The sequence below is a fragment of the Nocardia sp. NBC_00403 genome (assembly GCF_036046055.1).
GTDB lineage: Bacteria > Actinomycetota > Actinomycetes > Mycobacteriales > Mycobacteriaceae > Nocardia.
Window position 1 is genome coordinate 5,280,769 of the sequence record NZ_CP107939.1, and the last position, 57,671, is coordinate 5,338,439.

31 protein-coding genes and 5 pseudogenes (2 of these 36 only partly in view) are annotated in these 57,671 nt (G+C 65.7%); 16 read left to right on the plus strand and 20 right to left on the minus strand.

Features of this window, described 5'->3' with window-relative positions; genetic code table 11:
* Positions 1-612 carry the 3' portion of a short-chain fatty acid transporter gene (locus tag OHQ90_RS23385; protein ID WP_328400823.1) on the plus strand. The gene continues 828 nt to the left of window position 1, outside the view, so 612 of the gene's 1,440 nt are visible here — the last part of the coding sequence; its start codon lies off the left edge, out of view; the stop codon is at positions 610-612.
* A gap of 1 nt (position 613) precedes the next feature.
* On the opposite strand, the gene OHQ90_RS39485 is transcribed toward OHQ90_RS23385, so the two are convergent.
* The 4 genes and pseudogenes from OHQ90_RS39485 to OHQ90_RS23400 form a co-directional block, all read right to left on the minus strand.
* Positions 614-979 carry an AAA family ATPase gene (locus tag OHQ90_RS39485; protein WP_442941161.1) on the minus strand — a complete coding sequence of 122 codons (366 nt, stop codon included), beginning with the start codon at positions 977-979 and terminating at the stop codon, positions 614-616.
* 255 nt (positions 980-1,234) lie between these two features.
* Positions 1,235-1,750, minus strand: a complete 516-nt coding sequence (locus tag OHQ90_RS23390) for a hypothetical protein (protein WP_328400824.1) — start codon at positions 1,748-1,750, stop codon at positions 1,235-1,237.
* A gap of 546 nt (positions 1,751-2,296) precedes the next feature.
* A complete protein-coding gene (locus OHQ90_RS23395; protein WP_328400826.1) occupies positions 2,297-3,190 on the minus strand; it encodes a hypothetical protein in 894 nt (297 codons plus the stop codon).
* A gap of 207 nt (positions 3,191-3,397) precedes the next feature.
* Positions 3,398-4,557 (minus strand): annotated as a pseudogene (locus OHQ90_RS23400) (IS3 family transposase).
* Between the two features lie 979 nt (positions 4,558-5,536).
* On the opposite strand from OHQ90_RS23400, the pseudogene OHQ90_RS23405 reads away from it, so the two are divergent.
* The 4 genes and pseudogenes from OHQ90_RS23405 to OHQ90_RS23410 all read left to right on the plus strand — a co-directional run.
* Positions 5,537-22,738, plus strand: a pseudogene (locus OHQ90_RS23405) (non-ribosomal peptide synthase/polyketide synthase); the annotation flags it as partial.
* 90 nt (positions 22,739-22,828) lie between these two features.
* Positions 22,829-29,020, plus strand: a pseudogene (locus OHQ90_RS39490) (amino acid adenylation domain-containing protein); the annotation flags it as partial.
* 192 nt (positions 29,021-29,212) lie between these two features.
* Positions 29,213-29,905, plus strand: a pseudogene (locus OHQ90_RS39495) (thioesterase domain-containing protein); the annotation flags it as partial.
* Positions 29,899-30,687 carry an FkbM family methyltransferase gene (locus OHQ90_RS23410; RefSeq protein ID WP_328400830.1) on the plus strand — a complete coding sequence of 263 codons (789 nt, stop codon included), beginning with the start codon at positions 29,899-29,901 and terminating at the stop codon, positions 30,685-30,687. The pseudogene OHQ90_RS39495 and the gene OHQ90_RS23410, both read left to right, overlap by 7 nt.
* 221 nt (positions 30,688-30,908) lie before the next feature.
* Here the strand turns inward: OHQ90_RS23410 and OHQ90_RS23415 are convergent, their stop codons facing one another.
* The 3 genes from OHQ90_RS23415 to OHQ90_RS23425 form a co-directional block, all read right to left on the minus strand.
* A complete protein-coding gene (locus tag OHQ90_RS23415; protein ID WP_328413057.1) occupies positions 30,909-31,382 on the minus strand; it encodes an outer membrane protein assembly factor BamB family protein in 474 nt (157 codons plus the stop codon).
* A 131-nt stretch (positions 31,383-31,513) separates the two neighbouring features.
* Positions 31,514-32,191, minus strand: a complete 678-nt coding sequence (locus OHQ90_RS23420; protein ID WP_328400832.1) for a winged helix-turn-helix transcriptional regulator — start codon at positions 32,189-32,191, stop codon at positions 31,514-31,516.
* Positions 32,192-32,200: 9 nt separating this feature from the next.
* A complete protein-coding gene (locus OHQ90_RS23425; RefSeq protein ID WP_328400834.1) occupies positions 32,201-32,899 on the minus strand; it encodes an alpha/beta fold hydrolase in 699 nt (232 codons plus the stop codon).
* A gap of 182 nt (positions 32,900-33,081) precedes the next feature.
* Between OHQ90_RS23425 and OHQ90_RS23430 the strand changes: the two genes are divergently transcribed.
* From OHQ90_RS23430 to OHQ90_RS23440, 3 genes are all read left to right on the plus strand, one after another.
* Positions 33,082-33,510, plus strand: coding sequence for an organic hydroperoxide resistance protein (locus OHQ90_RS23430; protein WP_328400836.1), 429 nt, complete (start codon positions 33,082-33,084; stop codon positions 33,508-33,510).
* 248 nt (positions 33,511-33,758) lie between these two features.
* The gene (locus OHQ90_RS23435; protein ID WP_328400838.1) at positions 33,759-34,361 is read left to right on the plus strand and encodes a hypothetical protein; all 603 of its coding nucleotides are present in this window, start codon (positions 33,759-33,761) and stop codon (positions 34,359-34,361) included.
* Between the two features lie 220 nt (positions 34,362-34,581).
* Entirely contained in the window at positions 34,582-34,953 is a 372-nt protein-coding gene (locus OHQ90_RS23440; protein ID WP_328400840.1) for an MmcQ/YjbR family DNA-binding protein, read from the plus strand.
* 56 nt (positions 34,954-35,009) lie between these two features.
* Here the strand turns inward: OHQ90_RS23440 and OHQ90_RS23445 are convergent, their stop codons facing one another.
* Positions 35,010-35,807 carry a HugZ family pyridoxamine 5'-phosphate oxidase gene (locus OHQ90_RS23445; protein ID WP_328400842.1) on the minus strand — a complete coding sequence of 266 codons (798 nt, stop codon included), beginning with the start codon at positions 35,805-35,807 and terminating at the stop codon, positions 35,010-35,012.
* Between the two features lie 95 nt (positions 35,808-35,902).
* Between OHQ90_RS23445 and OHQ90_RS23450 the strand changes: the two genes are divergently transcribed.
* Positions 35,903-36,997, plus strand: coding sequence for a hypothetical protein (locus OHQ90_RS23450; protein WP_328400844.1), 1,095 nt, complete (start codon positions 35,903-35,905; stop codon positions 36,995-36,997).
* Positions 36,998-37,110: 113 nt separating this feature from the next.
* On the opposite strand, the gene OHQ90_RS23455 is transcribed toward OHQ90_RS23450, so the two are convergent.
* Positions 37,111-38,097 carry an SMP-30/gluconolactonase/LRE family protein gene (locus OHQ90_RS23455; RefSeq protein ID WP_328400846.1) on the minus strand — a complete coding sequence of 329 codons (987 nt, stop codon included), beginning with the start codon at positions 38,095-38,097 and terminating at the stop codon, positions 37,111-37,113.
* A gap of 282 nt (positions 38,098-38,379) precedes the next feature.
* Positions 38,380-39,279 (minus strand): NAD(P)-dependent oxidoreductase, encoded by a 900-nt coding sequence (locus OHQ90_RS23460; protein ID WP_328400848.1) that lies wholly within the window; start codon positions 39,277-39,279, stop codon positions 38,380-38,382.
* A gap of 50 nt (positions 39,280-39,329) precedes the next feature.
* Between OHQ90_RS23460 and OHQ90_RS23465 the strand changes: the two genes are divergently transcribed.
* On the plus strand, positions 39,330-39,710 hold the full coding sequence (locus tag OHQ90_RS23465; protein ID WP_328400850.1) for a MerR family transcriptional regulator: 381 nt from the start codon (positions 39,330-39,332) through the stop codon (positions 39,708-39,710).
* 530 nt (positions 39,711-40,240) lie between these two features.
* Here OHQ90_RS23465 and OHQ90_RS23470 read toward each other — a convergent pair.
* Positions 40,241-40,957 (minus strand): metal-dependent hydrolase, encoded by a 717-nt coding sequence (locus OHQ90_RS23470; protein ID WP_328400852.1) that lies wholly within the window; start codon positions 40,955-40,957, stop codon positions 40,241-40,243.
* Positions 40,958-41,028: 71 nt separating this feature from the next.
* Positions 41,029-41,403, minus strand: a complete 375-nt coding sequence (locus OHQ90_RS23475; protein ID WP_328400854.1) for a DUF4913 domain-containing protein — start codon at positions 41,401-41,403, stop codon at positions 41,029-41,031.
* 975 nt (positions 41,404-42,378) lie between these two features.
* Between OHQ90_RS23475 and OHQ90_RS23480 the strand changes: the two genes are divergently transcribed.
* Complete coding sequence (locus tag OHQ90_RS23480; protein WP_328400856.1) at positions 42,379-43,317, plus strand: hypothetical protein; 939 nt, start codon at positions 42,379-42,381, stop codon at positions 43,315-43,317.
* Between the two features lie 610 nt (positions 43,318-43,927).
* Positions 43,928-44,560, plus strand: a complete 633-nt coding sequence (gene yczE / locus OHQ90_RS23485) for a membrane protein YczE (protein ID WP_328400858.1) — start codon at positions 43,928-43,930, stop codon at positions 44,558-44,560.
* A 218-nt stretch (positions 44,561-44,778) separates the two neighbouring features.
* Here yczE and OHQ90_RS23490 read toward each other — a convergent pair whose 3' ends face one another.
* Complete coding sequence (locus tag OHQ90_RS23490) at positions 44,779-45,162, minus strand: RidA family protein (RefSeq protein WP_328413059.1); 384 nt, start codon at positions 45,160-45,162, stop codon at positions 44,779-44,781.
* A 30-nt stretch (positions 45,163-45,192) separates the two neighbouring features.
* Positions 45,193-45,747, minus strand: a pseudogene (locus OHQ90_RS23495) (DinB family protein); the annotation flags it as partial.
* A gap of 61 nt (positions 45,748-45,808) precedes the next feature.
* Here OHQ90_RS23495 and OHQ90_RS23500 point away from each other — a divergent pair.
* The 3 genes from OHQ90_RS23500 (at position 45,809) to OHQ90_RS23510 (ending at position 49,838) form a co-directional block, all read left to right on the plus strand.
* Positions 45,809-46,804 (plus strand): helix-turn-helix transcriptional regulator, encoded by a 996-nt coding sequence (locus OHQ90_RS23500; RefSeq protein ID WP_328400860.1) that lies wholly within the window; start codon positions 45,809-45,811, stop codon positions 46,802-46,804.
* A gap of 252 nt (positions 46,805-47,056) precedes the next feature.
* Complete coding sequence (locus tag OHQ90_RS23505; RefSeq protein ID WP_328400862.1) at positions 47,057-47,938, plus strand: SGNH/GDSL hydrolase family protein; 882 nt, start codon at positions 47,057-47,059, stop codon at positions 47,936-47,938.
* A 202-nt stretch (positions 47,939-48,140) separates the two neighbouring features.
* On the plus strand, positions 48,141-49,838 hold the full coding sequence (locus OHQ90_RS23510) for a GMC family oxidoreductase (RefSeq protein WP_328400864.1): 1,698 nt from the start codon (positions 48,141-48,143) through the stop codon (positions 49,836-49,838).
* Between the two features lie 180 nt (positions 49,839-50,018).
* Here OHQ90_RS23510 and OHQ90_RS23515 read toward each other — a convergent pair whose 3' ends face one another.
* The 5 genes from OHQ90_RS23515 to OHQ90_RS23535 form a co-directional block, all read right to left on the minus strand.
* The gene (locus OHQ90_RS23515; RefSeq protein ID WP_328400866.1) at positions 50,019-50,627 is read right to left on the minus strand and encodes a glyoxalase; all 609 of its coding nucleotides are present in this window, start codon (positions 50,625-50,627) and stop codon (positions 50,019-50,021) included.
* Between the two features lie 85 nt (positions 50,628-50,712).
* Complete coding sequence (locus OHQ90_RS23520) at positions 50,713-51,069, minus strand: VOC family protein (protein ID WP_328400868.1); 357 nt, start codon at positions 51,067-51,069, stop codon at positions 50,713-50,715.
* An 883-nt stretch (positions 51,070-51,952) separates the two neighbouring features.
* Entirely contained in the window at positions 51,953-53,476 is a 1,524-nt protein-coding gene (locus tag OHQ90_RS23525) for a GMC oxidoreductase (protein WP_328400870.1), read from the minus strand.
* Between the two features lie 362 nt (positions 53,477-53,838).
* Positions 53,839-54,450 carry a TetR/AcrR family transcriptional regulator gene (locus OHQ90_RS23530; RefSeq protein WP_328400872.1) on the minus strand — a complete coding sequence of 204 codons (612 nt, stop codon included), beginning with the start codon at positions 54,448-54,450 and terminating at the stop codon, positions 53,839-53,841.
* A 41-nt stretch (positions 54,451-54,491) separates the two neighbouring features.
* Positions 54,492-55,382, minus strand: a complete 891-nt coding sequence (locus OHQ90_RS23535) for an alpha/beta fold hydrolase (protein WP_328400874.1) — start codon at positions 55,380-55,382, stop codon at positions 54,492-54,494.
* Positions 55,383-55,522: 140 nt separating this feature from the next.
* On the opposite strand from OHQ90_RS23535, the gene OHQ90_RS23540 reads away from it, so the two are divergent.
* Positions 55,523-57,382, plus strand: a complete 1,860-nt coding sequence (locus OHQ90_RS23540) for a Na+/H+ antiporter (protein WP_328400876.1) — start codon at positions 55,523-55,525, stop codon at positions 57,380-57,382.
* Positions 57,383-57,386: 4 nt separating this feature from the next.
* Here the strand turns inward: OHQ90_RS23540 and OHQ90_RS23545 are convergent, their stop codons facing one another.
* A protein-coding gene (locus OHQ90_RS23545; RefSeq protein ID WP_328400878.1) for a TetR/AcrR family transcriptional regulator crosses the window boundary here: on the minus strand, positions 57,387-57,671 show its 3' portion. 264 nt of this gene lie beyond the right edge of the window; 285 of the gene's 549 nt are visible here — the last part of the coding sequence; its start codon lies off the right edge, out of view; the stop codon is at positions 57,387-57,389.

A 57,671-nucleotide genomic window follows, 5' to 3' on the forward strand; every position in this document is an offset into this window, starting at 1 on the left:
CTCACCGCCAAACCGCTGCTCACCGTTGTCAGCAGCCTGAATGGTTATCTGCTCGTCTTCCTCATGCTGGGCTTGGTGCTCCACGGCACCCCGCGCAAGTTCTTGCAAGCCGTCTCCCTCGCCGTACCCGCCACGGCCGGCATTCTCGTCCAGTTCCCGTTGTACGCCGCCATGGCCGCGATCCTCACCAAGGCGAAGGGCAGTGGCGGTCTCACCATCTCCGAACACCTCGCGGAGTTCTTCACGAGCATCGGCGGCGGCGGAAGCTTCGCCATCGTCATCGCCCTCTACACCGTGGTGCTAGGCGTATTCGTCCCGTCCGGCGGCGGAAAATGGCTGGTCGAAGCCCCCTACGTCATGCAGGCATCGACCGACGTCCACATGAACCTCGGCTGGACGGTTCAGATATACAACGTCGCCGAGGCACTGCCGAACCTCATCAACCCGTTCTTCATGCTGCCTCTGCTGGCAGTGCTCAGACTGCGGGCACGTGACCTCGTCGGATTCACGTTCCTGCAGTTCCTATTCCACCTGCCGGTCGTACTGCTTCTCGTATGGTTGCTCGGAATGACGTTCGAATACGTCCCGCCGATATTGCCCGCCACCCCGTGACCTATCCAGGTCGGTTCTGCTCGTTACCTCTCAGCATTTCGCGCCGGATGGTGTCTTGGGAGACCAGCACGCATGTTCCCCGCCCGAAGCGGCACTGCAACGCGCGGGCCACGGTCGATTTGCCCGACGCCGAATTGCCCCGAATCACAATGAGAGTGCTCATTCCGAGGAACTTCCTCCGACCTGTGCATGGGCTCGGTGCGGTGGACTGGGAAGTCTTGGGGGGAGCAGTTGGTAGCGCGGTCGCGGGTGTGCGCGCGTAGGTTCGGGATCGACCGCACTGCCGAGTGGTTCCCGATGAAGGTCGCCGAAGAGGCCGGGGAGTTGATGCAACAGTGCTCATGGCCCATAGTCGTGGCACCGACATTCAAGCGGTGATCGAACGTAAGTGGCTGCGGCCCGAGGAGCTCGACGACGAGCCCGATCCAGCGATCGCGTCGACTTCGGGTGGGTTCGCCGATTCGGACGGTATTCGTAGACACAGAATGCTTGGCAGGAGCGACACCGCCGAGCAAAACGCGGTCGCCCTCCAGCACGCGGCCGACGATCGACTCTGTGGATGCCTACATACTGTCGGTGACACTATCGACTATCGGACACCGTCGCGTACGGCTGGTGGCGCCTATTCCTTCTTTAGTACCTTCAGGGATTGCTGGGCTTGGTTTTTGGCGATCGTGTCGAGATCGCCCCGATTCACCGGGGGTTCGCCCTTTGCGCGCAGGACGGCGACTTCTACTCGCACCGAGATGTTGCTGTCGTGCACGCCCACGATGTAAGTCATTCCGTTGCTGGTGTCGGTGGTCGAGGTGTGCCAGTAGCCCTGGGCGCCGATTCCGGTGATCTCGCCGAAGGCAAGCCCCGCTCCGGTGGCGGCGGTGTCGGTATGTTTCCAACGGTCGTAGGCGGGGGCGGCCTCGCCGCCGGTGAACTGGGCCTGGAGGCTGATTCCGGCTTCGTCGAAGGTGGCGTCGTCGTCGACGGTCGAGGGGCTGGTGTAGCGGATCGCGCAATACAGGTTGCCGCCGTCGGAGGTATTCGGCGGAAATTCCTGATGCTGGGGATCTTCCCTGGGGGTGGATGACCACCTCTGTAACGGCGTGGGATCGACAAGGTCGCAGGCATTGGTGATCGCGCTCATCCGAATAGATCCCCGGCGCAGCTTTCCGGCGCGACGTCGTCGTGGCCGGGGCCGCGCTGGAAGGGGCCGGGGTGCTGGACGAGGCCGGGGCAGCGGCAGAATTGCCGCCACTGTCGCCGCCGCTGACGAAGATGCCGATCGCCACACCGATACCCAGCACCACTACCAGCCCGAGAACGCCGCCGATGATCAGACCCGTTTTGCCGCTACCGGTCGACGGCGTTGGTGGCCTGTACCCCTGACCAGGTTGGCCGTACCCGATAACAGGCTGAGCGGAAGCAAACGTAGGTGCAGGCACTGACGTGTAGGTGCCCGAGTTGGGGTCATCCCAGTCGCCCACCGGCGGATTGTATTGCCGCACAGCGCGATCGGCGTTTCCCGGCGTCGGCTGATCGTCAGGTCCGCGCTGGGAGTACGTCATCCCCGTAGCCCCTCCGGTTCTGCAACGGGCTCACCCGTCGACCATCAACTCCCAAGCCATCCTATTCCTGCGGCATCGAGCAGCGATCTGCACCGTCCCCATCGGCCTGCTCGAGTCGACGGCCTCTACTTCTCCTTCAAACCGTCCAGCGCCCTGCGGACTTGGGGCCTGGCGATCGAATCGAGTTCGTCCAGGCTCACCACAGGAGAACCCTTCTCACGCGTAAGCGCGATCTTTACCCGCACCGAGACATTGCCATCCTGCACACACACGACGTAGGCCATTTCCGCGACGAGGTTGCCGGTCACTTCGGAATGCCAGTAGCCCTGGCCGCCGATTCCGGTGACCTCGCCGGAGACCGACCCCGGTCCGGCGGTGGCGGTGTCGGCGTGTTTCCAATGGTCGTAGAAGGGCGGAGCTGTCCCGTCGGTGAACTCGGCCTCGACGCTCATTCCGGCTCTGTTCATGGAGAACTCGGCTCCGGTCGAACTGGTGTAGCCGACATCGCATTTCAGGCTGCCGCTGTCGTGGGTGGACGGCCGGGTTTCCCGATGGTTGGGAGCGCCTTTCGGCATGGACGACCATTTGGTCAACGGTGTGGGGTCGACCAGGTCGCACGCATCGGTGATCCCGTTCATCGAATAGGTCCCCGGCCCCGATCCCTGCTGGGCAGTGGACGACGCACCGGCGGACTTACCATCGTCACCGCCGAGGAAGATACCGATCGCCACACCGATACCCAGCACCACCACCAGCCCGAGAGCGCCGGCGACGATCAGACCCGTTTTGCCGCTACCGGTCGACGGTGGTGGATACGGTGGTGGCGGCCGGTACCGCTGACCGGATTGGTTGTACCAAGGCGAGTCGGCAACCGGGCTCGCCGCCGCGGGACCGAAGAACACGAGGTCTGCGCCTGCAGTGGGATTGTCCTGGCCGCCGGGTGGGTTGAATAGCGGCGGTGCGGGTTCGGCGGTGCCCGGGTTCGGGTTATCGCCGGGTTCGTGCTGGGAATCGGTCATGCGTATAGGCCCCTCCGGTCTCGAACGGGCCTCCCCGCCAAATCGTCGACCCCGGCCGTGATCGTAGTAGTTCGGGTGCAATCAGGACGCGAAACCCGGACTCTGCAGATCGACCCCATCGAGTCCGAGACAGTCATGACCCCCAGCGACCAAGCAGCCCGCACAGCAGACTGACCTGCCCCACCAGTTAGGTTCCAGTTGTGGTGGCTAACTGACAGCGCGGATGTTGTTGTTGTCGAAGGATAATTCGTACTCGATCGGAGTGGAGTAGCCCAGGGCGGAGTGGCGCCGCTGGCGGTTGTGGAAGATCTCGATGTAGTCGAAGATCGCGTTGGCGAGCTCGATTCGGGTCTTCCATTTCTTGCGGTTGAGTAGCTCGATCTGCATCGAGGACCAGAAGCTTTCCATCATCGCGTTATCGAGTCCGTCGCCGACGGTGCCGAACGAGGGCAGCAGACCCGCGGAGCGGATCTTCTCGCCGAAGACCCAGGACGTGAATTGGGTGCCGTGGTCAGCATGCACGACCCCACCGGGAGCGGGATGGCGATTACGGATAGCCATGTCCAAGGCGTTGACCACCAAGGTCGCGTCCTGCTTGGAATCGATCGACCAGCCCACGATCCGACGGCTGAACGCGTCGAGAACCGCAGCGCAGTAGACCCAGCCTTCTCGCGTCCTGTGTTGCGTTATGTCAGTGACCCACAACTCATTTGGCGCCAGCCGGTGGAACTTGCGGTTAACCAGATCATCGGCAGTCGCGACGCCGCGCAGGCGTTTGACCCGCGTCGGCCCGGGCAGCCCGTAGATGCCGGCTTGGGTCATCAGAACCGACACCGTTCGCGAGCAGACCTGCACGCTCATACCGAGGGTGAGTTCGGCATGGATTCTGCGGTACCCGTAAGTGCCCCGGGAGGCGACGTGGACCTCACGGATCAGCCCGGTCAGCCACTGGCGCCGCAGCTGGGTGGGTGTGGTCGGGGTGCGTTTGTGCTTGTAGTAGTTCTGGCGAGTAATTCCGAGGATTCGGCAGCATCGGTCCACTGGGGCCCCGGCGTCGACGAGAGCGTCGATCACCGGGTAGACCCTTTTGGGCGGGGCTTGTCCTCGCCGAGGAATTTCGTTGCTTGGCGGATGATCGCCAACTCGCTTTCCAGTTCGGAGATCCGTCGCCGCGCCGCCCGTAACTGCACCGACTCGGTAGAGGAGGTACCGGGTCGCAGTCCGCGGTCGATCTCGTCTTGACGGACCCATTTTGACAGCGTCACTGGATGAATGCCTAGCTCGACGGCTGTCTGCTTGGCTTGTCTGCCTGCGCGTACCAGCGCGACTGCTCGCGCACGGAACTCGGGAGGGTAGGGGCGGGGCACGGCGTTCAGCCTTTCGTAAAGGCTGTCAGTTAGCCACTGGAACTGGAACCCAAGGGGTGGGGCAGGTCAGACTGTCACCCAATCCTGCAGCGGCCCCCAGCCGGATCGGTAACGTACTTTACGTGACAGCCGCGCCGGCCCAGAATTGCTTCTCACGATTCATTTGACTTTCGGGCATCGGACGCGGCGGTGTTCGGTGTCGCGATCGATCAAATCGCATCATTCGGCTGCGGAGCTCATCGATTCACGTCAAGTGCGAGACATCAAAGCCGGTGTTCAGTAGCATTAGATGGGTGCGGCGCAACGGGTTTCCATATATCTCGGGCGTAGAAGGTTCACACGCGCAATTCCTGCGCGTAAACGTGTGAGCATCTTGTCTTTCGAGGGGCAGGATAATGTTCGAAGCGGCAGCCGCCATGGGGCAGGTCCAGCTTTGTGGTGTGATATCGAACCGAGGTGAGGTGCGGGAATCGGCCACTTCGACAACGCGGATTTCATCTAATTACGGACATTTCGTACGTACCTCGACACGTCCGGTGGGGTCTCCGTCGCCCTCGCGTGACCAGCGGTTTACTGGACGTCTACACGCCTGCGGCGGCACATCGTCGTGTTACGACGAATTTGTTGCACAGTTGCTCGGCAAGGTCAGGGGGTTTACGTACCTGTGGCAGGCGGCGTCTGAAGAGTGCTTCCATCGGAGAGCGGCTACGTCTTGGAGTCGTCATTAGTAACGTCATGCGCTTCGACCGGCACATGACCGTAGGGGGTGAGAGCTCGCTTCAACGTCGGTCAAGAGTACATGTAATTGCATCTGTAACGGAGAAGACATCTACGGAAAATTCTGGGCACGGGCGGATTCTTGTTGCGCGCTGCTCCTGGGTCTCGGAATTTGAGGAGGGGTTAGACGATGAGTCCGAATCCAGCCGCGCCTGCAGACCGAGATCCGGATCTGATTCCGCTTTCGAGGGCGCAATACGGAATGTGGCTCGCGAACAATCTTCCCGGCGGCCCGAACGTCAATATCGCGCACTACGTCGAGATCGAGGGGCTTATAGACTACGACGCGTTCACCAAAGCGGTGAACGACGCCGGCCACGAGACCGAGTCTCTTGTTGTCCGGGTGGTCGAATCCGGCGGTCACCCGTATCAATTCGTCGACCGCAGCATCGTCTACGACGAACCGTTGCTGGATCTCAGCGCCGAAGACGATCCGTACGCAGCGGCGATGGAATGGATGCGCCGTGACTACAACACCAAGGCTATCGATCTGGCCCGGGACCGGCTCGCCGCGACGCGGCTCATCCAGCTCGGCGAAGACCGGTATCTGTGGTACGCGCGCGCCCATCATCTGATGACCGATGGCTACGGCGCGTTCAACATCCTGAACCGAGTGGCCGAGCACTACAACGCGCTGCTCGAGGGCCGGCCGCTGGCCCGACTGGTGGCGGCCCGGCTGGCGGACATCATCGCGGCGGAGCGCGAATATCGCATGAGCCGCCGGTTCGACACCGACAAGGCGTACTGGCTCAACAAGGTGGCCGATCTGCCGTCGACGACGAGTCTGTCCGGTCGCACCGCCAAGTGGAGCGAAGTCGACCGCTTCGCCGGTCGGCCGCTGCCGTCGCGGTTGACCGCCATGCTCGACCGTTTCGCCGACGACCTGCACGCGTCGGCCGCGCAGGTAGTGGTGGCCGCGTTCGCCGCGTTTCTCGCCCGCATGACCGACACCGACGACGTCGCCTTGTCGCTGCCGGTGACCGGACGGGTGACGATGCGCTTGCGGAACGCCGCCGCGATGTTGGCGAACATGGTGCCGATCCGATTCGCCGTGGACGCGACGACCACCGTGGAAGGGCTGATTCGCGCATCGGTGTCCGAGCTCGTCCTGGCGATGCGGCACCAGCTCTACCGGTTCGAGGATCTGCGCCGCGATTCCAACGCGTTGGACGCGGCAGCGACCTCGTTCGGTCCGATCGTCAATATCTTGTTCTTCGATTCCGAGATTCGGCTCGGATCGGCGATCGGCCGCTACCGCGCACTGACGTCCGGGGCTCTGGACGACTTGCAGCTCAATATGTACCGCTCCGGGGCCGACGCGCCGCTGCTCATCGAATTGCACGGCAACGCCAACCTGTACAGCCAGGACGAACTCGACGTGCACACCAGTCGATTCGTCGACTTTCTGCATCGCATGATCGACTCGCCCATCGACACTTGCCTGGTTGACATCCCGCTCGTCGATCCCGCCGAGGAACGGCGCATGCTCGGCGAACTCGCCGGCCGCGACGGCGCGGCGACCTCTGCGACGCTGATCGATCTGCTGACGCGACAGGCCGCGGCCACCCCGTCCGCGCCCGCTGTCACGTCGGGTACGACCGCCCTCACCTACCGTGAGCTCGACGAGCGCTCGAACCGGTTCGCCCGCAAGCTCATCGCCCTCGGTGCGGGGCCGGATTCGCTGGTGGCCATCGCGATGCCACGCGATGCCGATCTGATCATCGTCGCGCTGGCGGTGCTGAAGTCGGGTGCCGGGTATCTGCCGCTGGATCTCGCGCACCCGATCGATCGACTCGACTACGTGCTGAACGACGCCGATCCGATCGCTGTGGTGACAAACCGGAGCATGCGCTATCAGGTGCCCGGGGATGCCGGCGCCGTGGTGCTCTTCGACGACGACCCAGGTGTGGAAACCGATCGTCCGATCACCGATGCGGATCGCACCCGCCCGCTGCGCTTCGACAACGTCGCCTACGTCATCTACACCTCCGGATCGACGGGACGGCCGAAAGGCGTGCCGATCACCCATCGCGCGGTCGCCACCTACCTGACGAACGCGTGTACCGAAATCGGAGTCCGCGCCGGCGACGTGTGGACGTTGTTCCATTCGTTCACGTTCGACTATTCGGTCTGGGAGATCTTCGGTGCGCTGGTAACCGGCGGCCGGGTGGTCGTGGTGGACAGCCCTGCGACGCGTTCGCCGGATGACGTCGTGCGCCTGGTGGCGCGTGAGAAGGTGAGCGTATTCAGCCAAACACCCTCGGCATTCCATCAATTCGCGACCGCGCGACAGCGATATGTCGACGCCGGGGAGCCCGACGGCGAGCTTTCGGTGCGACTGGTCGTTCTTTCGGGCGAGGCTCTCGATCCGGCGGGTTTGTCGGACTGGTACGAGCACAATCCGAACCTGCCCGTGCTGGCCAACAGCTACGGCATCACCGAAACCACCGTCTTCGTCACCTATCTCCGGTTGACCCCCGACATCGCCGTGCCGGGCGCACCGAGCACGATCGGTCCACCGCTGCCGGGCTTGCGCGTGTACACCCTCGACGAACGATTGCGCCCGGTGCCGCTGGGAGCTTGGGGTCAGATCTACGTCGCGGGAACGCAACTCGCCCGCGGCTACCTCGGCCGCCCTGGGTTGACCGCGGGACGCTTCGTCGCCGACCCGTTCGGCGGGCCGGGCGATCGCCTCTATCGCAGCGGCGACGTCGCTCGCCGAAATAGTAAGGGCGAGTTGGAATATCGCGGACGCGCCGACCAGCAGGTGCAGCTACGCGGGTTCCGGATCGAGCTGGACGAGGTCCGCAGTGCGCTACTGAGCCACAGCATGGTCTCGACGGCGGTCGTCATCGTGCACCTGCCGGGCACGGAAGCGGCCCGGCTGGTCGCCTACGTCGTGCCCGCTGCCGACGCGGTCTGCGAGCCCGAGGTGTTGCGCGCGCATGTCGGGTCGATGCTGCCGGAATACATGGTCCCGGCACACATTGTCGTTCTGCAGGCGTTGCCGCTGACCGTCAACGGCAAAGTCGACTATCGGGCGCTGCCCGAGCCTGCCTTCGGTTCGGCCGCGCCGTACGTAGCGCCGAGCACCGTCGTCGAGGAGGCCATCGCCGACGTCTTCGCCGAGGTCCTGGGCACTGCGCAGGTGGGTGTGCTGGATAGCTTCTTCGACCTGGGCGGCAATTCGCTGACCGCCACCAGCGCTTCCGTGCGGATCGCCGAGCTGACCCGGTGCGAGGTATCGGTGCTCGACGTGTTCGGCAAGCCGACCGTCGCCCAGCTCGCCGCCCATATCGAAGCCGGTCAGCAATCCAGCCGCCCTGCCCTGCGGGCGCAGCCACGCGTCGAGCCCATTCTGTTGGCGCCCGCACAGAACCGGATCTGGCTGATCAATCAGGTCGACCCGGGGTCGGCGGCGTACAACATACCGCTGGTGCTGCAGCTGACCGGACACCTCGACGCCACGGCGCTGCGCTCGGCGCTGACCGACGTGATCGAACGGCACGAATCTCTGCGAACCGTTTATCCCGCCGTGAATGGCCAAGGGACGCAGGTGATCCTGTCGGCCGAGCAAGTCGCTGCTGATCTCGATTCGACCCCACAGCCCACCCGCCCCGATGATCTCGACAACCGGATCCGCGAGCTGGCTTCGACCGGGACCGACGTGCGCCGACGTCCGCCGATCCGGATCGCACTGCTGGCGTCCACCGACCAGCGGCGGCACGTCTTGGTCGTCGTTCTGCACCACATCTGCTGCGACGGATCGTCGCTGCCGCCGCTCGCGGCCGATTTCGCAGCGGCCTACCGAGCGAGGTCGCAGGGACACGGCCCGGACTGGCGACCACTGACCGTGCAGTACGCCGACTACAGCATCTGGCATCGCAGTGTGCTCGGCGACGAAAACGATCCGGACTCGCTCGCGGCGCGCCAATTGCGTTACTGGACAGCTCAATTGGCGGGGATGACTCGGCTGCTGGATCTCCCCGTCGATCGTCGGCGGGCGACTCGCCAGTCCATGCTCGCCGACATCGTCGACACCGTGCTCCCCGCCGAGACCTGCGCCGGGATCGAGCGGGTGGCGCGCACGGCGAACGTGACGACCTTCATGGTCGTTCATGCCGCGTTGGCCGTGCTGCTCGCCCGGCTGTCGGATTCGGCAGACATCACCATCGGGACGCCGGTCGCGGGCCGCGGCGAGCGTGCGTTGGAACCGCTGATCGGCATGTTCGTCAATACGGTGCCACTGCGCACCCAGGTGCACGGCGACGAATCGTTCACGGAGTTTCTGACGCGAGTCAAAGGCATCGATCTCGAAGCTTTCGCCCACAGCGACCTGCCGTACGAACGCGTCGTCGAAGCGGTCGATCCGATGCCGTCGCTGGCGCACGAACCGCTGTGTCAGGTGTACCTCGCCTTCGACAACATGAACCGCCCGAGCCTGGAACTGTCCGATCTCACCGCCGAGATCCTGGATCCTGGACCGCAACCGGCGAAGGTTGACATCATCGTCACTGTCGCCGAGATCGATAGGGCAGCAAGCGATCTCGCACTACGGATCAACTACGCGACCGACTTGTTCGATCGGGGGACGATCGAGGATTTTGCCGTGCGACTGAATCGGATCCTCGAGTCGGTCGTGTCGAATCCGCAGCAAAGAGTGGGTGCTGTCGATGTGCTGTCGAGGACCGAGCGAGCCGCGTTGGCGCCCGCGTCGGGCGGCTGTGGCGAGGCACCACGGGTGCTGGCGGAGTTGCTGACGGTCCGGGAGCCGGACGCCGTGGCGATCGTGTCGGGAGAACGCACGGTGTCGTACGGGGAGTTGGATGTCCGGTCGAATCAGCTCGCTCGGTTGCTGATCGAGTGGGGGACGGGCCCGGATGATCAGGTCGCGCTGGTGATGGCGCGGTCGGTGGAACTCGTGGTGGGGATGTGGGCGGCAGCGAAGGCGGGTGCGGCATTCGTCCCGGTGGATCCGCGGAATCCGGCCGAGCGAGTCGCGCTCATGGTCGCGGATGTTCGGGTGGTGTTGACGGTGGAAGCAGCCCAGGGCCTGCTCCCGTCCGCGGTCGCGCGGTTGATTCTCGATGATCCGGGCACCGAGGTCTGCATCGCGGCGCGATCCCGTGCCGGCGTGACGGACGCGGATCGGATCCGCGCCTGCCGTGCCTCGAACACGGCGTACGTGGTGTACACCTCGGGGTCGACGGGCGAGCCGAAGGGCGTCACTGTGACGCACGAGGGCTTGGCGAATTTCGCCGCCGAACAACGTGAACGCTATCGGATCGACAGTTCCGCGCGGGTGTTGCAGGTGGCGGCTCCGGGCTTCGATGCGGTGGTCCTGGAGTTGCTGATGGCGCACCCGAACGGTGCGGCCTTGGTGGTGTCGCCGCCGGATGTCTTCGCCGGGGATCGCTTGGCGGAATTGATTCGCACGCAACAGGTTTCGCATGCATTCCTCACGCCCAGCGTGCTGGCGACGATGTCGCCCGCCGAGGTGGATTCATTACAGGCATTGGTCGCCGGTGGGGAGGCGGTGTCGGCGGAAACGGCCGCGGTGTGGAGTCCGGGCCGTCGGTTGTTCAACGGATACGGGCCGACCGAGACCACGATCATGGTCGCGATCAGTGACCCGCTGTGCTTCGGTGCCCGCGTCACGATCGGTGGACCGATCCGCGGTGTCGAGGCTCTGGTAATGGACGCGAATCTGCAGCCGGTACCGGTAGGGGTGACCGGACAGCTGTACATCTCCGGGATCCATCTCGCCCGCGGATACCTGGACCGACCCGCGGACACCGCGTCGGCTTTCGTGGCCAATCCGTTCGGTGTGACGGGGGCACGTATGTACCGCACCGGCGACCTGGCCCGCTGGACACCCGGGCGCACCCTCGAATACGTCGGGCGCACCGACTTCCAGGTGAAGATCCGCGGCCAGCGTATCGAACTCGGCGAAATCGACGCCGTCCTCGCCGGGCATCCAGCGGTGGCGGTCGCGGTGACGGTCAGCGTTGCGACGCAGAGCGGGCCGAGGCTTGCCGCCTATGTCATGCCGGCGACGGATGCCATCGACGTCGCGGAGCTGACGGCCTACGCCGCACAACGCCTGCCGTTGCACATGGTTCCGGGCGCAATGACGGTGCTCGACGCGCTACCACTGACATCGGTGGGCAAGATCGACCGTGCCGCATTGCCGGCACCGGTGTTCGCCACCGAGACCACCGAGTTCGTCGCGCCACGCGACGCGGCCGAGCAGATCGTCGCCGACGTGTGCGGTGCTGTGCTGGGCATCGATCGCGTCGGCGTCCTCGACAACTTCTTCGATCTCGGCGGCAACTCGCTGTCGGCGACGCGGGTGGCCGCGCGGCTGAGCGCCGTGTTCGGTGTCGATATTCCGCTGCACACCATGTTCGACGCGCCGACCATCGCGGCATTCGCCGACGATCTGCGGGCCATGGACGCACCCGGGCGGGAACCGCTGATTCCGCAGGAACGCCCGGCGCGCATCCCGCTGTCGCCCGCCCAGGCCCGCATGTGGTTTCTCAATCAGTTCGACACGGGCTCGGCGCTGTACAACATCGCCCTGGTCGTGGGCATGTCGGGCCCCTTCGACGTGGCCGCCATGCGCGCGACGATCGCCGACGTGCTCGACCGGCACGAAGCTCTCCGGACCGTTCACCCGGACAGCGACAGCGGACCGCACCAGCTGATCGTGTCGGTGCAGGCGGCACTACCCCTGCTGGAGCCGGTTGAGGTGGCGGCGGCAGACGTCGAGGCGCGCATCGCTGCGGCGGCCGCGGCCGGATTCGACGTCACCCGTGAGGTTCCGTTCCGAATCACGTTGCTGCGCTCTGCATCCGATCAACACACCCTGGTTCTTATCGTCCATCACATCAGCTTCGACGGATCCTCGCTCGCGCCGCTGGCCGCGGACCTGATGACCGCCTACAACGCCCGCATCCGGCACCAGGCACCGCCGTGGTCGCCGTTGCCGGTGCAGTATGCGGATTACGCTCTGTGGCAACGGAAATGGCTCGGTGCCGAGGACGACCCGAACTGCCCGGCCACCTCCCAGATCGAGTATTGGCGGGCTTCACTGGCCGATCTGCCCGAAGTACTCGACCTGCCCACCGATCGTCCGCGCCCGGCGCGGCAATCGTTCCGTGGTGCGACGGTGTCGGCGACACTGCCCGCCGACCTCGGTCGTGACCTGGTCGCCCTGGCCCGCCGCCACGACGTGACGGTCTTTATGGTGCTGCACGCGGCGTATGCCGCACTGCTGGCCCGGCTTTCGGGAACCGGTGACATCGCTGTCGGCACGCCCATCGCCGGTCGCGGCGAACCGGGACTCGAGCGCCTGGTCGGAATGTTCGTCAACACGCTGGTGCTGCGGACGCGCATCGAACCCGGCGCGTCTTTCCGCCAGATCCTGGAGCAGGTCCGGGCTACCGATCTGGCCGCCTTCGACCATGCCGACATCCCGTTCGAGCGCCTGGTCGAAGTGCTGAATCCACCACGCACGACGGCATACGCGCCGTTGACGCAGGTAGGTTTCTCGTTCCACAACATCGAGATTCCCACGGTACAGTTCGAGGGACTGACGGTGTCGGCTCGGATCGCCGATCCGAGCGTGGCCAAATACGATCTGCATCTGAATCTCGTCGACACCGCAGAGCACGACGGTGAACCCGGCGCGATGGCAGTCGAATTCAGTTATGCCACAGATCTTTTCGACGAGGCGACGATCCTTTCGATGGTCGACCGATTTGTGCTGCTGCTGCGGACGATAGTCGCCGATCCCGCCCGCGCGGTCGGTGACATCGAGCTGCTGACCGCGCACGAGGCGCGCGAGCTGGCCGCGCGCGAAACCGGGGGGACGACGCCGCCGTCGTCTGCGACGATCGCGGACCTGTTCGCCGCGCAGGCCGTGGCGACGCCGGACAGCACGGCCGTGCTCGACTCCGAAGGCGGCGCGCGACTGAGCTACCGAGAGTTCGCGGCGCGGGTGAATTCGCTGGCGCATGCGTTGATCGGGCGCGGAGTTGGCCCGGAAACCGTTGTGGCCGTGGCGATGCATCGCTCCGTCGACCTGCTGACCACGCTGTATGCGATCCACGCGGCTGGCGGGGCCTACCTGCCCCTGGATCCGGAGCACCCGCTCGATCGCGTGCGCGCCGTGCTCGCCGCCGCGCGGCCGCGGGCGGTGCTCACCCGTCCGTTCGACGAAGCGAATCTGCCCGACGACGTCCCGGTATGGGCGTTCGCGGAACTCGACGCCGAGTACAGGGATGGGTCGCCGGTGACGGATGCCGATCGACTCGAGCCGCTGCATCCCGAGAACCTGGCGTATGTCATCTATACCTCCGGCTCGACCGGGGTACCGAAGGGTGTGGCGGTACCGCACGCGGCGGTGGTCAATCAACTCCGCTGGATGCGCGAGCACTACCGACTCGGCGACGACGTCATGCTGTTGCGGACTCCGGTCACCTTCGACCTGTCGGTCTGGGAGTTGTTCTGTCCCCTGTCATGTGGTGCACAGTTGGTTGTCGCGGGCCCCGACGGGAGCGGCGACCCGGATGCGGTGGCCCGGTTGATAGCCGACCATCACGTGACGACAGCGGATTTCGTGCCGTCGTTGCTCTCGGTGTTCCATGCGACGGCCGACGGACGCCAGTTCCCAGACCTGCGGCGCGTGCTGTGCATCGGCGAGGCGCTGCCGGCCGAAACCGTTCGCCGTTTCCGCGATCTCAGCGACGCGCGCATCGACAACCTGTACGGGCCGACGGAGGCCGCCGTCAGCGTCACCGCGTATCGCATCGACGGAATCGACGGCGGCGCCGTGCCGATCGGGGTTCCCGAGCCGAATGTCATCGTGCATGTGCTGGATTCGCGACTGCACTCCGTTCCGGTGGGGGTGACCGGTGAGTTGTATCTGGGCGGCATCCAGCTGGCCCGCGGATACCACCAACGTCCCGATCTGACGGCGGCGACGTTCGTCGCTGACCCGCTCGACGGCGCGCACGGATCTCGCCTGTACCGCACCGGCGACCTTGTTCGCTGGGATAAGGGCGGCGCCCTGCGCTATGTCGGCCGCGCCGACGATCAGGTGAAGATTCGCGGGCTGCGGATCGAATTGGGCGACATCGAGGCAGCGCTGCTCGCGCACGAACAGGTGACCGCGGCCGTTGCGCGGGTGCATTCCGGCCGCGACGAGCAACGCTTGGTCGCCTACGTGGTCACCCCAGAGGCAGTGGACACCAAGCAGATTCGACGACTCTTGCTGGAGCGACTGCCGGCCTATATGGTGCCGTCCGCGATCGTCCGGATCGACGCCGTCCCGCTCACGGCGAACGGCAAGGTCGACTACCGGGCATTGCCTGCTCCGGATCCGAGCGACCACGCGGAATACCGGGCGCCGCGAGGGCTCGTGGAGCAGGCCGTCGCCGAGGTTTTCGCCGAGCTGCTCGGCGTGCCGACGGTCGGCGCGGACGACGACTTCTTCGACCTGGGTGGGAATTCGCTCGTCGCCACGCGGGCGCTGAGCCGGATCGGCGCCATGGTCGACGCGACCGTACCGGTGCGAATGATGTTCGAGGCGCCCACCGTCGCCGAGTTGGCCGAGCGCATCGCACAGCTGCGGGGGGTGCCCGGTCTGCCCGCACCGACGCCGAAACCGAGACCGGACCGTCTGCCGTTGTCGACGGCGCAGGCCCGCATGTGGTTCCTCAACCAGTTCGATCCGGCTTCGCCGGGATACATTGTGCCGCTGGCGATTCAGCTCGACGGAGTGCTCGATGTCGATGCGCTCACGGCGGCCGTCGGGGATGTCGTCGAGCGGCACGAGAGCTTGCGCACCGTGTACCCGGCGGTCGACGGCACGCCCACTCAGGTGGTGCTGGACGCGGCCGATGTCGTCGCGGGCTGGGACCTCAGCCCGCAGCGGATCGATGAGCGCAAGCTGGCACGTCGGCTGGCCGCGTTCTCGAACACCGGATTCGATGTGTCGAAGGGCGTGCCGGTGCGGGTCGCGCTGTACCAGCTGCCGGACACGGCCTGGGTGGTCGTGGTGGCCGTGCACCACATCAGTTGCGACGGTTATTCGGTGGCGCCGCTGGCCGCCGATATCGTGACGGCCTATCGGGCGCGGGCCGGCGGAAACCTGCCGGGCTGGGCGCCGCTCACCATCCAATTCGCCGATTACGCCCTGTGGCAGCGCGAGGTGCTCGGCTCGCCGGACGACCCGGATTCGCCCGTGTCCCGCGATGTCGCTTACTGGCGAACCCGACTCGCGGACATACCCGAACTGCTCGAACTGCCTACCGATCGACCGCGCCCGGTGGAGCAGACCCACCGCGGCGCGGTGATCCACGTCGAGATTCCGGCGGACCTGCAGAGCCGGGTGGACTCCCTGGCCAAGCGATCCCGGGCGACGACGTTCATGGTGGTGCACACGGTACTCGCGGTGCTGCTGTCACGGCTGTCCGGCAGCGACGACATCACCATCGGCGTGCCACACGCGGGTCGCGGCCACCGGGCGCTCGACCACCTCGTCGGGATGTTCGTCAACACCTTGGTCCTGCGCACCCGCGTCACGCTCGATCAGACCTTCACCAGTCTGCTGGATGCGGTGCGGCACAGCGACATCGAGGCTTTCGATCATGCCACCGTGCCGTTCGAGCAGCTGGTGGAAACGCTGAATCCGGCACGGTCGACAGCGCACACGCCGTTGTTCCAAGTCATGCTCGCCTACCAGAACATGGTGCGGGCGCGCGTGGAACTTCCGGGTCTCACCGTCGAGACCATCGACCCGGGCGACAGTGCCGCGATCTACGACCTGCTGCTCATGATGACGGAGGACCACGGACCGGACAACGAGCCGACCGGCATGACGCTGCGCCTGACCTACGCCACCGACCTGTTCGACGCGAACTCCGCACAGCGTTTCGCCAACCGGTTCGTTCGCCTGCTCGACGGCGTCGCGACCGATGCCGACTTGCCGATCAGTGAGCTCGATCTACTCGATGCCAGCGAGCGGCAGCTGGTGCTCAAGCGTTGGAACGACACCGGCGACCCCGTGTCAGTGGGCCGAACCCTGGTGGACGCCTTCGATGAACAGGTGGAATGCAGCCCGGATGCTCCGGCGATTCGGCTTCCGGACGGCGATGCGCTGACCTACCGGGATTTCGCCGCCCGCGTCAATCGGCTGGCCAGGTGGCTCATATCGCGTGACGCGAGGTCGGAAACCGTTGTGGCCGTCGCTATTCAGCGATCGATCGACCTCGTGACGGCGCTGTATGCGGTGCTCGAGGCGGGTGCTGCGTTCCTGCCGATCGACCCGAATCAACCGAGCGAGCGAATCGCCGGCGTGCTGGGTGCGGCGCGACCGCTGATGGTGCTCACGACATCAGCGGACGGCGACGGACTGCCCGAGGGATTCACCTCCGTTCGAGTCGATCGGCTGGATCTGGCCGGGCTGTCCGGTGCCCCGATCACCGACATGGAACGGTGTGCGCCGCTGCGGCCGGACAACGTGGCCTACGTCCTGTTCACCTCCGGCTCCACCGGCGTCCCCAAGGGGGTGGCCCTGACCCATGCCGCGACGATGAGTCAGCTGGCGTGGGCACAGCAGCAGTGGCCGCACACCGCGGCCGACCCGGTGCTGTACAAGACTCCGATCACCTTCGACATCGCCGTGTGGGAGTTGTTCTGGCCGCTGCAAATCGGCGCGCACATCGTGGTGGCCGAACCCGACGGGCACCGCGACCCGGTCTACTTGGCGGACTTCATCGCGAGCCGAAACGTCAGCACCGTGCATTTCGTCCCGTCGATGCTCGATGTTCTCCTCGAAGCCGTCGGTGATACCGAATTGCCCTCTGTCCGGCGGATATTCGTCGCCGGTGAGGCGCTGGCACAGCACACCGTCGACGCCGCGGTGCGCGTGTTCACCGAGGCAGAGGTGGTGAACTGGTACGGCCCGGCCGAGGCCGAGGTGGTCACCGCCGCGCGCTGCCTGCCAGGTGCGACGACCCCTGTGACGGTCCCGATCGGCGCGCCCGTTTCCGGCATGCGGGTCTACGTGCTCGACAAGCGACTGCAACCGGTGCCAGTCGGTGTTGTCGGCGATCTGTATGTCTCGGGTGTGCAGTTGGCGCGCGGTTATCACGGCCGCGCCGACCTGACGTGCACCGCCTTCCTCGCGCATCCGTTCGGCGCGCCCGGGGAGCGGCTGTATCGCACCGGTGACCTGGTGCGGTGGACGATGGCTGGAGAGCTGGATTTTCTGGGCCGCAGCGATTTCCAGGTGAAGGTCCGCGGTCAGCGGGTGGAGCCGGGGGATATCGAAGCGGCGGCGTGCGCGATACCGGAGGTTGCTCGTGCTATTGCCGTCGCGACCTCGGAGCGAATCGTCGCCTACGTGACGCTCGCGCCAGGAGCGGTGACCGATGGTCGCGCGATTCGCGACCAGCTCGCTCGCACGCTGCCGTCGTATTTGGTTCCGGTCCGCGTCGAGGTACTCGAGGAGATGCCGCTCACCCCGAACGGCAAGCTCGACCGAGCCGCGTTGCCGCAGCCGACGTTCGACGACGGTGAGGAGTTCGTGCCGGCGCGCACCGAACGCGAAGCGGCGCTGGCCGATATCGTCGCCACAATCACGGGCAGCGACCGGGTGAGCGTGCGGGCGAACCTGTTCGAGATCGGTGTCGACTCGCTCTCGGCTGCCCGGATCGCCGCGCGGGCCGAGGCGGCGCTCGGTGTCCAGGTCGGTATCCGCGATATCTTCGAGGAGCCGACGATCGCCGGATTGGCGGCACGCTTGGCGCAGCGCACGCAGTCGTCGCTGATACCGCTCGCGCCGCGGCCGCGCCCTGCGACGATCCCGCTTGCGGCGGCGCAACGACGGTTGTGGTTCATCAACCAGTTCGATACCGCGTCGGCGGCCTACAATATCGTTTTCGCGACCCGGTTGAACGGCGCGCTGGACGTCGATGCGTTGCGTGCGGCCTTCGAGGATGTGGTGGCCCGGCACGAGCCACTGCGGACGGTGTATCCCACGGTCGGCGGCGAACCCTGTCAGGTCGTGCGGGATGTGGCGACAGTAGTCGATGGCCTGGCACTGGATGCGGAGCCGGTCGCCGAGGAGATCGTGCTGGGCGAGCGGATCCGGCAGACCGTCGAGACGGGCTTCGACGTCTCGGCAGCGGTGCCCGTGCGGGTGCGGCTGTATCGCACCGGCCCTGACGAGCACATCCTGGTGCTGGTCGTCCATCACATCGCCGCCGACGGCTCGTCGATGGCGCCGCTGGCTCGCGACGTGTTCGCCGCCTATCGCGCGCGAGTGAAAGACCAAGCGCCGCAATGGAAACCGCTGCAAGTCCAGTACGGCGACTATGCGCTGTGGCAGCGGGAGATGCTCGGCGCCGAGGACGATCCGCCGTCGGTGATCGCGCGGCAGATCGGGTACTGGACCGAAGTTCTCGCTGACGCCCCAGAGCTGCTCGACCTACCGACCGATCGGCCTCGGCCTGCGACCATGTCGATGGTCGGCGGCAGTGTTCGCTTCGGCATACCGCAGCGGCTACACGACGCGGTCGTGCGGCTGGCCCGTCGAGAGGGCGTGACCGTATTCGTCGTGCTGCATTCCGCACTGGCAATCGTCTTGGCGCGCACCGCGCACACCGGCGACGTGTCGGTCGGCACGCCCGTAGCGGGTCGCGGCATCCCGGCGCTGGACGATCTCGTCGGCATGTTCGTCAACACCGTGGTGCTGCGCACGCTGGTGCGCGACGACAGGTCCTTCCGGCACCTTGTCGGGCAGGTGCGCGGTGTCGACTTCGAGGCGCTCGCGCACGCGGATCTGCCCTATGAGCGACTGGTCGATCTGCTCGACCGGCCCCGGTCGACGGCGTATACACCGCTCTATCAGGTGTTGTTCGGGTTGCAGAACACCCCGGCGGCCAGGTTCCAGCTGCTGGATGTCGATGTCGAACTGCTCGATCCCGGTATCGCCCAGGCCAAGACCGACCTCACGGTGTTGCTGACCGAACGCCTCGACGGTGATCGACCTGCCGGAATCGATGGCGAAATTGTCTATGCCACAGATATTTTCGTCGAATCAACCGCGGAATCGCTGGCCGAGCGATTCATCCGCGTCCTCGATGCAGTGGTCTGCGATCCGACGCGGCCGGTGGGCGACATCCCGCTGATCGGCAGCGGGGAGGCCGAACGGCTGCTCCCGGCGCGCGGCAGCGCCGCCCCCGCGCCGCGTCTGCTTCCCGATCTGCTGGCCTCGGCCGTGGCAACCACCCCCTCGGCGATCGCCCTGATCGACGGCACCCGGACCCTTACCTACATCGAACTCGACCACCGCGCCAATCAGATTGCGGCGCAATTGCTTTCCTGGGGCGCAGGGCCGGGAACCTGCGCTGCGCTGGCCGTGCCACGATCGGCCGATTATCACGTCGCCATGTGGGCGATCACGAAGACCGGCGCCACCTTCGTGCCGGTGGACCTCCGCTATCCGCCGGAGCGGATCGCCTACCTGCTGCGCGACTCCGGTGCCCAAGTCGGCATCACGGTCGCGGCCGCCCGCACATCCCTGCCGGACGGCGTCCGCTGGCTGGTGCTCGACGACCCGCGCACGGCCGCCGACATTGCCGCCCGTCCCGGCCACGCGGTATCGGACGCGAATCGCCAACGCGCACTGCGGATTCAGGATGCGGCATATGTGATCTACACGTCGGGTTCGACAGGGACGCCAAAGGGCGTGGTGGTTACCCACGAGGGGCTGGCGGCCTTCGCGGCCGAGCAGCGCGAGCGCTATCGGGTGGAGGGCACGGCGCGCGTACTGCAAGCTGCGGCACCCGCCTTCGACGCGGTCCTGCTGGAAGCGTTGATGGCGCACGCCGCCGGCGCGGCGCTGGTGGTCTCGCCGCCGGAAGTACTCGGCGGCGCAGACCTGGTCGCGCTGATCCGAACGCATCAGGTGACACATGCGTTCCTGACACCAAGTGTGCTGGCGACGATGTCCCCCGCCGAGGTGGATTCGATGCGGATGCTGGCGGTCGGCGGCGAAAAGGCGGCGGGGGATCTGATTGCCGCCTGGGCGGCCGGGCGGCGATTGCACCACATCTACGGTCCGACCGAGACGACGATCGTGATCACGATCAGCGACCCTGTGTGCCCAGGCGAGGTGCTCACCATCGGCGGACCGATCCGCGGTGCGGAGGCGGTGGTGCTGGACGCGCGGCTGCGGCCGGTGCCGATCGGAGTAGCGGGTGAGCTGCACTTCTCGGGGGCCGCGCTGGCGCGCGGTTACCTGAATCGCCCTGCGACAACGGCAAGTTCGTTCGTGGCGAACCCCTATGGTGCGCCGGGCTCACGGATGTACCGCACCGGCGACATCGTCCGCTGGACCACGCAGGGCACGCTGCAATACATCGGGCGCCTCGATTTCCAGATCAAGATTCGGGGCCAGCGTGTCGAGCTGGGCGAGATCGATGTCGCGCTGCTCACGCATCCGGCGGTCGCCAGTGCGGTCACCGTGAGTCGTACGGGGCCCGGCGGGCAACCTGTGCTCGCCGCGTACATCACGGCCGAACCCGCAGCAGTCGCCGATCCGAGCGCGGTACTCGATCACGTGGCGGCCGCCTTGCCCGCCCACATGGTGCCGGCGACGATCACAGTGCTCGACCACTTGCCGCTCACCTCGACGGGCAAGGTGGATCGAGAAGCGTTGCCGGAGCCCGTCTTCGAGACCACCGAGGACGGTGCCGCCGCGGCATCGACCGAACTGGAACGCGCCATCGCCGCCGCCTTCGCGGATGTCCTGGGCGTCGCGACGGTGGGCGCGACAACCTCCTTCTTCACGCTCGGTGGCGATTCGATCATGTCGATCCAGTTGGCCTCGCGACTGAAGTCCGCGGGCATCGGCGTGACGGCTCGAGACATCTTCGAGCGCAAGACAGTTCGCGGACTGGCGCGGGTGGCGCAGGCCGCTGAGCGGGCGTCGCTCGACGAGCTGCCCGGCGGTGGTGTGGGCGAGATTGCGTTCACGCCGATCGTGTCCTGGTTCGTCGAGCGACTCGGGGCACCGGCTCGGTTCGCGCAGTCGATGCTGGTGCGCTTGCCGCGTGACGCGCGCGTCGAGGACGTGCTCTCGACCGTGCGGGCGATCGTCGAACACCACGATGTGCTGCGCTCGCGGCTCGATGCCCAAGGCTGGGAGGTGCTGCCACCGAGCGCTGCCGATACCGCCTGTTCGGTCTCCGTCCGGACCTTCGGTGCCGGTGAGGCTCCGGGGAGCGCCGGTTTCACCGCCGTGGTGGAGGCGGCGGCCACCGCGGCGTTCGACCGGCTCGACCCGGCGGCGGGCAGGATGGCGCACGTCGTGTGCCTGCTGCCCGAAGAAGGCGTCGACGCGGAGGCTCGTGCCCTCATCGTGATCCATCACCTGGCAGTCGATGCGGTGTCGTGGCGGATTCTGCTGCCCGACTTCGTGACTGCGTGGCAGCAGATCACCGAGGGGCGGCGGGTCGAGTTGACCGCGTCGGGCACCTCTATGCGTCGGTGGTCGGCTGCGTCGATCGCCGCCGCGGCAGCGCGCGCCGGCGAATTCGAGCTGTGGCATCGGATCTGTTCGGCACCCGATCCGTTGCTCGGACGTGCGGATTTGGATCCCGAGCTGGACACGCAGTCGACCGTGCGTCAGCTGACCGTGTCGCTCCCGGCCGACGTGACCTCCGCGTTGCTCGACGAGGTGCCCGAAGCCGTGCGCGGCAGCGTCGACGATGCGCTGCTGGCCGCTCTCACCGTGGCCCTGACTCGCTGGCGGCATCGTCGCGGCATTGCGTATGCGGGCATGAATGTCCTACTGGAGGGGCACGGTCGCGAGGAGCAGATCGCCGAGGGCGCAGACGTCTCCCGAACCGTTGGCTGGTTCACCACTCGATATCCGGCGGCGCTCGACCTGAGTGGTGTCGATCTCACTGATATGCGCGCGGCGGTGAAATCCGTCAAAGACCAGCTCCGCGACATCCCGGACAAAGGAATCGGTTACGGCCTGCTGCGCTATCTGAATACCGAGACGGCCGAGCGACTCGCGGTACTGCCGGAGCCGCAGATCAGTGTCAACAATCTCGGGCGAATCGGCGTCGATCTCGCGACATTGTCGGATCTGCCGTGGGTTCCGACCGACGAACCTTTCGACCGACGGGCCGCATTCGATCCGGATATGCCGGCGGCGGCGGTCCTCACGATCGACGTGAACATCGTCGACGCGGCGGCCGGACCTCAGCTGTCGGCGTACGTCGGCTACGCCTCGCGGTTGCTCGACCACGACGATGTGGCCGAACTTGTCGCAGAATGGGTCGATGCCCTGACCGCCATCGCGGCCGTCGCGAACGAGGACTGGGGACTGACTCGGGCCGACGTTCCGCTCGTCGACGTCACCCAGCGCGATCTGGACGAGTTCGCCGACCGGTACGGGCGATTGCGCGACGTGTGGCCGTTGGCGCCGCTGCAGGCGGGGCTGCTGTTCCACGCCGAGGTCGCCGCGGGCCATCTCGACGTCTATATCGCGCAATCGGTACTCACATTGTCGGGCGCGGTCGACGACCACCGCCTCGAGCGCGCCGCGCGGGCCTTGCTCACACGCCATCGCAACCTGCGGGCCGCCTTCACCCGAACCGCCGAAGGCCTTCCGGTACAAGTGATTCCGGTCGATACCGCCGTCCCGTGGCGCAACATCACGCTGTCCGAGCGCACACTGGACCTGGACGAAATATTCGATGCCGAGCGGGCGGCCGGGTTCGATCCGGCTGATCCGCCGCTGCTGCGGTTCGTGCTCGTCACGGTGGGACCGCAAGACTTCCGGCTGATATTGACCGCCCATCACCTTCTGCTCGACGGCTGGTCGCTGCCGCTGCTGTGGCGTGAACTGATCGGCTTGTACGCGGTGGACGCACAGTCGTACCTGTTGCCCGATGTGGTGCCCTACCGCGATTACCTGGAATGGCTGGCCCGGCGCGACCGTACCGGAAGCGTCGAGGTGTGGCGGGACGCGCTGCGCGGTGTCGCCGAGCCCACGCTGGTCGCAGATCCGCACACCGATACGACCGCGACCATCCCGATCGATCTGCCGGTCGTTCTCGATCGCGACGCGACGGCCGAGTTGGTGGAATTCGCCCGGACACACGCGGTGACGATGGCGACGATCGTCCAGTTCGCCTGGGCTGTGGTATTGGGCAACCTGCTCGGCGCCGACCGTGTGGTCTTCGGCAGCACGGTGTCCGGCCGTCCCGCAGACGTGCCTGGGGTCGAGTCGATGATCGGTCTGTTCATCAATACGATTCCGGTCGTCGTCGAGGTGCGCCGGGACCGGAGCATCGAGGACGCGCTGACTCGATTGCAGGCCGACAACACGCGTCTGCTCGACCACCACTACCTCGAACTGTCGCAGATCTTGGCAGCCGCGGACGCCGTGTCCCTGTTCGACACGCTGTTCGTGTTCGAGTCCTACCCGGTCGACAGCAGCGGATTGGGTGACGCCAACATAGGTGGCATGCGGGTGGTCTCGGCGGGAGGTCGCGACGCCGCGCATTACCCGATCACCGTGCAGGTGCACCACACCGACCAACTGCACGTCCGCCTGCGCTACCAGCAGGACCGCATCGACGACGAGACAGCGTCCGGTCTCGCCGCCCGGCTCGACATCGTGCTGCGTGCGATCACGACTGATCCGCACGCGCCGCTCGATTCGGTCGATCTGCTGTCCGCGGCCGATCGGCGTGAACTGGTGCCGGCCACGGGTGGCGGTGCCGTGTCGCCGCAGCTGCTGACGGAGTTGCTGGTCGGGGGCGTGCACGTGAATCCCGTTGCAGCAGCGCTGCTTTCGGGTTGTAGCCCGATGTCCTACGCCGAGTTGGATGCCCGGTCGAACCAGCTGGCGCGGCAATTGATCGAGCGCGGTATCGGCCCCGGCGATCAAGTCGCGCTGGTGATGGCGCGGTCGGCGGAGTTCGTGCTCGGCCTGTGGGCGACGGCGAAGACGGGTGCGGCATTCCTGCCGATCGATCCGCGCAATCCGGCCGAGCGCGTGGCACACATGATCGCGGACTCCGGTGTGCGGGTCGCGCTCACCGTCGAGGCATCGCGGGATCTGCTTCTCGACGTGATGTGCCCGCTGGTCCTCGACGATCCGGACACCGAGACCGCTGTCGCGGCGAAGTCTGCGGCCGCTGTCACCGACTCCGAGCGGCTGCGGACGCCACAGCTCCAGGATGCGGCGTACGTGATCTACACCTCGGGGTCGACCGGAATCCCGAAGGGCGTCGTGGTCACCCACGAGGGGCTGGCGAATTTCGCCGCAGTAGTGCGTGACCGCTTCGGCGTGGACACCGGTTCGCGCGTGCTGCAGGCGGCTGGCCCCGGTTTCGATGCGATGGTCCTCGAAGTACTGCTGGCCCACACGAACGGCGCATTGCTGGTGGTGGCGGCACCGGACGCGTTCGCCGGCGATGAGCTGGCGGAATTGATTCGGGCGCAACGGGTATCGCATGCATTCATCACCCCGAGCGTGCTGGCCACCATGGCACCGGCCGGTATGGATTCGTTGCGAGTGCTGACCGCCGGCGGCGAGGCGGTGACACCGGAGCTGGTCTCGGTGTGGGCGCCGGGCAGGCGGCTGCTGAACGGGTACGGACCGACCGAAACCACGATTCTGGCCGGGATCAGCGGTTCGCTACACCCGGGCGATGTGGTGACGATCGGCGGACCGATCCGCGGCGTCGAGGCCGTCGTGCTCGATCCGTGGTTGCGGCCGGTGCCGGTCGGGGTGATGGGGGAGTTGTATCTCGCGGGCATCCAGCTGGCACGCGGGTATGTGAACCGGTCTGCGGCCACCGCGGGTGCCTTCGTGGCGAATCCCTTCGGCGCGGCAGGGTCGCGCATGTACCGGACCGGCGATCTGGCCCGCTGGACCTCGAACCACGCCGTGGAGTACCTCGGCCGCCGCGATTTCCAGGTCAAGATTCGCGGTCAACGCATCGAACTCGGCGAGATCGAGGCGGTGCTGTCCGAGTATCCCGGGGTCGACCACGCGGTGGTCGTGTTGCGCACAGACGAGCGCGGCACCGACCAGCTCGTCGGCTATCTGGTCGGCGACGGACGTATCGATCCGAGCGACATCAAGGCTGCTGCCCGACGTCATCTGCCCACGCACATGGTGCCCGACGTGCTGATGCCGCTTGCCGAGTTCCCGCTGACCGCGACCGGCAAGCTGGATCGGGCGGCACTACCCACGCCGGAATTCCCGGACGAGCGGGAATGGGTCGCCCCGAGTTCCGACGCCGAACAGCGCATCGCGGACGTTTTCGGCGACGTCTTGGGTGTCAGCGGAGTGGGCGCAGCGGACAGCTTCTTCGAACTCGGCGGCAATTCGCTGTCGGCGACGCGCGTGGTCGCGCGATTGCGCACGGCACTCGGCGTGAGCGTCGGTATTCGGGAGCTGTTCGATGCACCGACAGTCGCCGAACTGGCCGCGCATCTCACTACCGCCGACCGGAACGTCGCCGTGCCGCCTGCACCGCGCACCCGCCCAGCTCTGGTACCGCTGTCACCAGCGCAGCAGCGGATGTGGTTCCTCAATCAATTCGACACCTCGGTCGGCGCGTACAATATTCCGCTGGTGATCCGGCTGCGGGGCGAGCTCGATATCGATGCGCTGCGGCACGCGTGCGAGCTGGTCATCGACCGGCACGAGTCGCTGCGAACCAAGTTCCCGATGATCAACGGGACGCCCTGCCAGGTCACGGTCGGCGCCGACGAGGTCGCACCGGCTCTGACGCCGATCCGGGTCGACGAACAACATGTGCTGGAGCGGGCGGCGGCGGTGGTCTCCGCGGGCTTCGATGTAACCCAAGCACCTCCGGTGCGAGCCGAATTGTTCGCCATCGGAGACCGTGATCACGTGCTGGTGATCTGCGTGCATCACATCTGCGCCGACGGACAGTCGATGATGCCGCTCGCGCGGGACGTGGCAATGGCCTACCAGGCGAGTAGAGAAGGGACACAACCGAACTGGCCGCCCCTTCCGATCCAGTACGCCGACTACGCCCTGTGGCAGCGCGAGGTGCTCGGCGACGGACACGAGCCGGACTCGCTCGTCTCCCGGCAGCTGCGATTCTGGACCGACAGCCTCACCGGGCTGCCCGAACTGCTCGAGCTGACGACCGACCTGCCCCGGCCGCCGGTGGCGTCCATGCGCGGCCGCGCGGTCGATTTCGAGCTGTCCGCCGAGCTGCACGCCCGCATCGACGCCCTCGCCCGCGAGGCCAACGCGACGGTGTTCATGGTCCTGCACGCCGCCTTGACCGTGCTGCTATCCAGGCTGGCCGACGTCGACGATGTCGCGATCGGCACCCCGGTGGCCGGCCGCGGCGACCGCGAACTCGACGATCTGATCGGCATGTTCGTCAACACGCTGGTGTTGCGGTCGCGGGTGTCGTCGCGGCAGCCGTTCGCTGACTTGCTCGCTGCCACCCGCGAAACGGATCTCGCCGCGTTCGCCCACGCCGATGTGCCCTTCGAGGAGGTCGTGGAGGCGCTGAATCCGCAGCGGTCAACCTCGCACATGCCGCTCTATCAGGTGACCCTCGACGTCCAGGATCTCAGCGCGGCCGCGTTGGAGCTGGCGGGGCTCACCGTCGAACCGATCGAGAACGGCTTCGACCAGGCCCGCGCGGACCTGAACGTCAAGCTCGTCGAACGGTTCGGTGCAGGGGGCCGTCCGGACGGAATGGTCGGACGACTGACCTTCGCCACCGATCTGTACGTCGAGCAGACGATAACTCGGTTCGCGCACGCGTATACCCGGATACTGGAGCAGGCGGCCGTGAATCCGGCTGTCGCCGTGGGCGATATCGATATAGTGGATCCCGACCAGCGACGCGAGGTGCTGGCCGCTGCCGGAGTCGACGGCGTCGCGGTCGCGGATGTGACCCTGGCCGAGCTGTTCACCTCCCGCGTCGCGGCGCAGCCGGATGCGGTCGCGGTGACCGATGGTGTATCGCAGCTGACCTATGCGGAGCTGGATCGGCGCGCAACCCAGCTCGCCGTTCGGCTCACCGAGCGCGGTGTCGGGCCGGAAACCCTGGTGGCAGTGGCGTTGTCGCGTTCAGTCGACATGGTCGTGGGCCTGCTCGCGGTCGTGCGCGCAGGCGCCGGATACCTGCCACTGGATATGGCGAACCCGCCGCAGCGATTGCGCTTCATCCTCGATGACGCGCGTCCGGCCGCGGTGTTGACCTCTGCCGAAATGGCGATGGACGCAACGGGATACGCGGCACCGACGCTACTGATCGAAGAATCCGGGGCCGCGGTCCCGGACTGCTCTGGCCCCGTGCCCTCGGCCGCGCGACCGGACAACCTCGCCTACGTGATCTACACCTCCGGGTCGACCGGCACCCCGAAGGGGGTGGCCGTCAGCCATCGCGAAGCCGTCACATTGTTAACCCACGCCGCCGAACGATTCGACTTCCATTCCGATGACGCGTGGACGATGTTCCATTCGTACGCTTTCGATTTCGCGGTGTGGGAAATGTGGGGCGCCCTGCTGACCGGAGGCAGGCTGGTCGTCGTCGACTACAACACCTCCCGGTCGCCAGAGGCGTTGATGGAACTGGTGGCGCGCGAGCGCGTCACCGTGTTGAGCCAAACCCCTTCGGCCTTCTACGGATTCCTCGACGCCGAGCGCCGATATCGCGAATCCGGTTGCGGCTGCGGCGATCTCGTGCTCCGGTACATCGTCCTCGGCGGCGAGGCATTGGATCCGGCGAGGTTGACCGGCTGGTTCGCCGCGCATCAGCCCGGATCGCCGCAATTGGTCAACATGTACGGGATCACCGAGACGACCGTACACGTGACATTCGCCGAGGTCGATGACCCGAACACAGCCAGGATCGGAACACCGCTGCCGGGGCTGCGGGTGTACGTGCTCGACGACCGGCTGCAGCCGGTACCGATCGGAGTCCGCGGCGAGATCTATGTCGCCGGAGGGCAACTCGCGCGCGGTTACCTGCGAGCCCCGGCGTTGACGGCGAGCCGCTTCGTGGGGAACCCGTTCGATCCGAACGGTGGCCGGTTATATCGGACAGGCGATGTCGGCCGCTGGCGCAAGACCAGCAGCGGGCTGGAGTTGACCTACGCCGGCCGAAGCGACGCACAAGTTCAGTTGCGCGGGTACCGGATCGAGCTGGGCGAGGTGGAGTCGGCGCTGCTACGGCATCCGTCGGTGTCGCGGGCCGCCACGGCGGTGCACCGCCACGAGCGCGACGTCGATCAGCTGATCGGTTACGTCGTCGGCACCGACGGGCAGCCGATCGATCCGGGCCAGGTCCGGGCGGCCGCCGCTGAGGTGCTGACGAGCTACATGGTGCCCTCGGTGGTCATGGTCCTGCCCGATCTGCCGTTGACCATCAACGGAAAGCTGGATCGAAAAGCACTGCCCGCTCCCGATTTCGACGGAGCAGTACATCGGTTCGTCGCACCGCGGACGCATACCGAGAAAGTGATCAGCGATGTATACGGGCAGGTCTTGGGAACCCCCCGGGTCGGGGTGACCGACGGATTCTTCGACCTGGGGGGCAACTCACTGCTCGCCACCATGGCGGTAACAGAGTTGCGGACTCGTGGTGTGACGATCGAATTGCCCTGGATGTTCGAGGATGCGACTCCGCAGGCGTTGGCGCGCAGGGCCGACGACTCCGAAGGCGACTCCGGCCTGAAGGTGCTGCTGGCGCTGCGCGCGAGCGGATCCGAGCCGGCGGTCTTCGCCGTGCACCCGGCGGGCGGTCTGGCGTGGTTCTACGGCGGCATCATCGAACATCTGCATCCGGATCGGCCGGTGTACGGGTTGCAGGATCCGCACGTCGTGTCCGGCGAACCATCTGCGGAGTCCGTCGACGAACTGGCCGCACGCTATGTGGCCGAGATTCGCCGAGTGCAGCCTACGGGTCCGTATCACCTGCTCGGCTGGTCGTTGGGCGGACAGATCGCGCACGCTATGGCAGCACAGCTGCAGCGCGACGGTGATCGGGTCGGCATCGTGGCCATGCTGGACAGCGCAGCAGGTGCACCATCGCAACCGGCCGCGTCCCTCGCAGGCCAGCCCGCACCGGGACAGCTGATGGCCGATCTGCTCGGCGGCTGGCGGGAGCTGTTCGACCTCGGCGACCAGCTGCAGGCAACCACCCATGAGCAAGCGTGGAACGTCATCCGGGACCAGGTGATCGCAACCGGACTGTTCACCGCCGAACAGACGGATCGGGTGATGGAGAGCTTCCGAACCGCGAGCGATATCTCCGCCGGTTATCGGCCGAGCGTCTTCGGCGGTGACCTGGTCTTCTTCACCGCCGGAATAGACCACGCGGACCACGACGCTCTCGCGCATACGTGGCGGCCCTATGTCAGCGGCGACATTCACAACGTTGTCGTCGACGCCCGCCATCTCGAGTTGAGCCATCCACACGCGCTGGCCATCGTCGGCCCTGTCCTCGAAAGGTTCATGGAACAATGCTGACCACAATGCAGCAACTGCGTCTCGACGACGGCAGAATGGTGACCTGCACGAGCCCAGCCGAGGCCCGGATGCTGTGGGGCGAGACGACCGCGACGCACGGGTTCTACCGGCGTGCCGCCGCGTGCCTTTGTCCTGGAGACGTTGCCCTCGACATCGGCGCCAACATCGGACTCAGCGCGATGATGTTCGCCGACACCTGCCCCGGAATTCAGGTCATCGCGGTCGAGCCCGTACCGGTGACCTTTCGTTGCCTGGACCGCAATATTGCAGCGCACGTTCCGGACGGGATATCCCTCGAGATCGCGGTCGGCGCCACGCCGGGCACGCGGCCGTTCACCTGGTATCCGCGCGCAACGGCGAACTCCGGTTTCTTCGCCGATCGCGAGGCAGACGACGAAGCCACCAAGATCTATCTGCGCAACTGCGGCTTGGACGACAAGGCCATCGCGCTCATCACCACCGGCCTGCACGACGGCGTACCACTGGAGGTCGAGGTCACCACTGTTTCGGCGATACTGGACGAACACTGCCGCGATAGGGAGATCGGGTTGCTCAAAGTCGATGTCGAGCGTGCGGAATTGGATGTCTTGCATGGCATCACCGACGCGGACTGGCGTCGTATCCACGTCGTCGTCGCCGAAGTCCATGATCGCGACGGGCGCCTGCGAGAAGTCTGCGAGCTGTTCGGCCGGCATGGCATGTCCGCGCAGACTCAGCAGGACCCGCGTTTGATCGGAACCGAAATGCACGAGGTATTTGCCGCCAGGCCCCGGGCCGACTGACTCGAGCCGGACCAGTGACGCCGCAATTCCAACGGTATGGCATCGGCGTCCAGGTGATGGATCGAATCATCGATCGGGCGGCCGCGAGAGCGATTCCGCTCCGCACGCTGGGGGACACCCGTGAAAGCTGCAGGGAATATCCCGAATTCGTAACCATCCACGCTGCAGTCCGATCCTGATATATACCGCCGATGAGGCTGCCGCCGAATGCTCGAGTCACATTATGCCGCAGCGTATCCGGTGAATTCATGCGCGGTCACCGTGACCATGCGACCACCCAGTGCCTTCACCGCCGAGCGCAGCCTGGGATCACCACTGGGCGGTAACGGCATCGAGCAGGCGGTCGAACCGTCTCCGGCGTCGATCGCGTGCACGGTGGTGCCGTCAGTCAGGATGAGGTGGCTTGCGTCGGCTATGCCGTCGTAGCGCAATGTGTTCGAGAACGGCGTCGGCTGCTGCCATATTCGGTGTCCGTCAGTGAGATCGAGACCGGCCAGCTCTGATCCATCGAGCGATCGGACGATCACGGTGTTATCCACTACTCCTTCTATCGCGCTCGTGCGTCCGCTGTACTCGTCGATGCCGATCTGCGCATTGGTCCAGAGGACTCGGCCTGTCGTTCGCTCGTAGGCGCTCTCGCCGGTGAGGATCGGCGGCGGCGTCGCGGTTGCAGTCGGATACCACTCGAATCGGATACCACTCGAAGATGAAGCCGGCGTTGCTTACCTCGGTGATCGGGTGGCCATTGCGATCGCTGTCGCAGCAGCGGCAGACCGAATCGCGGTTTTCCGCGTGGACTCGGTCCGACCGTTTGGTCGCCCACCGCTTACCGGTCTGTCTTTCGGGCGCGTGGTTGCGGGAGGCGAAACAGACCTTTGATCCTGCGCAGGGCTTCTTCGTCGCCGCTCACGGATGCGGCACCGGTTTTGATCGCCTCGGCGAGGGTGAGGGTTTGGCTGGTCAGGCGGAGGAACTCGGACTCGCTGATGGTGATGATCGCGTCGGGATGCTGGGCGGGTCCGTGCAGTGTCTCGATCGTCTCGTCGTCGATGCGGGCGTGGAAGACTTCGTCGTCGATGCGGAACTCATACACTGCGCGGAGTCCGGCGGCGGCCTGCGGGTTGAAGCAGGCTCGTAGGCCGAGGACCGCCCAGCCCGGGTGGAACGTTTCGGTGGGTTGCGGTTCGCCCATTGTCCATTTCAGCCCCCATCGTGCCAGTGCGAGGATCGCGGGCCCGAGTTCCTCACCGGCCTCGGTGAGGGCGTAGGCGGGGGTGCGAGCGGGCGGCGGGAGTGTGATCTTGTGTGCCAGGCCCTCGCGTTCCAGGTGTTTCAGGCGGGCGGCGAGGAGACCGGTGCCGAGGCCGCGAAGGCCGGTTTGGAGGTCGCCGAACCGTTTGGGTCCGGTCAGCAGTTCGCGCAACAGCAGTAGCGTCCAACGCTCGCCGACGAGATCGAGGGTGCGCGCGGTCGCGCAGTACTGGTTGTACGTTCGCTGCTCCACTTCATCACTCTAGACTTCGCGCTTCTCGTTCTTGAATGACTGCGCTGTCAGGAGCAGGTCGGCGAGTGGTTCCGGGTCGGTCAGCATGATGTCGTGCGGGCCGTCTACCGCGAGGGTCCGGTATCCGGCGGCCGCGCCGAATTGGTCGAAGGGGTAGGTCTTCGGTCGGCAATAGATGGCCGTTCCGGGAACTCGGTCGACGGCTCCGGTCAACTGAGTGGGCTCGGTGAAGGTGCGCAGTGGTTGCGGGAGCAGCCGCGCGGCGAGCCAAGCCGCGGTGTCGGGAGCGAAGATGCCGAACGCGGCGGGGGGCGGCGCTGGGATCTGCCGTCCGTCCCCGGATGCCTCGGCCGCGGCGCGGATCGCCTCGACGAAGCGGGCGGGAGCCAAGCTGAACAAGCTGGCACCGTTGCCCCCTGCCCAGCCGTCCACGAGGACGATGTGGTCGACAGTATCGGGGCGCGCGTCGGCTGCCTCTCGGGCCACCAGGCCCGCGTAACTGTGCCCGACCAGCACGAGCTCGTCGTCCCGGGAGACGGTGTCGAGGGCTGCGATGACAGCGGCGGCATGATCGTGCAGCCCGCGGTTGCCGTCGGCACCGAGATCGGGGGTCAGTGTGTGCGCCCCGGCGGTGTGTAGGAGCGGTGTGACGCGGTCCCAGGCCCAGGGGCCGTGCCAGGCGCCGTGTACGAGAACGAATGTGGTCACTGGTGATTCTCCTTGCGCAGCAGGGCATGACTTGGTCGGTACCGGCGAATAGGGCCTGGACCGACGTGCACCGATCTTCAGCATCTTCTCCCCGACCATCGGATCTTCCTGATAATAATCTATTGACTTCTCGTTTTAGAAGTGACAGATTCTGTTCTGTTACCTACGAAGGGAGTTCAACGATGACCACTGCGCTGTACACGGCGGAGGCGCACGTCACTGGAGGCAGGATCGGCCACGGGCGTACATCCGATGGGCGACTGCATCTGGACCTGCGGCAGCCCAAGGAACTGGGCGGCGACGGTGAGGGGACAAACCCCGAGCAACTCTTCGCGGTCGGGTACGCCGCGTGTTTCGGCACGACGCTCGCTCTGGTCGGGCGGCGCGGCAAGCTCGAGGCGAACGATGCGCAGATCGACTCTTCGGTCTCGCTGATCCCGATCGACGGCGGCCGCTTCAAGCTCGGCGTCGAAATGAGGATCTCGCTGCCCTCGGTCACCGATGAGCAGGCGGTCGAGCTGGTCAAAGCAGCCCATCAAGTCTGCCCGTACTCCAACGCCACACGCGACAACATCGATGTGGCACTGGTAGTCAACGGCACCCGGCTGTGACCTGGCCCCCGCACCCGGGGTCCAGGCGGTCACGGTGTTGGTAGCCAGGGCCGGGCACCACGCCTGTTCGTCTTCCGCCTCGAGGTACCGCGCCCCGATCATGCCTTCGTGAACCGTCTCGACTTTCCGGCCGGCTTCATGGTGTTATCACTTGCTGGGATGGCTGTAGTCGAGTCGCAATTGGGCGGTCTCGTGTTCGACTCGCAGTAGAACAGTGCGTCGCGGTGGGGGAACGCCGACCCACGACGATGTCTTTTCCAACTCCGTATGCCACCCTCCTCGCCGCCGATTTCACGATGGAACAGGCTCTCGAACAAGCACTTCTGGACACCCGCGCCTCGTTCCCGCTGTTCGGCGACATTCCGCACGTTGCGTTGTCGATTGCCTCCGTCGAGGGGCCGGACGATTTCCGCCACGCCGGAGTTGATTTCGGCCGGACGTTTTACTCGGCGAGCCTGCTCGAGGTGGCGATTCCGTACTGCGCCTATCAACTTCGCACCGCGGTCGAGGACGCCGGCAACGCCACAGGAGCGACAAACGCCGCGTCGACCTACGCCGCGGCTCGCGCCACAATCGATCCGGAGGCTGCCGGCGCTGTCCCAGCGATCGCCGCGGCGGGTATTCCCGTTGCCCAGCGGGTTCCGCAATACGAGCAAATTTTCGCCACGATCCCGAGGGTCAGCGGCGGTGTCGCGGTCACGCTCAACGCCGCGTTCGAGAGGTTGCCTGCCGTCCACTCGACGAAGAGTAAGAGCAGGGACTTGTCCTCCAAGACGTTCTCTACCCACACCCTCCGGGCTCGCCGTGATCGCCGAGCAGTGTCCGCGACATCTCGCCTTCGCGGTCCATGACGTCACGGCGACGCTGGACGAACCGAGTGCGCAGTGTTTGCACCGAGGAACTGCGGGGCGACCACACCACGGGGCCAAGATGTCCAGACACACCGAAGGATGTGGTTGAGTTGGTCCATGCCGATCACCTTGCTGCGCCGCGCCTACGCGATCGCCGACCTCCCGATCGGTGCGACATCGGCCAAGGCCGCTCCGGCGGACTCTGTGTAGGGGGTCCGCAGTGGCCGTACACAACAAAGAATTCTTCCGAATCATCGACGCGCTCGTCGACGTGCAACGCGCCAAAGGCGAGAAGTACATCACCTTCAGTGTCCGCGGCAAGCGGTTCGGCTACTACTGGCCGCGGACCGGAACCGTCGGCCTGAAGCAGACCCTGTCCGAACAGCTGGCATTGGTGTCCGAAAGGCCCGAAGTCTTCGAAGTACAGTTCACCGCAGGCGGATTCGGCTGGGTAGTCGTCTCCCTCGCAGGCATCGAGGCCGACGAGCTGTCCGAACTGGTCTTCGAAGCCTGGCGCTTATCCGCTCCCGAAGAACTGGTCGCCGAAGTCCCCGACTGGGCGCAATCGGCACCCCACCCTCGGACCCGATAAAGCGACACCCAACATCGCCCGCATTCCGGCCCACCACAGAGTGCTGACCGCCGCGCTCAGCCCTCGCGCGACCGCCGCGCCAACTCGACCGTCGCCGCCCGCAACCCATCGATGGAATCCAACGGCACCGCATAACCCACCCGCGTACGCGCCACCCCACGCGGCGTCACAACCCGCAAATCAAGCCCGTACCGATCCGCGCGCTCACAACTGGCCGCCGTCGAATCCGGATACCCGCCGAGCACCCGGGCCATCGACAACAGCGCATCGGCATGATCATCGTTGAGATGCGTAATCGCCGCAGCGGCAACCGGTATCACCGGATCCGGCGCGGCAGCGGCATACTGCTCGGCCGTCGCCGAATCCATCCGCCCATACCCGCCGACCCACCGAATCCGCTGCACCCGCAACACCCACACCGCAAAATCGCTGTAGTCGATGTAATACTTCGCCGCAGGCACCGCCGCCAGATGCGCCTGCCGCGCCGCCTCGGCCTCCGTACCCACCGGCTGCTCGACGACACCCGCGAGAGTGATCCGCGTCCCCGCCAACGGATCGGCAGGCGGATTCGGCTCCACCACCGCAATGCTGGCCCGCGCATCCGCGGCCAGATTACGGCCGTGCTCCGCCATCCTGGACACACACAACACCGGCTGACCATCCAACAAGCCATAGGTGATGAACGAAGCCCACGGCGAACCATCCGCACTCAGGCTGGCCAACGTCCCCGTATTCGTCCCCGCCGCAACAGTTCTGGCCTCCTCCGCCGCAGACGGACGCGCGGAATTCGCCACCGGCGCGGTCGGCTGCGGAACCGAAGGCGCGTCGCCGGGATCACCGTGATCGAGAGTCATACTCCCCAGCGTGCCATGGAGAAACGCCGGTCACCGCAGCGGGATGGACAGGATTGCGCGCGCGCAACCACGCCCAATCGGCAAGACTTGCGGATGTGACCCGATATGCAATCGACGCAGACCGCAACGCACTAGTCGCCATCTGGGCGACCGGACGCGGCGATCTCGCGGCGACGGTGGCCGCACTGCCTCCGATAAGCCCAGACCAGGCAACCAGTTTGGCGTCGAATCTGACCACCCTGTCCCGGTTCCAATGGCGCACCTACACACACCCGGCCAGCGCCGCAGGCGATCCCGACATCCCCAATAGCGAAGCCTGGCGCCGCGCTGAAGAACGCAGAAACTTCAAGGAAGTCGACGCGGCCATCCGCACCCCTAACCTGCCCACCGACCACGGCCTGCTCGTCTCCTACAGCGGCGTCGTCGAATCCGCGCACCGCGTCGGACGCACCCTGCACAGCATCGACGACCTCGAACTGCGCAACACCATCCTCGCCGAAGTCATCACCGAACAAGCCGCCATCGAATCCGCCGAACTCGGCGACCTCACCGGACGCGCACGCCAAGCAGTCGAGCTGTCCAGACCCGACGTCTCACCTGCCCAAGTCCAAGCTGCCGACGAACTGCTGCACGCCGACCCACTCGGCTCCATCGAACTGTTCACCGAACTCGACCCCGCCTCCGCAGCGGTCGCTGCCGCACACTGGCTCGACGCCGCCGCGGAGGTCGCGGGCGAACTGGCAGGCGTACCGACCGTCGATGTCGTCGTCGAAGCCGACGACATCGAAGCGCTGCAGGTAGAAACCCCCACCATGGTGCTCGAACGCCTCGGCGGAGGCGAGACACCCACCGACATCGTCGTCGACCTGATCGCCGAGGCCGTGTCCGTCTCGGAAGGACACGTGCCCGCACCATGGGCCGTCGTCAGCCGAGTGGCCGAAATCGAAGAACAAGCCCGCAAATTCGACCTCGACAACGACACCCGCGAAGCCCTGCTCGCCGAATTCCGCATCAGCCGCCTCGACCCGGTCCGCCCCGCCCTCGACCTGCTCGAAGACCTCCTCGACGGCATCCGCGGCTGCCTGCTGCTCTACACAGCCCACAGCTCCGGCGACCCCGACGACATCGAAGCCCGATTCGCCGCCGACGTCCGCAGCGAAGCCGACGCCCACCCCGAACAACTGTTCTGACCGCGGGCCCGGACACCCTCGCGGCACATCCGCACACACTGCGCGATGAACCCGAGAGTGCCCGGGCACACCAAACAGCTACCCGGTCGGTCCGACGGGGGACCATGCTCTGGTCAGGACGGAACCCGCGTCACACCGACCGCGGACTCGGTGAGACTCCCCAGATAGAGAATCCCCTCGTGCTCGACAACGCCGGTGACCATCGAGAAATTGGTGCCTTCGATCTGAAGATCGTGCACGACATTGCCGTCGAAGTCGACGGCCATCACCCAGACCGTCTTCGGCGGTTTCGGCTGCAACCACGCCGGCAACGTCCACACGATCTTTCGCAGCACGCCCGGCAGCGGAAATAGCCAGTCCAGCAAGGGATTTCGAGGCGAGGGCAGAGTGATCCAGACGAGTCCGTCGCTACCGAGACCCATGTTGTCCGGAAAACCCGGCAAGTTCTCGACGAGATAATCATGGGTGCCGGCCTTGGGTCCGGTGAGCCAATAGCGCGACACACGATATGCGCCCGTCTCGGCAACCACCACACACGCACGATCGGGGGACAGGACCACCCCATTGGCGAATTGCAGTCCGTCAAGCAGAGTTTCGACCGCGCCCGACGGATCGCGGCGCAGCAGCCTGCCGGTGCCGGAATGCTCCAATATGTCGCCCATCCACTGATCAAGGCGATAGCGGCGCGATGACGACGAAAAGTAGATCGTGCCGTCGTCATCGCGAACGACGTTGCTGGCGAAGGAGAGTGGCTCGCCGTCGACCTGGTCGACGAGAATTTCGAGGCTGCCATCGGGATCCAGCCGCAGCAGTCCGCGCGTCGAATCGCAGATGAGTATCGAGCCGTCCGCGTCGGCATGCAGCCCCAACGGTCTGCCACCGGTGTTCGCGAGCCGTCGCACGTCCCCGTCGGACGGGTCGATGCTGAGGATCGACCCGTCGTCGACCCCGGCAAGCACCCGCCCATCCGGCGCGAGTACCACATCCTCAGGGCCCGCGCTCGACACCTCCAGCCGGGAAACCGGGGGGAGCGGTGTGGCGCTGCGCGTTTCACGAGCGCGGGGGAGCGCCTGCGGCGGCGTCCAGCGGTGGGGTTGCATCGTCGAACCAGCAAACATGCCCCAGGTTAGCCCGAAAGGCGTGTCCTTCCTACCGAAATGGATCTACGGAAAACATAAGCATACGTAGATATGCGCATTGAAACATGTCAGCAGCCTGGTTCGAAACATCAACCGTCCGGCTCCGCCGGACGTAGCAGAGACGGGGGAGGGGTCCGGCCCTGCTACGTCCGTACCGGCATGGATTCGGTCGGCGAGCCTGCTAACGAATCGTGGTGCCGTGCACGCGGTCCACCGTCATATCGAATGGTGCGACGCTCATGCCTATGGCTTTCGGAACTGCTCGATCATCGCGGCGTAGCCGTCGCCGCCACGACCCCGTGCCACCGCCCGGTCGGCCAACATCTTGACGAACCTGGGAAGTTCGGCATTGACACCGAGTGTCTCGCTCTCCTGGACGAGGTGCTCCATGGACGCCAGGTGGGTGTCGATGGTGGCGTCCTCGGCGGGGAACTTGCCTGCATCGATCTGGTCCGCGTAGGCGGTGATCCACTCGGTCATGCTGCCGATCCCGTTGTTCAGGAATGGCGCGACTGTCGCCGCGTCGACCTGCGCGGTACCGAGCAGGGCAGCGGCGTGTAGGAATCCGTTCAAAACGCTCCACATCATGCTCAGCATCGCCATGTCGTACAACGAGGACAAGCCATGATCGACGCCGAGGTAGGTGGTGTTCGCGCCCAGGCTCCGCAGGGTCGCCTCGTGGTGGTCGAAGGCCGACTGTGGACCGCTGTAGAGGAGAACGGCGTCTGCGGTACCGATGGCCGGGGGAATACCCAGGATTACGCCGTCGAGGTAGGACGCGCCTCTCGCGGTTGCCCACTCGGCGGTCTCCCGCGCCTGGGCTGAGGTGCCCGAGGTCAGGTTCACCAGAACCGTGTCGGTGAGCACATCCCCCAACGGGTCGAGCAGCTCGCGTGCCGCCTCGTAGTCGGTGACGCAGATGACCATGAGTGGGCTTGCTGCGACGGCTTCGCGGACCGAGCCCGCAAGGGTGGCGCCTTGGGCGACGAGCGGTTCGGCCTTGGTGGCCGAGCGGTTCCATACGGTTGTCGAGTGTCCAGCGGCCAAGAACGCTTCAGCCAGGGCTCGGCCCATGAGCCCGAGGCCGATGACGGTGACCGGCGCGTGGCCGGCGTTGGAGTCGGGCGTCGATCTATCGGTCATGTCGGTATCATCAACCCTCATATCGATATGAAGGTCAAGGAGGGGCCACGGTGTTGATCGGGGAACTGAGCCGCCGCACCGGAGTCGGCACGCATCTACTGCGCTACTACGAATCCCAGGGTTTGCTAGAGCCCGGCCGTGGAGCCAACGGATACCGCGAGTACACCGATGACGCCATCCTGACCGTCACCCAGATCAGAGGGCTGCTCGAGGCGGGATTCTCGACCGAGGACATCGGTCTCCTGCTGCCCTGCGCGACCGGCGCAAGCCCTGACATCGCGCCATGTACCGAGTTGCTCGACGTACTCCGGGCACGCCTTCGGGGGCTCGACGAACGCATCGACGCACTCACTCAGAACCGTCAAGCGTTGCGCAGCTATCTGGAGGCAGCCGAACGAGCGCCTGCCATCGTGTGCGACCCGACACGGTAATCGACTCGTTCGCGGACCGCGACAGTAGGTCCCGCAGCACGAATCAGCCTGTGCCGGAACGGCATATCGATCGACGACGCCAAAGTAGCGTCGCTAGGGTGAGTCCCGTGCCGATCTCCCGCGGGTATGGGGCAGGGGAGCGCTAGCCGATTGGTTGGGGAGGGAAGCGCGAAGGGAGGGCTCATGTACCAACGGGGGAGAGCAGTCGATGCCGAGTTCACAGTCCGTTGACGACGGGATGGAAGCTGCACGGCAGGGCGAGCCTCCAGTCAATGCGACCCGACCACTCGATCGAAAACGCATGTCAATATTGGCCTATGCATATCTTTACATAGAGTCACCACAACGTCGTCACCGACATCCACAACGTCACCATCAAAAGAGAAGCAAAGGCAGACGGGGGCCCATCGCCGTTGTTGGTACGGCGGGGAGGCGCGGGTTTTCGAGTGTCGGCCAGGCTGTGCCGACAGGCGCTGTCTTTCGTGGACCGGTCGGTGGTCCACGAAAGACAGTCGCCACGCCGGTGGCGGTCAGGGGCTGGTGGTGAAGACGTACCAGAGCGCCGAAAGGGCGCCGAGGGTGAACAATGGTGACAGAACCCAGGTTTCGACCTTATTGCCGGTGCGGTCGATGATCGGCACGCGGGTGCGCAGCGGGAAAGGCCAGAACAGGCGGCAGCCGCGGTCGGTGAGGCAGTCGCCCGCGAGGTGGGCGAGTGCACCCAGGCCGACGGAGAACGGTAGCCAGACCGGTTTGTCGGTGATCCAGTGGTCCATGGCGAAGGTGCCCGCGGCGGCGAGGATCACCACGGTGCCCCACGCTTTGATGCCGTCACCGGAGGGGCAGATATGTAGTGCGCGTACCGCGAGGGCCAGAAGGAAGAAGGCGAGTGCGAGGGTGAAATATCGTCCGAGCCAGTGTTCGCCTGCCCAGGTCCCGTATGCCACGGCGACGACGAACGCGAACGAGTGCGTGGCATGGCGGTGCCCGCCCGATATCCATGAGATGAATCGGCACAGGTAGTACGAAATCGGTCCGAGCACGTGGGCGATGGTGCCGTTGGGGTGGTCTGCATCGGGCAGGAGCGCGGCGCCCGCCGTCAGAAAGACGCCCAACAGTATGTCGACAGGGCCGAGATGCACGTCCGCACTTGTCAATACGGGATACGTCATCGCCGATACGGGCAAGGTCGCGGCCGCTACCGACCAGGCAAACGCGCCACTGGTCGCATGAGAATGTCCTAGCACCGCATGAACGTTAGTTGACCACAGTACTTTTCGGACAAGCGCTGGTGGGGGTGGTGAAATGCCGCCCGCTGCTAGTCGTCTCGGGTGAGAGTCGGAGATCGGAACATGTTCGGGAGAGGGGGGGCTTCCAGTGGCAGGGGAGGTACCTTGGCGGAGTGGCCCTTGCGGACCGAGCAGCCGCTGAACGGACCGTCGAGGCTGAGTAGGACGCCCATGTGAGCATCGGCATGGTCGAGAAACCACACCGAGAGCCCGGTGTTGCCGTCGAGCCGGTAGTACTCCCACGTTCTCCAGAGCGTATCCAGGCGTACAACGGCCTCGGCGTGCTGCCACCATTCCGGGCACCACGCGTGAATGTCGATGTCGCGCTGATAGATCAGCGTCAAGTAACTCTCGACGAACTCGACAACGGAGCCGAACAAGGTCGGCCTCTGCTCGTCACTCATTCGTCCCCCGTACCTGTGGTAGATCCAGCCACCTTCGAGGGTAGCGACGAATCTAGGCTGCTTTCATACCGTTCCGGCCACGTCGGGCGGAGTCCGATATCCCTCGACGTGGGTCAGGGGTGTGGATTCGGATGCACGACCCGCTCGACCGGCGTGGTTGTCCGGCCGGTCCCGGGAACAAACGATCGTTACTGGGGGCCGCTGGGGTTCGCTGACGGCAGGGAATAGGGGGAGTGGGGAGTCGGTTTGCGTTCGAGCTGTACGCGAAAGCCTTCGACGCCTGGATACTACTTGCCCAGACAGAAACCTTATTGCGCAAATTGATTCGTGCCCAACCGGCAGGGTATAGCGATCGCCAGGTGCTCGGCGACCAGCGGTGGGCTGCCGCGAACCACTCGTTTGAGACCTCGCCTATCACCGGAGAGCGTTGAACAGTACGAGGATCCATAGGGGAGCGGTACTGCTATGAGGCCAGGCCGTCACCCCGGAGGGGAAGTGCGCTGCGCGCCGCCGAAGCGCTACCGCCAGAGGTGGCCGACATGCTCGACGAAGTTCTACCGGGATCGCGCCCAATCCCCGGACTCTGCAGTCGATCTGAGCACGCACGAGGCCTTCCGCATCCTGCCTGCGATTGGCTTTCGTCCGCCGCAACATCGCCGCATTCCGGAGCTGAGCGGGTGCTCGACTACTTCCCAAATGTGGGGAACCTCATTGCATAGCCGCGCTTACGCTGCATCGCGTAGCGCGACCTCGTCGCGAGCCTGTGACCCGACCGCGCACCGTCGCCCGGTCTCGCACCGAGCGGGACGGTGCGCGGCAACAATCCGGTTTCGACCAGGTCGGCTCGACCAGTGGTAGGCGATGTGTAGGGAGATTGCGGTGGGTAGAGGTCGCGGAGTTCATCTGTGCGGCAGCGTTCCGTTGGCGGATGCGCAGACGGTGTTCTCGGAAGCAGCACAGCGGATAGGTTCTCGATTGAAGCGCATTCCGGATGGTGAGACGGGAGTGCGCAACAACTGGGTGGTGTGGCAGCTGCCCAAGATGCAGGCACACCCGGACCTGGAGACCGTTCCGCCGCCGAGCCCGGAATACGGGCCAAGTGAACGAGTGCAACCCAAATCGGGTGTCGACGCGGCATCAATCGACTTCGGCCCCTTGGGCTATGCCGACGCCGCGCTGGAGTCATGGCAGGTCTTCCGGCGCCTGCGGGAGGAAGGCGTTATCCCGCAGGGCTCCCGATTCCAGGTGTGCCTGCCGACGCCGATTGCGGTGATCGGGGCGTTCGTCGCGGGACCGCAGGGGGAGTTGGAGGGCAGGTACGAGGCGCAGCTGCGCAGCGAGTTGGCCCGTATCGTCGACGGCATCCCGGCGGAAGACCTTGCGGTGCAATGGGATACCGCAGTCGAGTTCGCCATCTTCGAAGGCGTGTTCCCGTCCTGGTTCGGCGGCGACTATCCGACCCAGCTCGAGGAAGTCGCACAGCGGCTGGTCCGGTTGGGCGCGGTGGTACCCGAACCGGTCGAACTCGGATACCACCTGTGCTACGGCGACTTCGGCCACCGCCACTTCGCCGAACCCACCGATTCCGGGCGGCTGGCCTCGGTCGCGACCCGCATCCTTTCCGGGCTGGGCAGGCGCGTCGATTGGATCCACATGCCGGTCCCGCGGTCGCGTGCCGACGCCGACTACTTCAAACCCCTCGCCGATCTCGACCTGCCGCCCGAAACCGATCTCTACCTCGGCTTGGTGCACGCTACCGACGGTCGAGACGGCGCAGTGCGTCGGATCGAAGCCGCCCGCACCGCCGTCGCGGACTTCGGCATCGCCACCGAGTGCGGCATGGGCCGACGGTCAGCCGACCAGATCACCGCGCTGTTCGATTTGCATGCGGAGCTGGCGGACACACTTTCCTGATCCGGACCGCAGGGCGCCGAACGGCATGGTCGCAGGTCCACATGATGCATCCCCGAGCGAGCTGTATCAGCTAACGGGATGCTGAACCGGTCAAGGTCTATCACCTTGTGGCGAGAGCGCGCAGCCAGTACTTCCAGAATAGTGAAGGGGTTTAGTTGACATAATGTTGATTATCGGCGTTACAATCGGGGTGCGCGAAGGTGGGTTTGCATTGCTGGATATCACTGCTGCGCAGGATGTTTCGCGGGTCCGTCGTTAGACTTTCGCCGGATCCACCCATCGGCGCGCGCTGTTGTTGGTTCTTTGCGGTTGGGCTTGTGTCGTCGGTCCCCTTACTTCAGTTTCTGCCTGACGTAAATATTCCTGTCAAATCCTACTTTTGACAGAGAAATGTTGACATGGCTCATGATTCGGATTCGTGGCCGACTCTCCCCGTCGGGCTTCTCACGCCCTAAAACGTCACAGTGACGTTCTACGGCGTGGTGGCAGGTCCAGTTGTGCGCATGAAGCCGATGTGGCCTGGCTCTCGAGTGAGGTACACCGCCGATGAAGGTCCAGTGATTGTCAAGTGGATCTGTTTACGGAGTCCAGTTGGCGGGATGCTGGGTGAATGTTGGTTCGGCGTTTGGTGGCGCTCTATGTCGGGTTGTGGTTGTACGGGTTGTCGATGGCGGTGATGATTCGTGCTGGTTTGGGGTTGGATCCGTGGGATGTGTTCCACCAGGGTGTGGCGGCGCATGTGCCGATCAGCTTCGGGGCGGTAACGGCGCTTACCGGGGTGGTTGTGCTGCTGGCGTGGATTCCGTTGCGGCAGTGGCCCGGTGTGGGGACGGTGAGCAATGTGGTGGTCATCGGGGTATCGGTGGATGTCGGGTTGTGGATGCTGCCGGAGTGGGATTCGATTCCGCTGCGGGTGACGGCAATGACTGCGGCGGTGGTGCTGAATGCGGTCGCGACGGTGTTGTACATCGGTGCAGGGATGGGTCCGGGTCCGCGGGATGGACTGATGACTGGACTGGTTCGGCGGACCGGGTGGTCGGTGCGATGGGTGCGAACCGGGATCGAGGTGTCGGTGCTGGCCGCCGGTTGGGTGCTGGGTGGCAGTGTCGGCATCGCAACGCTGGTGTACGCGTTCGGCATCGGGCCACTGATTCAAGTGATGATCCCGTATGCAAATCGGTTCCTACCGGGATTTCGCGTGGACCGTGCGAGCGAGCCTGCTGTGGTTGTCGCCGCACCATGACAACGCTGCGCTCTGCGCCTGCTGGAGGCATGCCCATTGCGAGTCGTGCTCGAATTTTCGTGGGAGGCAAGGGGTTACCTCGAATCCCCTCCCCTTCGTCAGGTGCGGCGACCCTACCGCAAAACGTCACTGTGACAGTTTTCGCTCACGTTTTGAAGCTGAATGGCACCGGCCACGCGCCGCGGTGCACCATTGCAGCCTTGATCCGTGGGTTCGTCCTATTCGGGGATGATCGCTACTGCGTCGATCTCCACGAGCGCGCCGGGGCGGGCATGTCCTGCGGTGGAAACGACGGTGATGGCTGTGCGGTGATTGCCCCACACTGATCGCGATGCCGCGTATCCCACCTGTGCGTCGACCCCATCGACGAGGTAGATGTTGAGTTTGACGACATGCTCGGGACCGGTACCCGCGGCAGCGAGCACAGCCAACACGTTTCGCATTGCCTGAGTGGTTTGCGCCTCGATACCGTCGAGCAGTGTCCCGGCGCTGTCGGTGCCGAGCTGGCCACCGACATAGACCGTCCGGGCGGCGGGTGCGATCACGCCCTGCGTGAAGGCGGGGTTGCTGTGGAGCTCGTCGGGGTCGAGGTGTGTGGTCATGAGTTTCCTCCCAGAGGTGTCGGGTTTCGTCTGCAGGTAGAGGTCGCGCAGCAGGCAGACCTCGGACAGGTGGTGGATCAGCTCGCGGTGGATGTGCAGCACGAGATCGGCCATCGACAACTCGGGGAAGGGCTCCTTCGCGCCGACCGGGACCCGGAGTCCGGCTTCACCGAGGGCGCGCACCCCGGCCAGCCAGACGTCGAGTTGGGCCTCGAGTTGGTCGAGCGCGGTGGCCGCGCTGCCGGCGTATTCCCAGGTCTCGTACGACGCTGTAGGCGCATCGAAGTGTGCCGCGTTGCGTGCGGCGAGTACGCCGACGATGACGTGACCGAGTCGCCAGGCGATCGTGGTGAAGGGCGCGGGGACCGGCTGGGGGAAGGCGTAGTCGATGGTGAAGTCTCCGGCGCCGATCTGCATGGGCGCCGTGGAGGTGCCGCGGGGCCGCACGCTCCAGGCGTCCGGTACCGGCGACCAGAAGTACTCGTCGTCGGTGAGGCCGTCGAGCCGGGCTCGGAGCTGATGGTTCCAGTGGAAGTCCCACTGCTCGCGCAGCGTCCGGTTCCAGTCGAGTTCGTCTGTGTCCATGGGCTCACTCTGGCACCCCTAGCGGACAGGATCGGTCCGCTATTTCTGGCAAAGTGGCGACATGGACGTGGCAAGCAGTAGCGAGAGGGGTACTACGGAGCGGGTGCTCACCCTGCTCGGGCTGCTGCAGCAGCGCCCGGTCTGGACCGGCCCCGAGTTGGCGGATCGGCTCGGGGTGACGCCGCGCACGGTACGGCGCGATGTCGAGCGGTTGCGGGCGCTCGGCTATCCGGTGCGTGCCGGACAGGGTGTCGGTGGTGGCTACCGGCTCGGCCCGGGGCAGGATTTGCCGCCGCTGCTTCTCGATGACGAGGAGGCGATCGTGACCGCGGTTTCGCTGCTGGTCGGTGCGGGTGGCGCGGTCGCCGGTGCCGGCGACGCCGCACTCCGGGCGCTGACCAAGCTCGACCGGGTGTTGCCCACCCGGTTGCGGCACGAAGTGCGTGCACTCTCCGGGTCGGTGGAGTCTTTCGACGGAGGCCGCACGCCGGTCGATCCCGAGGTGCTCATCACGCTGGCCAGGGCCTGCCGTGATGAGGTCGAGGCCAGCTTTGGCTACCCGTCCGGGAGTGAGGTGCGACGGCGGCGGGTCGAGCCCTACCGTCTGGTCGCCTCCGACCGGCGCTGGTATCTCCTTGCTTATGACCTCGATCGTGATGACTGGCGCAGCTTCCGCGTCGATCGGATGACTGATGTGTCGGCACGAACCTGGTGCTTCCGGCCGCGCGTGGTACCCGACGCGGCGTCGTATGTGCAGGAGGGTGTGGCGAGCCGGGTCTATGCGCAGCAGGCGCGTTTCCTGGTGCACGCGTCGGCCGATACGGTGCGCGCGCAGATTCCGGCGTCGGCGGCCGTCGTGCGACGGCGAGGGAGCGAGGTCTGCGAGGTGCTCAGTGGCGCCGACAGACTCGACGTTGTGCTGATGCACGTGCTGCTGCTGGGGCACGATTTCGAGGTGCTCGATCCGCCGGAGCTGGGGAGTCGTTGTCGCGTGTTGGCGGAGAGGCTGCTGGCGGCTGGTGCGCCGATCTCATCGGTGCCGGATGTGGAGCTGTGATCGTGGCGGCACTTCGAGTGCTTCCGCTGTCTGTTGCGGGTGAGCGCCGCGTCCTGAAATCTGCTTTGCGGTAAGGATGTTCGTGTGGCTGGCGGTTGCTCTCGGGGCGCGGTGCGCGCCTTGGTGGCGCCGGGATTCCTGGGCGGTGTTCATTGGATCGGTAAGGTCGCTGTCCGGGTGGTATTTTCACCCCATGCTGGACGCTCGTCCAGCGCGCTCGACTTGCGGCGGCGGGTCACTTGTGGAGGGTTCATGAAGAAGGTGTCTCGGGTGTTGATCGCGTGTGCGGCTGTCTGTGTGACGCTGCCCGTCGTTTCGGAGTCTGTTTCTGCGACGCCGCCGCGGTTCGACGAGTATGTGGCGCTGGGTGATTCGTGGGCGGCGGATGCGACGCTGAATCCCGGGTTGGTGACCGAGGAGTTCGTGCCATTGACGTGTGCGCAGAGCCGGGGTAGCTATGCCAAGCAGGTCGCTGCGGCGCTGGCTGTCGCGGCGTTTCGGGATGCGTCCTGTGGTGGTGCGCAGACTGTCGATATGACGGGAAGCCAGAAGGGGCTCAATCCCCCGCAGTTCGATCGGCTCACCGTCTCGACGGATTTGGTGACGCTGTTGATCGGCGGCAACGACGCGGGTTTGGCCGCGGCGGTCCAGGGGTGTCCGACTCTCGATTCCGGCGCAACACCGTGCCTGGATTCTTTTGTCGTCGATGGGGTTGATCGAATGTCGGCGAATATCGCGGCGGCGGAGCCGAAGGTGGTCGCGACGATCGAGGGCGTTCGGGCCCGGGCACCGCATGCGCGGGTGTTGGTGTTGAACTATTTCAAGGGTGTCGGCACCGAGGGCAGTTGTTTTCCGGCGATCCCGATTTCCGATGGGGATGCGCGGTGGGTGGGTCGCAAGCTGGTCGAGTTGAATGCGATGGTTGCGCGGGCGGTCGAGGCGACCGGTGTCGAGTTGGTCGATACGTATGCGGCCAGTGACGGGCATGATGCGTGTCAGCCTGCGGGTGTGCGGTGGGCGGAGGGTTTGGTGCCGTTCAGCAGTGACCCGGTGGGTCCGGCGGTGCCGTTCCATCCGAACCAGCTCGGCGCCGACCATCAGGCGCGCAGTGTGCTTGCCGCGGTTGGTCGGTAGCGCCGTCGGCGGGTAGCGGTCGTGCTCCGCGGCGGAACACGAGCGCCACGGGTGGCCGAAAATATCGATTCAGTGGCCGTCCGGCTCTCTCACCCGATGTATCCCGATGCCTACCGTTGTCGGCATGACTACACCGTCTCGATCAGGTACCGGCCGAACACACATCTCGGTGTCGATTCGGACCGGAAGGTAAGGCGCGCACATGGGGATGCACTACGACGTGCTGGTGATCGGTTCGGGATTCGGTGGCAGTGTCTCGGCGCTGCGGTTGACCGAGAAGGGTTACCGGGTGGGTGTGCTGGAGACCGGACGTCGTTTCGCGGATGCGGAGTTCGCAAAGAACTCGTGGCATGTGAAGGAGTATCTGTGGGCCCCGAAGCTCGGCTGCTTCGGTATTCAGCGGTTGACGTTGCTGAAGGACACTTTCATCATGAGCGGGTCGGGGGTCGGGGGTGGGTCGCTGGTGTATGCGAACACCTTGTACGAGGCGCCGGAGACGTTCTATCGCGATAGGCAGTGGTCGCATATCACCGATTGGAAGTCGGAGTTGGCGCCGCATTACGACCAGGCGAAGCGGATGCTGGGGGTGACGACGAATCCGGCGACGACGCCCTCGGATCGGGTGATGCTGGCGGTCGCCGAGGATATGGGGATCGCGCAGACGTATCGGCGTACGCCGGTGGGAGTGTTGTTCGCAGACAAGGACACTCGCCCGGGTGCGGCGGTGGCCGATCCATTCTTCGGTGGGGTGGGCCCGGAGCGGCGGGCGTGCACGCATTGTGGTGAGTGCATGACCGGGTGTCGGCACGGGGCTAAGAACACCCTGGTCAAGAATTACCTGTATTTGGCGGAGCGGGCCGGTGCCACGGTGCATCCGTTGACGACGGCGGTGACGGTGCGCCCGTTGCGCGGTGGCGGGTACGCGGTGGACACGGTGCGGACGGGGCGGTGGGTGCGTAAGGCGAAACAGACCTTCACCGCCGATCAGGTGGTGTTCTCCGCGGCGGCGCTCGGCACTCAACAGTTGTTGCACACGTTGAAGGATCGCGGGGTGTTGCCGAATGTCTCACCGCGATTGGGGCATCTGGCGCGCACCAATTCCGAGGCGGTGCTGGCGGTGCGTTCACGCAACAAGGATTCGGATTTCACCAAGGGGGTCGCGATCACGTCCTCGATCCATCCCAACGAATACACCCACATCGAGCCGGTACGGTACGGCAAGGGCAGCAATTTCATGGGGTTGTTGACCACGGTGTTGGTCGATGGTCAGGATGGTAAGCGCCGTTGGGTGCTGGGTGTGCGTGAATTGGTGCGCCGGCGCCGGGATCTGGTGACGCTGCACAATCCGCGGCGGTGGTCGGAGCGGATGATCGGTCTGCTGGTTATGCAGAATGTGGACAACTCGATCATCACCTACAACAAGCGTGGCCTGTTCGGTCGGCGGATGACGACCAAACAGGGGACCGGTGCGGCTCCCCCGGCGTGGATTCCGGAAGGTAACGATGTCGCCCGTCGGGTGGCGGAGAAGATCGATGGTATTCCGCAGGGTTGCTGGACCGAGATGGTGAATATCCCGATCACCGGTCATTTCATCGGCGGCTGTGCGATCGGGGACTCTCCCGATACCGGTGTCGTGGATCCTTACCACCGGTTGTACGGCTATGAGGGTTTGCACATCGTGGATGGTTCGACGATCTCGGCGAATCTCGGGGTGAATCCGTCGCTGACGATCACCGCGCAGGCGGAGCGGGCAATGTCGTTGTGGCCCAACAAGGGTGAGGTCGATCGGCGTCCGCTGTTGGGTGCTCGGTACCGCAGGATCGATGCGATCGCACCGAAGAACCCGGTGGTACCGGTCGCCGCGCCCGGCGCGTTGCGCTTGTCGATCACTCCGATCTAGTGCGCGTTCGGGTGCGGTGTGGGTTGTGCCCCAAGGAGTGTGGTGTGCGCACACTCCCACTTCCAGCCGCACCGGCGGTATCGGAGCGGGTGGAAGTGGCAGGCAGCGTGCAGTGCCGGCTCGACATCGAACTCGAGGTCGACGACGGGCCGCTCCTCGGTGCGGCGGGCGGCCGAGGCGTCAGACCGCCTCCCAGGCGAACCCGTCGGGGTCGGTGAAGGTCCCGGCATTACTGCCGATGACGATCCGGTGCGATCCGGTGCCGTCCGGGGAGATGCCAGCGTCCTTGGCGGCGGCACGGCGCCCGTAGAGCGCCAGCTTGACCGACGACCCGGGGGTCGCGAACTCGACATACTTGCTGCCGAAGCTCTTCGCCACAGCCACGCCGCGGTCGACGTAGAACTGTTTGGTTGCCTTGACGTCCTCGACTCCCAGCAGCAGGACGACGTCGTCGACCTCGCGGGTGGCGGGGCCGGTGTCCTTCTTCTGCGACGTTGTGACCTTCCAGATCGTCCCGTCCGGGGCCTGGATCACGCCTCCATAGCCCCAGAAGCTCTTCTTGGCCGTCTTCAGTGTGGTGAAGCCGGCGTCGAGCGCGGTGCCGATGAGGCTGTCGACGGTGCTCGGCTGGGACACCACCAGCGACACGATGAATCCACGGAAGCCCGTCGTGGGTGCCTGCGAGGCGCGGAACCTCACTTTGTCGCCCAACCCGAAGGCGGCGGCGTAGATGGCCTCGGCGGCCTGGGGGTCGGACACTTCGAGGGTGACGGGTTCGATGGAGGTCATGGCGGTTCTTTCGGTGAGGTGGTGTGGCGGTCCGAGTGGATGCTCGGTGTCGTGACGACGCCGAACACTGCAGTGGGGTTGGTACTTATCGGTCCTGAATCAGCCCGAGGACATTGCCATCGGTGTCGGTCACCGCGGCCACCAGGCGGCCGCCACCGACGTCGTGCGCAGGCTCTTTCACGGTGGCTCCCGCAGCGGTCAGCTCGGCCAGTTTCGCCTCGATGTCGGGCACGTGCCAGTAGGACAGCGGTGCGGTCGGACTCTGCGGTCCACCACTGGGCACCAGTCCGATGTGCTGGCCCTCGGTCTCGAAGCCGACGTAGTAGGACGAGTCGGTCTGCGGCGATACGCCGAGCAGGGCGACGTAGACCGCCTTGGCTGTCGCCAGGTCGGACACGGGATGCAGCACGGTCTTGATTCCCTGGGTGAGAGAGCTGGTCATGATTACTCCTGAAGTCGTGGGTCACATCGAACCGGTGTGTCCGTCTGTCGAGGTCAACCGGGCGTGCTCATAGCATCTCCTCCGGCGCGGCCCACCCACATCCGTGGCGACCACGGAACCGTCCACTGATCCGGGCACGGATCGCCTACGGCAAGTGCTGCCGGATCTACACCTGCCCACGCCGCACGACCCGGGCGATCTCGGCCTTGCTCGTGATCGCCCGGGTCGTGCGGCTGTACACCGAGGGACAGTCGCTGGATGCTGTAGCTCGGGCGTTGGGCAAGACCAAGGGCAGCATTTGGAACGCGCTACGGCGTCGAGGAGTAGTGATGCGCCCGTCTAGTCGATAGTGGTGGTGCACCGAGTTCGGTCGACGCGCGAGCGCAGTGATAACCCTGGTGGGTCGCGTCAAGACTGGATGTCTCGGGCCACGGAGCCTTGCGCGGGATGAGAACCTTCGAAAGCTGACAGGCTCTGATTCAGCTGCCGCTACCGCCATTGGATCCGCCACCGAGACCACCGCGCTCCGTGGTTGTCGGGGGTTTGGTCGCCGTCGGCGGCTGCGGGAGTGTCGTGCGCGGCGGCGACTGGGTGGTGACCGGCGCTGTCGGCTCGGGCGCTTTCCGGGGTTCGGCGGATCCGCATCCCGTGGCGAGCAGCGATGCGGCCACCGCGGCTGGCAGCGCACACGCCACTCGCCGCGGCATTCGCCGTCCGCCGGCACCGAAATTCCCAGATGACCTGCCGCGCAAAGACTTCCCCCTCGTTACCGATCGAACGGACCGATCTTAACGGCACGCGAATCGAGGGCGAGGCGTGGGCGACCATGGCCGCCCAGTCGGAGCAGTTGCGGGCCTGGCTGGACGAGGGCGTGCCGCCGAGGTTACAGATCGCTGGCGAGGATGTTCTCGATATTGCGTTCCGCCAGAGCCGTAATGGTGACGAATGGATTGACGCTGGTATTGCCCGGGATCAGCGAGCCGTCGATGACGTAGAGTCCGGTGTAGCCGGGGAGACGACCGTAGTTGTCGGTCGCCTCATTGAGCACGCAACCACCCAGCGGGTGATAGGTGAAGTCGTCGCCCCAGGTCTTGTAGACGCCGAAGAGGTCGGTCCGGTAGATCGTCCCCTCCTTGTTGTTGATCTTGTCGAATATGCGCTCGGCGGCATCGATGGCGTACTGGTTCTGTGTGGTCTGCCAGCTCAGATCGACCTTGCCGGTACCGGAGTTGAAGGTGAACTGCCCGCGATTGGGATTCTTGGTGATCGCCAGATACAGGCTGACGTAGGTCTCCAGCCCCGCCGGGAAGGGCGCGACCTCGGCGAAGGCCGGGCCGCCCGCATCGGCCCAGTTGTCGATACCCAGGCACGGCATGCTGGATTGCAGTACGCCGGTGCCGTCCCACATGTGATTGGCGCGGCCCACCATCACATTGCCGTTGTTGCCCCACTTCTTGCCGACGGCATCGGGCAGGTCGGGCAGTTTGCCCTGCGCCTTCATTGCCACCAGCAGCTTCGAGGTGCCGATACTGCCCGCCGCGAAGAACACCTTCTGCGCTACAACGGCTTTGGTAGCCACCGTGGCACCGCTGGTATTGATCTCGTTCATCTCCACTCGATAGCCGCCGTCCGTGGGCGTTACGGCGGTGACGGTGTGCATGGGCGTGATACGCACCTTGCCGGTCCCGGTGGCCGCGGCCAGATACGTCTTGTCCAGCGACCGCTTGCCGTGGTTGTTGCCATAGATGACCTCACCGGCCAGCGCCGACCGGGTGACCTGCTCGGCCTGCTCCTTTTTCATGTACTCGAAGTCGTAGACATTCGGCACGAAGGTCCAGCCGAGGCCGGAGCGTTCCGCGTGTTTGCGTCCCACGCGCGCGAATTGGTAGCACTCCGCGCTCTCGAACCAGTTCTGGTCGATATTGTTCACGCTGAGACCGGTATTGGCGCGCGGGTAGTAGATGTTGTACATCTCGTCGGCGTTCACCGAGGGCAGGATGGCCGCGAAGTTCTCCCGCTTGGGCGTCACCGCCATACCGCCATTGACCAGCGAGCCACCGCCGACGCCCCGGCCCTGGTAGACGCGAATCCCGCTGAACTGTTCCGAATCCAGGACGCCCGTGTACCTTTCGATGTCCTTGTTGTAACTGCTGCCCGCGAAGTAGCCGACCGGCTGATCGGTGCGGTCGCGCAGCCAGTAGGACCGCCCATCGGGTTTCAGTACGGGACAGAAGATCTTGCCGTCGGAGCCGGGCGTCGTCCACGACATACCCATCTCCACCACGGTCACCTCCACACCCGCCTGCGCGAGCCGTAGTGCGGCGACCGATCCCCCGTATCCGCTGCCGATGACGAGCGCGGGAACCTTCTCCCCATTCGCCAGCGGTGCCGCGGTTGCCCGCACCATGGATCTCCCCACCAACGCGGCGGCAGTGGTGAAACCCGTTGCAGCTAGAAACCCGCGCCTGCTCACCCCCCGCCCGGACCGACTACCAACAGGTATTTCATGGGTGCGAACAAACAACGCTGGCTCCTCGTCGAGTCTTGGATTGAAACCTGTTATAGAGGTGTGAAGCGCGGCCGCGCGGAACTTTGGGGCCAAGCCGGAAAACTTTCGATCTTGGACCAAAAGGAGAAGTGTGAACAGAATGTTCACCGCCATCGCGCCCTGGACGCCGCGGTTTTCGACGTCGGCGTCATCGACCGCATGCTCAGCGGAGGGGCAGAAATAAATGATCCGTCACCAGGGATGCCGGGTGGGCGCCGCTGCTAACGCAGTGCGGTGGCGAGGTGGTCTTGCAACTCGCACACCGTGTCTTCCAACGGCGTGGTAGGGCGCTCGACGCGGCACAACGCGATGGCGCCCTCGACTGCGGCGATGGTGAGGGTGGCCAGGCGGCCTGCGTGGTCGGCGGCAAGGCCGTGGCGCACGAGCAGCTCGGTGAGCGCGCGGTGCCAGCGGGTGAAGACCGCGGCGGCGTGCGCGAATTCCGGTGCGCCGTCGTTGGTTTCGACGGCGACGGCTAATGTCGGGCAGCCGGCGCGGAAGTCGCTGTCGAGCAGGGTGTGCCGCCAGAGGCCGACGAATTCGTCGAGTGCGGCGATCGGGTCGTTGTCGCGGGTGGTGCTTTCGATGAATTCCGACATCAGGACACCGGCCGCGGTGACCGCGTCGGTGATCAGCTGGGTGCGCCCGCCGGGGAAATGGTGGTAGACCGAGCCGCGGGGGGCGCCGGTGGCGGCCGGCACCCGATCAACGCTGGTGGCGCTCGCTCCGTGAATGCGCAGCGATTCGATCGCGCCGTCGATCATGCGCCGCCGCGCGTTCGAGGTACGCGGGCGGGCGGAGGGTTCGCTGCCTGTTCGGCGTGCCGCTGCCACCCGCCATCCTATGAGGGAGTCCATAATGGCGGGTGGCGGCGTTATTCCACGCGCGTGCTGTGGAAGTCGAGGACGGCGGCGAGGGTGTCGTCGGGGGCTTCCAGCTGCGGGTAGTGACCGACTTCGGGCAGTTCGACGACATCGGGGTCGGGGACGAGTTCGCGGTAGCGCGCCACCATGTGCGCGCCGGAGACCGGGTCGCGCAGGCCGTCGATCAGTCGCAGTGGCACCGTGGTTTCCTGTAGTGCACCGACCCAGCGGGCCCGGTTCGCCCTGCGTTCGCTCATGTAGCGAATGAGCTTGTGGCCGTTGCGTTTACCGTGCTTGCTGCACCACAGTAGCCAGAACTGGCGCATCTGCTCCTCGCTGGGTTTGGTGCGGGGCCCGAAGACGGCCGCGAGGCTGCGCGCGAAGGTGCGCTCGGTGCCGAGAATGCCGATCAGCGGGCCGAGCGGACCGGCCAGCAGTCGCTGGATCAGGCGGGCTCGATGGGTTTCCGGGAACAGGCCGCCGTTGAGCAGGCACACCGATTCGATCACCAGCGAGTCGTCGCCCTCGGCGCGGCGGCGAATGTCGCGGGCCAGCAACTCCTGGGCGACGGTGTCGCCGTAGTCGTGGGCGAGGATGTGGACTCGCCCGATGCCCTGCTCGCGCAGCAGGTTCTCGTGCAGGTCGGCCTGATCGGCGATCGCGTAGCGGTAGTTGAGCGGTTTCGCCGACCAGCCGAATCCGATCATGTCCGGTGCGATCACGCGCGCGAATCGCGCGCACAGACCCGGCCACACCGCGTGCCAATCCCAGGATGCGGTGGGAAATCCGTGAATACACAGCAGTGCGCCGTCTGTACCTGCTCCGCCGTCGCGCCAGAAGATCTGGTGACCGCGGTGGGTGTGGCGCCGTCCGCTGGCTCGCCAGAGCGCAAACTCCTCCATATCAACCTCCTCCATTTGTGTCGACAAGCATTGCGCGCGAACGCGGGCGCCACAGCGATTCCGCCGAACCACCCTCAGAGTTCATGTCATGTACTGTGCGGTCGGTTCGCGCCGGTCGTTTGCTCTGCGAGAATGCCACAGTGGATGTCGCGTTCGGCCTCGTTGTTCTCGTTGCGTCGGCGGTGTCGCTGGCAGCGTTGGCGCGGCGGTTCGGAATCTCCGAACCGCTGGTGTTGACGCTGGCCGGGGTCGCGGCGTCGTATCTGCCGTTCGTCCCGGAGGTGCATCCGCATCCGGAGATCATTTTGCTGGGGTTGCTGCCGCCGCTGCTGTACACCGCGGCGATTCGGACCTCACTGATAGATTTCCGGGCCAACGCGCGCACCATCACATCGCTGTCGGTGGGTTTGGTGCTGTTCAGCACCTTCATGGTGGCCGCGGTGGTGTGGTGGCTGTTGCCGGTGCCCTTCGCGGTCGCGGTGGCCCTGGGGGCGGTGGTGGCGCCACCGGATGCGGTCGCGGCGACCGCGGTGGCGCGCCGGATCGGGATGCCGCGGCGGATCGTGACCGTCCTCGAGGACGAATCGATGTTCAACGACGCGACCGCGCTGGTGGCGGTGCGCACCGCGATCGCGGCGTCGGCGGGAACGGTGACGGTATGGAAGGCGGGCGGCGACTTTTTGCTCGCCGCGGGCGGTGGTGCCGCGGTGGGGATCGCGGTGGCGTATCTGCTGGCGATGCTGCGCCGCCGGATCACCGATCCCGTGCTGGACACCTCGTTGTCGTTTCTCGCGCCGTTCATCGCGTATCTGCCGGCCGAGGGCATCCACGCTTCGGGGGTGATCGCGGTGGTCACCTGCGGGATGATCCTCGGGCATGGTGCGCCGGTGTGGCAGAGCGCGGCCTCGCGCATCGCCGAGCGCACCAATTGGCGGACCATCCAGTTCATTCTGGAGAGCTCGGTGTTCCTGATCGTGGGCCTGCAGATGCGGGCGATCCTCGAGGGCGCGTGGAGCAGTGGGCTCGACCACAGCCAGTTGATCATCGCCGCGGCGGCGGTGCTGGCGGCGGCGATGCTGGCGCGGCCGTTGTGGATCTATCCGTGGGCGCTGCTGTTCCATCGGATCAAACGCGCCGGATCGGATGTGCCGCTCAGTTATGCGACGGTGGTGTCGTGGGCGGGGATGCGGGGTGTGGTCACCCTCGCGGCGGTGTTGTTGCTCCCCGAGGACACTCCGCAGCTGCCGGTGTTGAAACTGTTGGCGGTTATCGTAGTCGCAGGCACGCTGCTGGTGCAGGGCACCTCGTTGCCGTTGCTGGTGCGGTGGCTGCATCTGCGTGGACCCAGTCGCGCGGAGGACGCCTTGCAGAAGGCGAACCTGTTGCAGCAGGCCACCGCGGCGGGTTTGGCGGAGCTCGAACGCCGGATCACCCCCGACACCCCGCCCGGGGTGGTCGAGTCGTTGCGTGATCGGGTCGCCTGGAAGACCAATGCGGCGTGGGAGCGGCTGGGGCGCGCGGAATCCGAGCAGGCGACACCGACCGCGGAGTACCGGCGGCTGCGGCTGGAGATGTTGCGCGCGGAACGGGAAACGGTGCTGCGGGTGCGGGATTCGGGCGCCCTGGACTACGCGATCCTGCAGCATGTGCTGGCCAGGCTCGATTTGGAAGAGTCGATCATCGACCGATACGACGAAACCGAGGAAGAAAACGTCGAACCTCTCGCCCTGCCCGGCGCGGCCGACAATTGCGAGCACCTGCGCGACGCGCCGCTGGTTCTCGAACCCGGTGCCCCCGACGAATGTCAGGAATGTCTGGCCGAGGGCCTCACGTGGGTGCATCTGCGGATGTGTCTGGCGTGCGGGCACATCGCGTGCTGTGATTCCTCGGTCGGCAACCACGCCAGCAAGCATTACGCGGCGACCGCGCATCCGGTGATGCGCAGTGTGGAGCCGGGTGAGGCGTGGCGCTGGTGCTATGTGGACGAGTTACTGGGCTGAGTGGTCAGCGGCGGGCGTGGGAGTAGATCAGCCGAGCATATTCGGTGAGCAGCTTGTCCAGTGAGACGTCCTCGCCGCTGGCGGCGATCTGCTGGTAGCCGATCAGCATCGCCATGCCCAGCGAGGTGACCACCGCGGCAGTGTCTTCGGCGCCGACTACGCCTTTGATGGCCTTGTGCACGGTGCGGCGGCGCGACTCGTCGACCCGCTTGAGCGCGAGGTTGACCGATTCGTCGTTGGCCGCCCAGGCGCGGATCGCGGCCTCGGCGGCATGGTGCAGGCCCGAGGC

Coding starts and splice junctions, on each gene's coding strand:
- OHQ90_RS23475 (WP_328400854.1), bottom strand. CDS start 41,403: ATGAGTGACGAGCAGAGGCCGACCTTGTTCGGCTCCGTTGTCGAGTTC.
- OHQ90_RS23410 (WP_328400830.1), top strand. CDS start 29,899: ATGCTGACCACAATGCAGCAACTGCGTCTCGACGACGGCAGAATGGTG.
- OHQ90_RS23435 (WP_328400838.1), top strand. CDS start 33,759: ATGTCTTTTCCAACTCCGTATGCCACCCTCCTCGCCGCCGATTTCACG.
- OHQ90_RS23490 (WP_328413059.1), bottom strand. CDS start 45,162: ATGACCACACACCTCGACCCCGACGAGCTCCACAGCAACCCCGCCTTC.
- OHQ90_RS23515 (WP_328400866.1), bottom strand. CDS start 50,627: ATGACCTCCATCGAACCCGTCACCCTCGAAGTGTCCGACCCCCAGGCC.
- OHQ90_RS23395 (WP_328400826.1), bottom strand. CDS start 3,190: ATGACCGATTCCCAGCACGAACCCGGCGATAACCCGAACCCGGGCACC.
- OHQ90_RS23525 (WP_328400870.1), bottom strand. CDS start 53,476: ATGGTGCGGGCAACCGCGGCACCGCTGGCGAATGGGGAGAAGGTTCCC.
- OHQ90_RS23430 (WP_328400836.1), top strand. CDS start 33,082: ATGACCACTGCGCTGTACACGGCGGAGGCGCACGTCACTGGAGGCAGG.
- OHQ90_RS23535 (WP_328400874.1), bottom strand. CDS start 55,382: ATGGAGGAGTTTGCGCTCTGGCGAGCCAGCGGACGGCGCCACACCCAC.
- OHQ90_RS23460 (WP_328400848.1), bottom strand. CDS start 39,279: ATGACCGATAGATCGACGCCCGACTCCAACGCCGGCCACGCGCCGGTC.
- OHQ90_RS23510 (WP_328400864.1), top strand. CDS start 48,141: ATGGGGATGCACTACGACGTGCTGGTGATCGGTTCGGGATTCGGTGGC.
- OHQ90_RS23445 (WP_328400842.1), bottom strand. CDS start 35,807: ATGACTCTCGATCACGGTGATCCCGGCGACGCGCCTTCGGTTCCGCAG.
- OHQ90_RS23505 (WP_328400862.1), top strand. CDS start 47,057: ATGAAGAAGGTGTCTCGGGTGTTGATCGCGTGTGCGGCTGTCTGTGTG.
- OHQ90_RS39485 (WP_442941161.1), bottom strand. CDS start 979: ATGTCGGTGCCACGACTATGGGCCATGAGCACTGTTGCATCAACTCCC.
- OHQ90_RS23520 (WP_328400868.1), bottom strand. CDS start 51,069: ATGACCAGCTCTCTCACCCAGGGAATCAAGACCGTGCTGCATCCCGTG.
- OHQ90_RS23500 (WP_328400860.1), top strand. CDS start 45,809: ATGGACGTGGCAAGCAGTAGCGAGAGGGGTACTACGGAGCGGGTGCTC.
- OHQ90_RS23390 (WP_328400824.1), bottom strand. CDS start 1,750: ATGAGCGCGATCACCAATGCCTGCGACCTTGTCGATCCCACGCCGTTA.
- yczE (WP_328400858.1), top strand. CDS start 43,928: ATGTTGGTTCGGCGTTTGGTGGCGCTCTATGTCGGGTTGTGGTTGTAC.
- OHQ90_RS23455 (WP_328400846.1), bottom strand. CDS start 38,097: ATGCAACCCCACCGCTGGACGCCGCCGCAGGCGCTCCCCCGCGCTCGT.